Source organism: Lentzea sp. NPDC037011 (assembly GCF_055607425.1).
Genome location: NZ_JBVJRT010000014.1, coordinates 113,148 through 170,818, shown reverse-complemented (window position 1 = coordinate 170,818; position 57,671 = coordinate 113,148). Strand labels below are relative to the sequence as shown.

General features: G+C 66.9%; 48 protein-coding genes, 1 tRNA gene and 2 pseudogenes (2 of these 51 cut by a window edge). 31 read left to right on the top strand and 20 right to left on the bottom strand.

Annotated elements, in window-relative coordinates; genetic code table 11:
• Positions 1–313, bottom strand: the start of a protein-coding gene (locus ACZ7CH_RS35145; protein ID WP_470375899.1) for a hypothetical protein. It extends 551 nt beyond the left edge of the window; the window shows 313 of its 864 coding nt (coding positions 1–313); it begins with the start codon at positions 311–313; the stop codon falls past the left edge of the window.
• Positions 314–484: 171 nt separating this feature from the next.
• On the opposite strand from ACZ7CH_RS35145, the gene ACZ7CH_RS35140 reads away from it, so the two are divergent.
• Positions 485–1,129, top strand: a complete 645-nt coding sequence (locus tag ACZ7CH_RS35140; RefSeq protein WP_470375898.1) for an HAD family hydrolase — start codon at positions 485–487, stop codon at positions 1,127–1,129.
• 14 nt (positions 1,130–1,143) lie between these two features.
• On the opposite strand, the gene ACZ7CH_RS35135 is transcribed toward ACZ7CH_RS35140, so the two are convergent.
• Together ACZ7CH_RS35135 and ACZ7CH_RS35130 are read right to left on the bottom strand one after the other, a co-directional pair.
• Positions 1,144–1,824 (bottom strand): hypothetical protein, encoded by a 681-nt coding sequence (locus ACZ7CH_RS35135; RefSeq protein WP_470375897.1) that lies wholly within the window; start codon positions 1,822–1,824, stop codon positions 1,144–1,146.
• 193 nt (positions 1,825–2,017) lie between these two features.
• A pseudogene (locus ACZ7CH_RS35130) lies at positions 2,018–2,203 on the bottom strand (helix-turn-helix transcriptional regulator); the annotation flags it as partial.
• Positions 2,204–2,498: 295 nt separating this feature from the next.
• Here ACZ7CH_RS35130 and ACZ7CH_RS35125 point away from each other — a divergent pair.
• The 6 genes from ACZ7CH_RS35125 (at position 2,499) to ACZ7CH_RS35100 (ending at position 7,052) form a co-directional block, all read left to right on the top strand.
• Positions 2,499–2,984, top strand: coding sequence for a 6-pyruvoyl trahydropterin synthase family protein (locus ACZ7CH_RS35125; RefSeq protein WP_470375896.1), 486 nt, complete (start codon positions 2,499–2,501; stop codon positions 2,982–2,984).
• 91 nt (positions 2,985–3,075) lie between these two features.
• Positions 3,076–3,522 carry an NUDIX domain-containing protein gene (locus tag ACZ7CH_RS35120; protein ID WP_470375895.1) on the top strand — a complete coding sequence of 149 codons (447 nt, stop codon included), beginning with the start codon at positions 3,076–3,078 and terminating at the stop codon, positions 3,520–3,522.
• 61 nt (positions 3,523–3,583) lie between these two features.
• The gene (locus ACZ7CH_RS35115) at positions 3,584–4,462 is read left to right on the top strand and encodes an inositol monophosphatase family protein (RefSeq protein ID WP_470375894.1); all 879 of its coding nucleotides are present in this window, start codon (positions 3,584–3,586) and stop codon (positions 4,460–4,462) included.
• A 13-nt stretch (positions 4,463–4,475) separates the two neighbouring features.
• Positions 4,476–4,751: a hypothetical protein gene (locus ACZ7CH_RS35110; protein ID WP_470375893.1), complete on the top strand. Its 276-nt coding sequence runs from the start codon at positions 4,476–4,478 to the stop codon at positions 4,749–4,751.
• A 16-nt stretch (positions 4,752–4,767) separates the two neighbouring features.
• Positions 4,768–6,039, top strand: coding sequence for a hypothetical protein (locus tag ACZ7CH_RS35105; protein WP_470375892.1), 1,272 nt, complete (start codon positions 4,768–4,770; stop codon positions 6,037–6,039).
• 62 nt (positions 6,040–6,101) lie between these two features.
• Positions 6,102–7,052: a hypothetical protein gene (locus ACZ7CH_RS35100; protein ID WP_470375891.1), complete on the top strand. Its 951-nt coding sequence runs from the start codon at positions 6,102–6,104 to the stop codon at positions 7,050–7,052.
• 27 nt (positions 7,053–7,079) lie between these two features.
• Here ACZ7CH_RS35100 and ACZ7CH_RS35095 read toward each other — a convergent pair whose 3' ends face one another.
• On the bottom strand, positions 7,080–8,102 hold the full coding sequence (locus ACZ7CH_RS35095; protein WP_470375890.1) for an NYN domain-containing protein: 1,023 nt from the start codon (positions 8,100–8,102) through the stop codon (positions 7,080–7,082).
• 1,055 nt (positions 8,103–9,157) lie between these two features.
• On the opposite strand from ACZ7CH_RS35095, the gene ACZ7CH_RS35090 reads away from it, so the two are divergent.
• Positions 9,158–9,970 (top strand): hypothetical protein, encoded by an 813-nt coding sequence (locus tag ACZ7CH_RS35090; RefSeq protein ID WP_470375889.1) that lies wholly within the window; start codon positions 9,158–9,160, stop codon positions 9,968–9,970.
• 121 nt (positions 9,971–10,091) lie between these two features.
• Here ACZ7CH_RS35090 and ACZ7CH_RS35085 read toward each other — a convergent pair whose 3' ends face one another.
• The 4 genes from ACZ7CH_RS35085 to ACZ7CH_RS35070 all read right to left on the bottom strand — a co-directional run bounded on the left by ACZ7CH_RS35085 (position 10,092) and on the right by ACZ7CH_RS35070 (position 13,782).
• Positions 10,092–10,490 (bottom strand): RNA polymerase-binding protein RbpA, encoded by a 399-nt coding sequence (locus ACZ7CH_RS35085; protein WP_470375888.1) that lies wholly within the window; start codon positions 10,488–10,490, stop codon positions 10,092–10,094.
• A 67-nt stretch (positions 10,491–10,557) separates the two neighbouring features.
• Positions 10,558–10,779 (bottom strand): helix-turn-helix domain-containing protein, encoded by a 222-nt coding sequence (locus tag ACZ7CH_RS35080; RefSeq protein ID WP_184671040.1) that lies wholly within the window; start codon positions 10,777–10,779, stop codon positions 10,558–10,560.
• 22 nt (positions 10,780–10,801) lie between these two features.
• Positions 10,802–12,916 (bottom strand): hypothetical protein, encoded by a 2,115-nt coding sequence (locus ACZ7CH_RS35075; RefSeq protein WP_470375887.1) that lies wholly within the window; start codon positions 12,914–12,916, stop codon positions 10,802–10,804.
• Positions 12,913–13,782: an SAM-dependent methyltransferase gene (locus ACZ7CH_RS35070; protein ID WP_470375919.1), complete on the bottom strand. Its 870-nt coding sequence runs from the start codon at positions 13,780–13,782 to the stop codon at positions 12,913–12,915. Before ACZ7CH_RS35070 ends, ACZ7CH_RS35075 begins: the two co-directional genes overlap by 4 nt.
• A 434-nt stretch (positions 13,783–14,216) precedes the next feature.
• On the opposite strand from ACZ7CH_RS35070, the gene ACZ7CH_RS35065 reads away from it, so the two are divergent.
• From ACZ7CH_RS35065 to ACZ7CH_RS35005, 13 genes are all read left to right on the top strand, one after another.
• Positions 14,217–16,970, top strand: coding sequence for a type I restriction endonuclease subunit R (locus ACZ7CH_RS35065; protein ID WP_470375886.1), 2,754 nt, complete (start codon positions 14,217–14,219; stop codon positions 16,968–16,970).
• Positions 16,967–18,235, top strand: a complete 1,269-nt coding sequence (locus tag ACZ7CH_RS35060) for a restriction endonuclease subunit S (RefSeq protein WP_470375885.1) — start codon at positions 16,967–16,969, stop codon at positions 18,233–18,235. The genes ACZ7CH_RS35065 and ACZ7CH_RS35060 overlap by 4 nt, the downstream gene beginning before the upstream one ends.
• A complete protein-coding gene (locus ACZ7CH_RS35055) occupies positions 18,228–19,715 on the top strand; it encodes a class I SAM-dependent DNA methyltransferase (RefSeq protein WP_470375884.1) in 1,488 nt (495 codons plus the stop codon). The genes ACZ7CH_RS35060 and ACZ7CH_RS35055 overlap by 8 nt, the downstream gene beginning before the upstream one ends.
• A 221-nt stretch (positions 19,716–19,936) precedes the next feature.
• The gene (locus tag ACZ7CH_RS35050; protein WP_470375883.1) at positions 19,937–20,638 is read left to right on the top strand and encodes a hypothetical protein; all 702 of its coding nucleotides are present in this window, start codon (positions 19,937–19,939) and stop codon (positions 20,636–20,638) included.
• A 249-nt stretch (positions 20,639–20,887) separates the two neighbouring features.
• Positions 20,888–22,009, top strand: coding sequence for a restriction endonuclease-related protein (locus ACZ7CH_RS35045; protein WP_470375882.1), 1,122 nt, complete (start codon positions 20,888–20,890; stop codon positions 22,007–22,009).
• Positions 22,000–25,296 carry an ATP-dependent DNA helicase gene (locus ACZ7CH_RS35040; protein ID WP_470375881.1) on the top strand — a complete coding sequence of 1,099 codons (3,297 nt, stop codon included), beginning with the start codon at positions 22,000–22,002 and terminating at the stop codon, positions 25,294–25,296. The genes ACZ7CH_RS35045 and ACZ7CH_RS35040 overlap by 10 nt, the downstream gene beginning before the upstream one ends.
• A 26-nt stretch (positions 25,297–25,322) precedes the next feature.
• On the top strand, positions 25,323–28,118 hold the full coding sequence (locus ACZ7CH_RS35035) for an RNaseH domain-containing protein (protein ID WP_470375880.1): 2,796 nt from the start codon (positions 25,323–25,325) through the stop codon (positions 28,116–28,118).
• Between the two features lie 188 nt (positions 28,119–28,306).
• Positions 28,307–29,110, top strand: coding sequence for a hypothetical protein (locus ACZ7CH_RS35030; RefSeq protein ID WP_470375879.1), 804 nt, complete (start codon positions 28,307–28,309; stop codon positions 29,108–29,110).
• Positions 29,097–30,278, top strand: coding sequence for a helix-turn-helix domain-containing protein (locus tag ACZ7CH_RS35025; RefSeq protein ID WP_470375878.1), 1,182 nt, complete (start codon positions 29,097–29,099; stop codon positions 30,276–30,278). The genes ACZ7CH_RS35030 and ACZ7CH_RS35025 overlap by 14 nt, the downstream gene beginning before the upstream one ends.
• Positions 30,279–30,378: 100 nt before the next feature.
• Positions 30,379–32,253, top strand: a complete 1,875-nt coding sequence (locus tag ACZ7CH_RS35020; RefSeq protein ID WP_470375877.1) for an ATP-dependent nuclease — start codon at positions 30,379–30,381, stop codon at positions 32,251–32,253.
• Complete coding sequence (locus tag ACZ7CH_RS35015; RefSeq protein ID WP_470375876.1) at positions 32,250–33,995, top strand: UvrD-helicase domain-containing protein; 1,746 nt, start codon at positions 32,250–32,252, stop codon at positions 33,993–33,995. The genes ACZ7CH_RS35020 and ACZ7CH_RS35015 overlap by 4 nt, the downstream gene beginning before the upstream one ends.
• A gap of 537 nt (positions 33,996–34,532) precedes the next feature.
• Positions 34,533–35,153: a hypothetical protein gene (locus ACZ7CH_RS35010; RefSeq protein WP_470375875.1), complete on the top strand. Its 621-nt coding sequence runs from the start codon at positions 34,533–34,535 to the stop codon at positions 35,151–35,153.
• A 97-nt stretch (positions 35,154–35,250) separates the two neighbouring features.
• On the top strand, positions 35,251–36,150 hold the full coding sequence (locus tag ACZ7CH_RS35005; RefSeq protein WP_470375874.1) for a hypothetical protein: 900 nt from the start codon (positions 35,251–35,253) through the stop codon (positions 36,148–36,150).
• Positions 36,151–36,477: 327 nt separating this feature from the next.
• Here the strand turns inward: ACZ7CH_RS35005 and ACZ7CH_RS35000 are convergent, their stop codons facing one another.
• On the bottom strand, positions 36,478–36,801 hold the full coding sequence (locus ACZ7CH_RS35000; protein WP_470375873.1) for a hypothetical protein: 324 nt from the start codon (positions 36,799–36,801) through the stop codon (positions 36,478–36,480).
• Positions 36,802–36,812: 11 nt separating this feature from the next.
• Entirely contained in the window at positions 36,813–39,194 is a 2,382-nt protein-coding gene (locus ACZ7CH_RS34995; RefSeq protein WP_470375872.1) for a CHAT domain-containing protein, read from the bottom strand.
• 337 nt (positions 39,195–39,531) lie between these two features.
• Between ACZ7CH_RS34995 and ACZ7CH_RS34990 the strand changes: the two genes are divergently transcribed.
• Positions 39,532–39,651 (top strand): YciI family protein, encoded by a 120-nt coding sequence (locus ACZ7CH_RS34990; RefSeq protein ID WP_470375871.1) that lies wholly within the window; start codon positions 39,532–39,534, stop codon positions 39,649–39,651.
• Positions 39,652–39,774: 123 nt separating this feature from the next.
• Entirely contained in the window at positions 39,775–40,731 is a 957-nt protein-coding gene (locus ACZ7CH_RS34985; RefSeq protein ID WP_470375870.1) for a DUF4365 domain-containing protein, read from the top strand.
• A gap of 902 nt (positions 40,732–41,633) precedes the next feature.
• Here the strand turns inward: ACZ7CH_RS34985 and ACZ7CH_RS34980 are convergent.
• Positions 41,634–42,230, bottom strand: a complete 597-nt coding sequence (locus tag ACZ7CH_RS34980) for an STAS-like domain-containing protein (protein ID WP_470375869.1) — start codon at positions 42,228–42,230, stop codon at positions 41,634–41,636.
• 36 nt (positions 42,231–42,266) lie between these two features.
• Positions 42,267–43,121 (bottom strand): hypothetical protein, encoded by an 855-nt coding sequence (locus tag ACZ7CH_RS34975; protein WP_470375868.1) that lies wholly within the window; start codon positions 43,119–43,121, stop codon positions 42,267–42,269.
• 199 nt (positions 43,122–43,320) lie between these two features.
• Here ACZ7CH_RS34975 and ACZ7CH_RS34970 point away from each other — a divergent pair.
• The 4 genes and pseudogenes from ACZ7CH_RS34970 to ACZ7CH_RS34955 form a co-directional block, all read left to right on the top strand.
• Positions 43,321–43,500: pseudogene (locus tag ACZ7CH_RS34970) on the top strand (DUF2188 domain-containing protein); the annotation flags it as partial.
• A gap of 124 nt (positions 43,501–43,624) precedes the next feature.
• Entirely contained in the window at positions 43,625–44,824 is a 1,200-nt protein-coding gene (locus ACZ7CH_RS34965) for an SAVED domain-containing protein (RefSeq protein WP_470375867.1), read from the top strand.
• 24 nt (positions 44,825–44,848) lie between these two features.
• Positions 44,849–46,003, top strand: coding sequence for a nucleotidyltransferase domain-containing protein (locus ACZ7CH_RS34960; RefSeq protein ID WP_470375866.1), 1,155 nt, complete (start codon positions 44,849–44,851; stop codon positions 46,001–46,003).
• The gene (locus ACZ7CH_RS34955) at positions 45,984–46,403 is read left to right on the top strand and encodes a type II CBASS E2 protein (RefSeq protein WP_470375865.1); all 420 of its coding nucleotides are present in this window, start codon (positions 45,984–45,986) and stop codon (positions 46,401–46,403) included. Before ACZ7CH_RS34960 ends, ACZ7CH_RS34955 begins: the two co-directional genes overlap by 20 nt.
• 469 nt (positions 46,404–46,872) lie before the next feature.
• Here the strand turns inward: ACZ7CH_RS34955 and ACZ7CH_RS34950 are convergent.
• From ACZ7CH_RS34950 to cmk, 6 genes are all read right to left on the bottom strand, one after another.
• Positions 46,873–46,946, bottom strand: a tRNA-Pro gene (locus ACZ7CH_RS34950).
• A 173-nt stretch (positions 46,947–47,119) separates the two neighbouring features.
• The gene (locus ACZ7CH_RS34945) at positions 47,120–48,235 is read right to left on the bottom strand and encodes a sensor histidine kinase (protein ID WP_470375864.1); all 1,116 of its coding nucleotides are present in this window, start codon (positions 48,233–48,235) and stop codon (positions 47,120–47,122) included.
• A complete protein-coding gene (locus ACZ7CH_RS34940; RefSeq protein WP_360398895.1) occupies positions 48,229–48,861 on the bottom strand; it encodes a response regulator transcription factor in 633 nt (210 codons plus the stop codon). Before ACZ7CH_RS34940 ends, ACZ7CH_RS34945 begins: the two co-directional genes overlap by 7 nt.
• A gap of 51 nt (positions 48,862–48,912) precedes the next feature.
• On the bottom strand, positions 48,913–50,334 hold the full coding sequence (gene der, locus ACZ7CH_RS34935) for a ribosome biogenesis GTPase Der (protein WP_360398898.1): 1,422 nt from the start codon (positions 50,332–50,334) through the stop codon (positions 48,913–48,915).
• Positions 50,331–50,969: a lysophospholipid acyltransferase family protein gene (locus tag ACZ7CH_RS34930; protein ID WP_360398901.1), complete on the bottom strand. Its 639-nt coding sequence runs from the start codon at positions 50,967–50,969 to the stop codon at positions 50,331–50,333. Before ACZ7CH_RS34930 ends, der begins: the two co-directional genes overlap by 4 nt.
• A complete protein-coding gene (gene cmk / locus ACZ7CH_RS34925; RefSeq protein ID WP_470375863.1) occupies positions 50,966–51,709 on the bottom strand; it encodes a (d)CMP kinase in 744 nt (247 codons plus the stop codon). Before cmk ends, ACZ7CH_RS34930 begins: the two co-directional genes overlap by 4 nt.
• A gap of 151 nt (positions 51,710–51,860) precedes the next feature.
• On the opposite strand from cmk, the gene ACZ7CH_RS34920 reads away from it, so the two are divergent.
• Complete coding sequence (locus tag ACZ7CH_RS34920) at positions 51,861–52,301, top strand: pyridoxamine 5'-phosphate oxidase family protein (RefSeq protein WP_470375862.1); 441 nt, start codon at positions 51,861–51,863, stop codon at positions 52,299–52,301.
• Positions 52,302–52,354: 53 nt separating this feature from the next.
• Here the strand turns inward: ACZ7CH_RS34920 and ACZ7CH_RS34915 are convergent, their stop codons facing one another.
• Together ACZ7CH_RS34915 and ACZ7CH_RS34910 are read right to left on the bottom strand one after the other, a co-directional pair.
• Positions 52,355–53,326, bottom strand: coding sequence for a 5'-methylthioadenosine/S-adenosylhomocysteine nucleosidase family protein (locus ACZ7CH_RS34915; protein ID WP_470375861.1), 972 nt, complete (start codon positions 53,324–53,326; stop codon positions 52,355–52,357).
• On the bottom strand, positions 53,323–54,042 hold the full coding sequence (locus ACZ7CH_RS34910; protein ID WP_458433601.1) for an NUDIX hydrolase: 720 nt from the start codon (positions 54,040–54,042) through the stop codon (positions 53,323–53,325). The genes ACZ7CH_RS34915 and ACZ7CH_RS34910 overlap by 4 nt, the downstream gene beginning before the upstream one ends.
• Before the next feature lie 92 nt (positions 54,043–54,134).
• On the opposite strand from ACZ7CH_RS34910, the gene ACZ7CH_RS34905 reads away from it, so the two are divergent.
• The 3 genes in view from ACZ7CH_RS34905 to ACZ7CH_RS34895 are tightly spaced (each overlapping or abutting the next) and all read left to right on the top strand, a layout consistent with a single transcriptional unit that may run on beyond the window.
• On the top strand, positions 54,135–55,178 hold the full coding sequence (locus ACZ7CH_RS34905; RefSeq protein ID WP_360398919.1) for a 5'-methylthioadenosine/S-adenosylhomocysteine nucleosidase family protein: 1,044 nt from the start codon (positions 54,135–54,137) through the stop codon (positions 55,176–55,178).
• A complete protein-coding gene (locus ACZ7CH_RS34900; RefSeq protein WP_458433602.1) occupies positions 55,179–57,317 on the top strand; it encodes a hypothetical protein in 2,139 nt (712 codons plus the stop codon). It begins immediately after the preceding gene.
• On the top strand, positions 57,314–57,671 hold the 5' end (the start) of the coding sequence (locus tag ACZ7CH_RS34895; RefSeq protein ID WP_470375860.1) for a hypothetical protein. Its footprint extends 1,061 nt past the window's final position; the window shows 358 of its 1,419 coding nt (coding positions 1–358); it begins with the start codon at positions 57,314–57,316; the stop codon falls past the right edge of the window. Before ACZ7CH_RS34900 ends, ACZ7CH_RS34895 begins: the two co-directional genes overlap by 4 nt.

The window sequence follows — 57,671 nt, the reverse complement described above, 5'->3', positions numbered from 1 at the left end:
GGTGGTGCAGCACCGCGATCGGGTCGTCGAGTTCGGCGGGCATCGGCAGCCCGAAGGTGTCCTTCCATCGGATCCACCGTGAGGCGAGCCGTCCGGCCAGCTCGGGGTCGGTGATCCCGGCGATGATCCTGTCCCGAACGGCTTGGCGATCGGAGGCGTGCTCCTCACCAAGGGAGCCCATGCGGGTGATCTGTTCGAAGGTCAGGTTGGCGATGGTCACGTCGAGCTGTCGCCATTGCTCGCCGCGAGGGTGCTGGGCCAACAGCGCGCGTCCCAAGTCGTCACGACCGCGGCCCGGACCAGAAGTGCTCATTGGTTCAGGATGGCAGCATCGATCTGCACTTTTGGTCCAGGCAGCGTCTCCGGTGTGGCGGAAGACCGCGCGGCGGCCTGACTAGCTTCCGCAGCGGGAAGTCAGCGAGATCTGTGCAGGCGGTAATGCCCTCTGTGGCGGGGCGTTCGCGGGTGACGTAGGAGTAGGAGCATGGTGACCGCGGTGGTGTTCGACGTGGGCGAGACGTTGTTGGACGACTCGCGCGAGTGGGGTGCGTGGGCCGACTGGATCGGCGTGCCGCGTCATACCTTCTCGACCGTGCTGGGTGCGGTCACCGCTGCCGGCCGGGACAACGCCGAGACGTTCCAGTGCTTCAAGCCGGGCTTCGACCTCGCCCACGAACGGCGGCTACGGGAAGAGGCTGGCCTGGGTGAGCACATCGAGGACGGCGACCTCTATCCCGACGTCCGGCCCGGCCTGGCGGGGCTGCGGGAGCTCGGCTTGTGGCTGGGGGTTGCCGGTAACCAGACCGCCCGCGCGGCTGAGCTGCTGCGTGCGCTGGGCCTGCCGGTGGACCAGGTCGCGACGTCGGGCGAGTGGGGTGTCGCCAAGCCTTCGCTCGAGTTCTTCGCCCAGGTCGCGGAGATGGTGCCCAACGGCCCCGGCGAGACGGTGTACGTGGGTGATCACCGGGACAACGACGTGGTGGCGGCGAAGGCGGCGGGGTTTCGCACGGCGTTGATCCGGCGCGGCCCCTGGGGCTATCTCTGGGCTGACGACCCGCTGGTACGTCGTGACGCCGATTGGGTGATCGACTCCCTTCACGACCTGCCTGACCTGCTGGCTCCGCACTGAGCGCCCGGCAGGGATCAACGAGCACGAGCCCAGGCGGCGAGGTCGAGCAGTCCCGTGCTCGGTGCGCCGTGAGTACGCAGCAAGGTCGACAGCGAACGGCGGACCTGGGGATGGGCGCGGGTGTGTTCGGGCGCGGCCTGGCGGGCGGCTTGCAGGCACAGGTAGGCGTCCTCGTGACGGCCGAGCGTGAGCTGGGCGCGGGCGAGGTCGATGAAGTAGTGGGAGCGACGTTCGGCGGGCAGGTTGTTGGGCGGGTACCAGGCAGCCGCCCGTTCGATGCCCAGGGGATCGCGCAGTTCGACGGCGACGGCGAGTTCGTGGATGCGTAGGGAGGCCGGGCCGAACGCGGTGCCCTGGTAGACGCCTTCGGGGACGGCGGTTGCGGCGTGGCGGGCTTCGCGCAGGTGGTCGGCGGCGCGATCGGGCTTGCCAGCCCGGCCCGCGACGACCGCGGCGCGCATGTGCAGGGCACCGAAGGCAGCCGTGGCCGAAGCGGTCTCGAGGCCGGGTATGTGGTCAGCGGCGAGTTCGAGGGCGCGGGCCGCGGTGTCCAGGTCGCCGTTGGCGAAGAAGGTCTCGGTGCGCACGTACGCCACCGCGGCCAGCAACAACGGGTCCTCGGCGAGCTGGGCGGCCGAACGCATCAGGTCGATCAGCCGCGCGGACAGGTCCAGGTAGCCGAACTTGAAGGCCACCCCGTCGGCGGCGCGCAGCGCCAGGGTGAGCAGAGCTGCGGCGTGGCGGCGGTCGGCGGTGTCGCCGAGCTGGCCGGCGCGGGCGAGTTCGGTGATGAGGTCGGGTAGACGGCGTGCGAGGCTGCCGTAGCGGGATTGCAGCCGAGGTGGGCTTGATGGAGCGTCGAGCGGTGCGGCGCAGCAGGTCGTCCAACTCGTCGAGGGAGACCTGCAGGGCGCGGGTGAGGCCGGGCCGCTGCCACGGCTGGGGCGACTGGACGCCGCGTTCCCATCGGCCGATGGTGGTGCGCTCGACCTTCAGCGTGACGGCGAGGCTTTCCTGGGTGTAACCGGCGGCTTCGCGAGCAGCGGCCAGCGGAGTGAGTGGCCGTGCCGCCATCGCTTCCTCCCGTCCCTCTATAGCGCACAGTACTCGCCCGTTTTCGCAGCGTATGGCCGGTGCCGCCCCGTTGACGCCTCGCAGCCGCCACACGGTCGCTCTGGTGATCGCGGTGGGCGACGTCGTTGACTGGCCACGGGCCTGCGGTGGCCGACCCCCGACCGGTCACCGCGGGCCGCATTTGATCCCGACCGCCTGACTTTGCGGAAAGTGAGCTTGGTTCAGTGCAGATGCACGAGGTGATGCTGCCGCACTCGCCCCTGTCGATCGACCGGTCGAGCCCGGTGGTTCGCTGATGCCGCACAAAATCACCGTCGAGTATTCGTTCGAGTCCGGGCACCGGCTGCCACACCTGGGTGGCAAGTGCGTGAATCTGCACGGCCACTCCTGGTCGACTGCGGTGACGGTGAGTGCGCCGGAGCTGAGCCCCGAGGTGACCGTTGTGGAGTTCGGCGCGCTCAAGGTCGGGCTACGACGGTGGATCGACGAGCACCTCGACCACGCCACGATACTCGGCGCGCGCGACCGGCTGATCGAGCCGCTGATCGCGGAGGGCAGCCGGGTGTTCTGCTTCGGGGTCGAGCGCCCGGCGGACGTTGCCGAGCAGTACGGCCAGGGACTGCCGTGGCCCACCGTGGAGGCCGTCGCGGTCTTACTCGGCCGGGTCGCCGAAAGCGTCTTGGCCGGGCTCCCACGCTCCGACGGCGCGAGGGTCGAACGGGTCCTGGTCCGTGAGACGCGGCTCAACACAGCCGTCTACGAGCCCGAGGCGACGCGATGAACGCCCCCTCGGCACACGCCGCCGAACACGGTCAGGTCCGACCTGACGCACCGCTTCGACATCTCCCTCGTCCGTTGATCGCGAGAGCACCATGACCACCACCTCGCCCGCCCTCGGCCCGCTCGTCGGGGTGTACGGCCTCGTAGGACACGACGAGCGTCTTCTGGTCGTCCGCGACCCCGGCGCCACTGCCTACCGGCTGCCGGGCGGCCTCGTACGAGCCGGTGAAGCTGTCGAGGACGCCCTGCGGCGCAACCTGCGGACAGAGCTCGACGCCTGCGCGGCCCACCTGGATTTCTGCGCCGCCGTGGAACTGCGCGAGCAGTACGCGGGCACGCAACCCACCGTCTTCGAGCTGGCCCTGCTGTTCGACGTGACTCTCACCGACCCCAGTGCGGTCCGGGTTGACCACGGCGAAGCGCGCTGGGCCACCGACATCGAACTCGGCCACCTGGACCTGCGGCCGTCAGCCCTCGCAGATCGGTTGCGCAGCGGCGGACCGACCCGCGAGCAACCGTGGTGGCCCGCCCTGCCCTGACGGACGTCCACCGCACATTCGTCCGGCGCAAAGTCCCGCCAAGAAGCACCCCGAAGGAACCATGTCGTCGGCACTTGACCTCACCGCCGCCCTGCCGGCGGCCCACGTCGCGATCGACCTCGCGGTCGAGCACGTACTCAGCCATCCTCCACGCAACATCCGGTACAAGGGCGACCGCAACCCGGTCTCCGAGGTAGACGAGACCGTCGAACACCTTGTCCGGCAACGACTGAGCGCGCGCGGCCACGCCGAGATCGGGTTCGTGGGGGAAGAGACCGGAGCGGTTGGAAACCCGGACACCTACTGGGTGCTCGACCCCATCGACGGCACGATCAACCACCAGCACGCCAACCTATTGTGCGCTATCGCGCTCGGCCTGGTCCATCACGACCAGCCGGTCCTCGGCGTGACCGCGCTGCCTTTCCTCGGCCACCGCTACTGGGCGGCCCACGGCCACGGTGCCTACCGCGACGGTGACCCGATCAGGGCCTCCACCACCGACGTCCTCAACAAGGCCCTGGTCGGGTTCAGCGACTACGGCAGCGGTGCCGACGAAGGTTTGCGCGACGTGCTGTGCGCCGCCGTAGACCGCGAACTCACCGCCCGAGCGCAAGGGCTGCGCCGGTACGGCTCCTCCGCGCTGGACCTGGTGTGGGTCGCGGACGGCACCCTGGACGCCTGCGTGCTGCTCGGCAACCGCACCTGGGACACCGCGGCTGGCGCCATCATCGCCCGCGAGGCCGGTGCCCTCGTGCTCGACGCCGACGGCAGTCCGCACTCAACCAGGTCGCGCTGCGCGATCGCGATGACGCCAGGGCTTCAGGACGAGGTGTTGCCGCTCCTGCGGGTGCTGCGCGGTAGCCGCTTCTGGCCCGACGACAACGAACCGCACGACCTCGATCACCGGGCCGCTCCTCTCGAAACGGAAGTGCTGCCGTGAACGGGAGTACGCCGTGGTGATCCTGCCGACCCAGCGCCGCTCGTCCGAAGTGCGCCCGCCCGTACCGGCGCAAACCGCCGACACTCCCGCGCCCAACGTCGACCACAGCGAGCTGACGCAATACCTACCCAGCCTGGGAGACCTCCCCGCAGCAGGGCTTCTGGCTCAGCCACTGGACGTCGACCAGGAGCGCGCCGCGGCGCTGCAGGCCGCACTGCAAGGACAGCGCTCCGACGACGAGCATCTCGCGCTTCTGGACCGCGTCCTTGAGGCGCTGCGCCGCATCTGATCAGAACGGGCTTTCCATGAACGCCGACCGCGCCGCACATCAGAGCCGTGAGGTGACCACCTCCACCCACGTGGGGGCGTGGGTCGCGCCGCATCCCTCCGAACTGCCTGACCTGCGCATTCAGATGAGCGAGCAGGTGCTCAAGCCACCCCATTGCCACGAGTTCATGATGCGTATCGTCGGCGGAAGCAGCCCGCTGATCCCGACGATCTCCGGCCCGCCCGAAGAGACGGCCGCCAGCGACATCATTGGCGGGATACTGATGGCGCGCAGCGAGCAGCGACGGCTGCGCCAGGCGCAGCTGTACTGGGTCGACGAGGACATGACCTCGCTGGCGCTCGCCGCAGCGGCCACCCCGTCCCACGAGCCAGTCCGAGCTCGTCGAATGCCGGCCGAAGCGGGGCTGATGCTCTTCGCCCAGCCCATCGGCAGCCACGATGTCGATCTCGCAGCAGCGTTGACAAGCCCGTGGACCACCGCGGTCACCGACTTGGACGAAGAACTGCGGCTGGCCTTTCCCGTCGTGGGCGTCTCGTGGTCGCGATGGAGCCCGGCTGACCTCGACCTGGACGGAGAACCCGGCAAGATCCGCTGGACACCCCGCACGCCGCAGGGCGCGGCGCCCTTGACGCCCGAGTTCGACGGCGTCTGGCTGACCTTCTGGACCACGGGCAGCAACGGCTGGGACAGCCTCCCCTTGGACCGGCCTCTGGCCATCGACAAGCACACGGGCGGAACGCTCACCGCTGTAGACATGGCCGCACGAGAAGCTCAGGCGGGACTCGCCCGGCTGCAGACCTACGACGAACTCGTCCTGGGATTCGACCAGCCACTGCCCCGCCCCGATCCGGACAACGGCAGCCAGTGGGCGCACGTGGTTTACACCGCGTGGCAACTGATGGGACAGACCGGTAACACCCAGCTCACCGAGACCGAAACCGTGCCCCGTCCACGTCACGGCCTCAAACGCGACCGGCGGGCCGACATCCTCGGGCCCGGCGCCGTGCACCTGGTTCGGGTGCACACTCGCCACCGGCCCTCGGCGCAGGCCAGCGCCGAGGACACGGCAGCCTCCTCCCACGGCCGCCGGGCACCGCAGTGGACCCGCCGCTGGCCAGTTCGCCCTTACCGGCGCAACACGTGCCTCAACCCGCGCGCCCACGCCGAGGGCGGATGCGAACACGAGGAGCGAGTCGTGCCCGCCCACATCAAAGGGCCCGCCGACAAACCTCTCGTCACGACGGACAGGGTGCACACCTGGGACACCGCGCCTCCACCGCAACCGTGAAGCCCACGAGTTCGCGAACTACTGAACCCTCGAACGTCTGCCCGCTTCAATTCTTGGAAAGCATGATGCGCAAGCCCTTGCCGTACGACCCCGACGATGACCCCGCGGCCGAAATCTACGTGCGCGAGGCGCTGCGTCGGTCCCAGCGTGGTAACTGGCTCGCGTTGCTGGCCGATGATCGTGTGGTGCAGACCTACCGGGTGCTGCGACGCATCGAGTCCGGGGCGACCCAGACCCGTGCGCACCACCGCGAGGCGATCAAGACGGCTGAAGCCGACCGGGACGCGGGCCTGATCAGCGCGGCACGATACGCGGAGAAGTACCGGGAGTACGCGCAGTGGCGGGAACGGTCCTTGGTCTTCGACGGCGTCCTGCGGCAGTACCTAGACCTGGCTGTTGAGAAGGTCCGGGCCACCCGCAGGGATGCCGTCACGGAGTCGTTGCGCGAGGTGCTGCTCACGTTGGCCGTCGCCGTTGCAGAGCACCAGGACGCGCACGCCGGGGAGGAATCGCTGGCTGACACCGCGCTGTGGGCGAGGCTGCGGTTACTGCCCTGGCCGACGACCACCGGCGCTGAGCGGCGCGTCTTGGCCGATGCCGTGGCCGCCGAACGCGCTCGCCGAGGGCCCGCGCGCCGGGCGAGCGAGGACCCCATCCAGTTCGAGGGCTTACCGGTCTTCGGGGAAACCGTAGACGTCGTCGACCTGCTCCTCGACGTCACCGATCACACCCGGCCCGCGTGTGCTCGAACCGAACTGGCCGAGCTGTGGAAGCAGCGAACCCCAGACCTCCTGGATTCCGCGGCAGCGCAGGTCACCGCCACCAGGCAAAAGGGCAGCTATGCCACGCACCGCCTGCGCAGGGCCTTGCTGTTCCTGGAAGGACTCGGCTTGATCAGCCGAGTGTCCGACGAAGCCAGCGCCGAGGTCGTGGTCACCGACCGAGCACGACTCGTCGAACTGCGCCGGCAATGGGACGAGCAGCGCTTCGGCCTCGACGACCTCGTACCCTGACGGATCGGCGTCTTGGTCGGCGGGGGTTCAGGGCTGTTCCGGCTGGTCTACCAGGTCAGGGCTTGTGAGTGCCAAGGTGATGTCGCCGCCCGACGCGCCGACCACGGTGACTCGGTGCGCCATACGGGCCAGGAAGTCGCGGAAGCTGCGACAGCCGTAGTTGCGCTCGTCGAACGCCGGGTCCAGGGACGTCATCTTGTTCTTGACCCACCCGGCGGTCGGGGTGGTGACGGTGGCCTGCTCCATCACCGTGACCAGCAGATTCTCGGCGGTGGCGATGTCGAACTCGTCGGCGAGGTGGTCGCCCGGCTCGGGCTCGACCTGCGCGACCAGGGTGCCCCAGTACTTGTACTCCGAGCACACCGACACCAGCCGCGGGCTGGCGTTGGCCTCGGTCCCCACACCGACCACGTGCTTGCCGAACTCCCGTAGCCGCTGCACCAGCGGGGTGTAGTCGCCGTCGCCCGCGACCAGCACGAACACGCTGACCTCGGGGTGGGTGATCAGGGTTTCCATCGCGTCGACAGCCATGCGGATGTCGGCGGCGTTCTTGCGGGCCGCGCCGAAACGGACCACCTGGATCAAGTCGACGCCGTTCATCGCCAAGTCCTGCTGATAGCGCCCGAACTGCGGATTCGCCCAGTCCGCGTACGCGCGGCGGATGACCGCGTTGCCGTAGTCCCGGCACAGCCGGGTGATCGCCGCGTAGGGCACCGGGTTGGCTCGGCCCGGCAGTCCTCGGCCCGCCCCGCAGACCAGGTTCTCGAAGTCCACGTAGACCCCGACCGAGGCGTTGACCTGCTGGGCCCGGCCTTCCGCTGCGAATGCTTGCACCTTCTGCCCATCGACGGCTCCAGACCGCGGCTTGATGCCGCGACCGGCTGAGCACGCCCGCTTATTCGCCCTCAGCTCGGTGCCGGCTGACCTCGATCCGGGCCTTGCCGATACCCGTATACCGGCATTGAACAGCGGTTTTATCGGACGTTGGTCTTCGGCGACAGGGTTCTGTTCGCGTCGTGCCGCGCCTCGATCGGCAAGGCTCGAGACCACGAAAGCAAGTCAAACGATCGTGACCTGCGGAAACACGGCTCTCCTTTCGGCGCCACGGTCGGGCAGGCTGCACGCATCGAGAAGGCGGGTATGGCCTGTGAGCAGCGGTTTCGGAGCGTCCGGAGGGGTCTGGGCGCCTAGTTTGGCGCCTCGACATGCCCGATGGGGAGAGTGGACCGGGGTGGACCAGGGCTTTCTCGCCGAATACGCGCTCGAAGACGTGGATTGACCAGCAGTGATGCAGGCTTCAGACCGTCCTTTTTAGATGGACACAATGCGCTGACCAGGCACTTTACACGCGGTCCGGCTCGCTACAGGCCATCTGAGCAGCGGAATGGGACAGGTTGGGCGTCCCTCGCGGCCACGAGGAACGCACAACCCTTGAGCCCGAAGTTCACCCGACGTCCATTGAGAAGAGTGCCTTCGGAACCTGTTCGCCCTGCATACGGCCATCGGTGTGTCCGGAGGGCGCCTTCACAGTAAGCCGTGCCGTCACTGTGAGCGCCCCTGAACGAGGGCACATGGGACAGGCCATGCACCCCGTCTGAGCAGCGGTAACGAGCAGACGGTCAGCGCCCGCCCCAAGTCTTCCCAGGTAGAGGCGCATTTCCAGTACATCCAACGCCCTCATCGCCATGCTCCAGAAAGTGTGAGGCAGCCCACCTTGATGTCGGCACATCGAATTTCGGTCCAGGTCGGTGTTGGCGCCGGAAAGTCGGTGAAGATGGTGAAGCCCTCGCGGGGCGGTGGCGGCCACCACCAGTCGGTTTGCTCTCGCGATCGGGACTTCATCGTTCACCCGACGTCCAACCCTTTGGAGACCATCCGATGTCCGTGCTTCCGGCACCCTTGGCGATCACGCCTCGTACGAGTTGCGGCGCGACCCCGCTCGTCCAGATCGGCACCTTCACCATCGCTGCGGCGTTCGTCGTCGTCTTGGTGTTGCTCGGTCAACCGCTCACGGGCGCGGCCGGTGTCGCGGCCTGGCTCATCACCACGGCGGTGCGATCGACGACCACCAAGCAGGTGGGCCCTGCGCGTGACGGCGCAGCGAGGTGACCACGGTCGACATGCCCGAATCGAACTTCAACCAGCGTCGACCCGGAGGCTTCGGTGCCGGCGGCGGCAGATGGCCCGATGCACGGCCGTTGCAGGCCGTGCTGAACAGCCTCTACGAGCAGCCCAAGGACGGGCAGACCTGGACCGACGTGCTGCTCGCCAATCGCACCGGCCTTCCGCTCGAAGACGTGCGAGCCGCCTTCGCAGCCGCCCCGCTGCTGGTCGAGTGGGAGGTCTACGCCACGATCCTGCGCGAGCTGTGGGCAGACGACGATGACGTCGCCGTCTGCCAGCGCACCTATCGACAGCTGGCGGAGCAGCTCCCGCGGCGCGACGCGCTGCCGCCAGATATCGCCGCTCTCACCACCAAAGTGCTGTTCAGAGACGCGCTGAGGTCGATGAAGGACGAGCTGACCTTGCGGGAGCTCTCGGAGAAGATGCGGAAGCAGAATCCGAAGCACACCTGGGAACGATCGACTCTGAGCAGGTACCTGTCCGCGAACGACGCGGACGAGCCGTCATTGCCAGCGAACAAGGACCGCGTTCGGGTTTTGCTGACTGTGTTGTGTGAACACGCCGGACGCCCGAACGACGTCGAGCACTTCCTGATGGTGTGGGAACGTCTACGTTCCGAGCGCAACCGTCCTGTCCGCCGCAGCATCCTCTCGCCGGTGATCAATCAACCGGTGCGGGCCGACGAGACCAGTGGGACGAGTGCGCGAACAACCTCTTCGGTGAACGCCACGCTGCTCGTTGCGCTCCTGCTGGCGGTCGTCGCGCTCATCGTCGTGGTCGTGGTACTCGGGTAATGCCAACTGGCCGGCGTACGTGTGCCGCAGGAACGCGCACGCCGACAACCAGCGAGCATGGCGAACGTAGCGGTAACTTCATGATCCGCGCTGCCCGAGCGACGCCTCGGGCAGCGCGGGGTCACGGCTCGAAGCGGAAGCCGTAGCTCCGGTCGCCGATGGGAACGCGACCGTAGGGTGAGGTGCGCTGTCGGCGGATGCCCGCGAGGGCCTGGTCGACGAGGATCTCGAGATCGGCGACGCTGCGTCGCTCCAGCAGCATGACGTAGTGCGTGCGTGGAGGCTTGCCTTTGGGTGGTTGCCAGTCGGAATCGTCGTCGATGCGGAGGCAGTGCTCGATGCCGTGTCGGGGGGATGTCCAGACAGCGGGGATCTCGGCGTCGGTCGAGAACGGCACGGTGAACTCGTGTCCTCTGCGGCATGAGAAGCGGACCTGCACCCGCGGTGCCGGCCGAGCCTCGCGATCCGGTTCGCCGGTGGGTGTTCCCAGGCGGTAGCCCCGCAAGACCCGTCTGGGCATCATGATCTCCGCTCGCGTATCGGTTGGGCTGGTGTCGCGAGCCGTTCTCGTGCCCGCTGGCGCGGGGCTATGAGGCTTTGGTTTTGGTCCGGGTAGCGCCGCCGCGCCCGCGCAGCACCACGCCGGACTCGGACAGGATCCGGTGTACGAAGCCGTACGAGCGGTCGGTGGCCTCGGCCAGTGCTCGGATGCTGGCGCCCTTCTCGTACTTCTTCTTCAGGTCGGCGGCCATCTTGACGCGGGCCTCCCCGGTGATCCGCTTCCCTTTGATCGTGGTGTGTGCGGTCATGCCGGTCGCTCCTGTTCGCGGTTCAGGCGGTCGGTTGGTCGAGGGCGGCGCGCCGGTCGATGACGGCGGCCTTGCTCTTGTCGGCGCCGGGGCCGGCGGCGGTGTAGTAGTCGATGGCCTCGCCGTAGCGGCGGTCGGCCTGGGCGGCGTCGCCGAGCGCGGCGTGAACCTCTCCGAGCACGGCGCACAGGTCGGCGAGGTAGCCGACCGAGCCGTAGTCGTGCACGGCCTGCTCGATCGCGGCCAGCTCGGACAGCGCCTCGGCGGCTTGCCCGTTCAGCGTCAGGGCCCGCGCCAAGTGCAGGACGGTGCGGGCGTGGCCGATGTCGTCGCCGATGCCGGTGAACATGCTCGCCGCCAGCCGCAGGTGGTGCGCTGCCAGCCGGGCGTCGGCGATCTTGGGGTGTAGCGCGGTTTCGCCGAGGCGGCGGTGCCGCAGGGCGATGCTGCGGGCGTCGTTCATCTCCTCGGCGATGTTCAAGGACCGTTGCAGGTCTGGCAGGGCGGCGTGCGGGTCGTTGGCCTTGAGGTGAGCGCGGGCGCGGGTGGACAACGCACCGGACTGCAGCCACGGATCGCCGACGTCGTCAGCGCGCTGGACGGCGATGGTGCAGATGTCGACGGCGGCCTCGTGGTGGCCGAAGTTGGTCAGGCCGAAGCCCTGCCGGGTGCGGCAGACGACCTCCAGGATGTGTCCGGCGTCGGCGGCGGCGTTGGCGCCGAGGAACTGTGAGCACACCAGCTCACTGGCGGTGTAGTTGGGGCGCAGCGGGTTCCACAGGACTTCGCCGAACTGGTACACCAGCTCCGTCCAGCCTTGGTCGGCGGCGACCTGCTGCGCGGCGAGGAGGTTGGCGCGTTCGGTGTCGGCCCAGTCCAAGGCGGCCTTCGCGTCGTCGAACACGCCCGTGTCGAGGTCGGCGTAGACGTCGCTGAACCGGCGGGGGAAGGGGTTGATGACCTTGTCGGCCGCTGCCGTGCGCCGCAGGTACCACTCGATCATCCGGCGACGGACCGTCAGTCGCTCGCTCTGGTCGTCCTGGTCGGCGAGGGCTTTCACGTGTTCGCGTAGGACGTCGTGCAGCCGGTAGCGCTCGTCGCCGGTCTCGGAGACGAGGTTGGCCTCCACCAGCCGTCCGAGTCCGCGGTCGACCGCACTGATCGACACGTCGAGCCCGGCGGCGAGCGGCTCGGAGGTGAACTCGGCGCCGGGGTGCTCGGCCAGGCCGCGGTAGAGCCGGGCGGTGGTGGCGTCAAGGTCCTCATAGCTCATCTGCAGCACTCCTTCGACGGACAGCTCGTGCGGGTCCGAGGCGGCGAACGCCTCGGCGAGGTGGATCAGGCGGGTGACCAGGCGAGCCGGGTCGCGCCGGGGATGCGCGGCCAGGTGGGCTCCGGCGATGATCAGGGCCAGCGGGTGCCCGTGACAGCGGGCGGCCAGGGCGTGCAGCAGGTCTTCGCCCAGAGGTTGTCGGTCCTCGTCGAGCAGGCCGGCCAGGAGCTCGGCGCCGGTGGCGGCGGGGAAGCAATCGAGGTCGAGGTGGCGAAACCCTGCAACGGCCAGCTCGGCGAGACGGTGGCGGCTGGTGACCAGGATCGTGCCGCGCGCTGTGGCGGGTACCAGGGGCTGCACCTGCTCGGCGGAGCGGGCGTTGTCGACCAGCACGGCCACTGCCTTGTCGGCGGTGACAGTCCGGTACAAGGCGGCCAGTTCGTCTGCCTCGCCTGGCAGGCCGTCAGCGGCGACACCGAGCGCACGCAGCCACCCGGCGAGGACCTGCGGTGTGGTCGGTGGCGGATGGCCACTCCAGCCGTTGAGGTCGACGTGCAGCACGCCGTCGGGGTGGCGCTCGTGGTGCGTATCGAGCCAGCGCACCGCCAAGCCGGTCTTGCCGATCCCACCCAGGCCAGTCACCACCACGCGGGTCGGGCCCGCCGTGGCCAACAGTCGGTCCAGCCGCTCCAACTCATCTGCACGGTCGACCCAGGTGCGTACTGGTGGCGGAAGCTGCCGGGGCACCGGCACCCGGTGCTCGGGAGCGTGCAGGACGATGGTGTCGGCGGTGACCGTGTGGGCTTGCAGCACCTGACCGTGGACCGATCCGGACACGGTGTTGATGTGCTCGGACTCGTTCACGCACGCTCCGCCAGCTCAAGACGGCGGCCGGCGAGCACGGCGTTGCCCCACAGGCACTCGCGCCGGACGAGGGTCAGGCCGTCCGGTCGCCACAAGCCGATCGGCTCGAAGCCGTCCGGATGCGGCTGCCACGGTCCCAGCAGGTCGGCGAACTCCCGTCGGCTCCGGTGCACGAGCTTGATCCCGGACCTGGCGAGACAGTCCTCGACCGCCGCGGCCCTCTCCAGCCCGAGGACGATGCCGTCGGCGTGCGAGGCCGCCAACAGCGAGCCGGGTGCCAACCGCTCGTGGTATCCGGCCAAGGTGGCGGCCACCTTTTCGGCGTCGGGCAGGCAGTGCAACACCGACCCGGCCACCACGCCGACCGGGCGGGCCAGATCGAGCAGCCGAGTCGTCACAGCGTGGTCGAGCACCTCGTCGACGCACCGCAGATCGGCCTCGATCACCCCGGTGCTCGGATCGTCTGAGTGGATGATCAGCTCGAGGCTGGCAACGGCTACCGGATCGCGGTCGACGTAGACGACACGGGCTTGGGGCTGCTCGGCTTGGGCGAGTTCGTGCACATGGCGAACGCCACCCAGGCCCGCGCCCAAGTCGAGGAACTGCTCGACTCCAGCGGTGAGCATGTGCAGTACCGCGCGACGCACGAAGGCGCGGCTCTCGCGGACGAACACGTCGTAGCCCGGCGCCAAGGCCATGATCGCGGCGGCCACCGCACGGTCGGAGGCGAAATTGTGTCCGCCGCCGAGCATGTGGTCATAGAGCCGAGACAGCGACGGCACGTTGACATCGACCGGTGCGCCCCACTCGTGCGCGGCCTCCTGCGTCGCCATCACCGTGCCGTTCTCCCCGCCCCGGCTCGTCATCACGAGCCCGACTCGCTGCGCACCCTGGCCGACGGGTAGCGGTCGCCCGCTTCGCCCGAGTCGACCGAGTCGATTGGTGTCGGCGATTAGACCGGCGGTAGGAACATCCGAACCAGAGCGGGACCAGGGCGCTCATGAGGCGCTGGTGGGGCGACACCTCGCCTGAGCACCCCTTTTACCCCGGCCACAATCACTCGCACGGGTGGCGCTGAGCGCGAGGATGATCAGAGCTGCAATGCGGCGGGACTGGTCAACCGACAAGCTCAGTCTCGCTGCCGAGCGGAGTGTGTAACCGGCAGACGTCGCGAGACGATCATCAAGCAGCGGCATCGGCATGTTGCCACCGAGTTGTGCCTCTGGTTCCTTGTGCCGTCGTGCCCGTAGTGGAAGATGCTTCTGGTGGTCAACACCACGGCGCAGGGGGGAGATAGCGGGTGGCGGACGATCCGAGGTTGGCCGCTGAGCAGCGGGCGCGGGCACTCATTGACCAGCAGTTGACTGACGCCGGATGGTTCGTCCAAGACCGAAAGAACATCAACTTGTTCGCTGGTCTGGGCGTCGCAGTCCGTGAAATGATCATGGCTAAGGGTCACGGTCGTGTGGACTATCTGCTCTACGTCAACAAGCGGGTTGTCGGGGTCATCGAGGCGAAGCCCATGGGGACCACGCTGTCCGGGGTGGAGTGGCAGTCCGCCATGTATGCGGAGGGACTGCCGCCCGAGGTACGACTGAAGGCGTTGACCGTAGACGGGCGCTTGCCGTTCGTCTACGAGGCCAGTGGCACGGAGACCCACTTCACCAACGGCTATGACCCCCAGCCGCGGGCACGGCGACTGTTCAATGTCCTCAAGCCCGAAACGCTCGCCTGCATCCTGCGCGATGCGGAACGCGATCCCGAGCGGCCGACCTGGCGGGCCAAGGTGCGGGCTCTGCCGGCGCTGGACGAGCGGCCGATGCGAAAGGCACAGGTCACCGCGATACGCGGAATCGAGAAGTCGCTGGCCGAACAGCGGTTCGACCGTTCACTCGTGCAGATGGCCACCGGTGCTGGCAAGACCTTTACAGCCGTCGCTGAGTCCTACCGGCTACTGAAACACGGCGGCTTCAACCGGGTGCTGTTTCTGGTCGACCGCAACAACCTAGCCGACCAGACGCTGGCGGAATTTCAGAACTACCGCACGCCCGATGACGGACGCCGCTTCACCGAGATCTACAACGTTGACAAGCTCAGCAGCGCGGGGATGCTCGGCTCGAGCCATGTGGTGATCTCCACGATCCAACGGGTGTTCAAGGTTCTGAAGAACGAGGATGTGGCCGAGGGCGACGATCCCGGCCTGGACGGCTACGTCCCCGACGCGCCGGTCACCGTCGCGTACAACCACTTGCTGCCGCCGGAGACCTTCGACCTGGTCATCGTCGACGAGGCGCACCGCTCCATCTACGGCGTCTGGCGAGGGGTGCTGGAGTACTTCGACGCGCACGTTGTCGGCTTGACCGCCACGCCCGGCAAGCAGACCTTCGGGTTCTTCCGCCAGAACCTGGTGTCCGAGTACACCTACCCCGAGTCGGTGGCCGACTTGGTCAATGTCGACTTCGACCTGTATCGGATCAAGACCCAGATCACCGCCGACGGCTCCTCTATCGAGGCTGGCACCGTCGTGCCGATGGTAGACCGCCGCACCCGTGTCCAGCGCTTGGAGGCACTCGACGAGGACCTCGTCTACACCAGAAGGCAACTGGACCGCGCGGTGACCTCCACCAGCCAGATCCGCCTGGTGTTGGAGACCTTCCGCGACAAGCTGCCCGAGATCTTCCCCGGCCGTTCGGCCGTGCCCAAGACACTGATCTTCTGCAAGGACGACAACCACGCCGAAGAGGTCGTCACCACGGTGCGGGAGGTGTTCGGCAAGGGCAATGACTTCGCCGCTAAGATCACTTACAACGCGAAGGACCCGAAAGGCCAGCTTCAGGCGTTTCGCACGTCGACAGTGCTGCGGATCGCGGTCACCGTGGACATGATCGCCACCGGCACCGACGTCAAGGCGCTGGAGTGCGTGTTCTTCATGCGCGACGTGCGCTCGGCTCAATACTTCGAGCAGATGAAGGGCCGCGGAGCACGCACTATCTCCTCGGCCGACTTCCGTGCCGTCACCCCGGACGCCACTGAGAAGACCAGGTTCGTCATCGTTGACGCCGTCGGGGTCACCGAGCACGACTTCGTCGACCCGCCCCTGAACCGGCAGAAGGGCATCAGCCTGAAGAAGCTGCTGGACAAGGTGGCAACACTGACTCTTACCGAGGACGAGACCGCCACCCTCGCCTCGCGCCTGACAGCGTTGGAGTTGCAGCTCACACCTGCCGAACGGACCGAGCTCGACCAAGTCGCCGGAACCTCAGTCCAGAAGATCGTCCGTGGCCTCGTGGACGCGGTCGACCCCGACAAGCAAGCCCACGCCATCGAGGGGGCCGCTGACCCAGCTGCCGTGGTCCAGCAGCTCCTCGATCGCGCGATCCAGCCGCTGGCGGCGAACCCCGAGCTGCGCAACCGGATCCTCGAACTGCGGCGCGCTCACGATCAGGTCATCGACGAAGTCAGCGTGGACCTGCTCCTGGACGCACACGGCGTGGTCGACACAGGCCGCGCCCGGTCTCTCGTCGAATCCTGGGCGCAGTACCTCGCCGACCACCGCGACGAAATCACGGCCGTCCAATTGATGACGGAGGCGCGCGAACGCCGCGTTTCCTTCGACGACATCCAGGAACTGGCCGACCGGATCAGCCGTCCGCCCTACAACTGGACTCCCGATGTGATCTGGGCCGCCTACGAAGCAATCGAGGCCAGTCGCGTCCGACGTAGCACCCGACACACCCTCACCGACCTGGTGTCCCTCATGCGCTTCACCATCGGCGAAGACGAAGAGCTGGTCCCATACGCCGACCGGGTTCGCGAGCGCTACGCTGCGTGGCTCACCCAGCAGGAACAGGCTGGAGCCAAGTTCAGCGAGACCGAAAGGTGGTGGCTCGACCGCATGGTCGAGGTAGTCGCATCCTCAGCCGGCATCACCCCCGAGGACCTTGACCGCGCCCCCTTCACCGATCGCGGTGGTACCGACGGCGCCCTCCGTGACCTTGGCAGGGCCCGTGCGGCTGAGCTACTGGACGAGCTGAACAAGGAACTCCCCGCATGACGCCACTGCCGCCCATCCCGGAGGGTTGGACGTCAAGACCTCTCGGTGAGATCGCTGATGTCGCCGGAGGAGTAACCAAGGACACGAAGAAGCAGTCGGACCCGAACCTCCCCCTCGTGCCGTACCTACGTGTCGCCAATGTCCAACGCGGTCGTATCGACATCACGTCGGTAGCTGAAATCCGCGTACCCGAAGCGACAGTCAAACGGCTTCAACTCCAGCCCGGCGATGTCTTGCTGAACGAGGGCGGAGACCGGGACAAGTTGGGTCGAGGATGGGTGTGGGAGGGGCAGATCCCGAACTGCATCCACCAGAACCACGTGTTCCGGGCGCGAATCCGCAACAACATACTGCACCCAAAGCTGCTCGCCTGGTTCGCCAATGAGTGCGCGAAGGGCTGGTTCGAGAAGCACGGCAGGCAAACGACAAATCTGGCCTCAATAAGCCTGTCGATGATCAAACAGCTCCCAGTGCCCATACCGCCTGCGGCGGAACAAAAGCGACTGCTGGACCTACTTGAGGATCATCTATCCCGGCTCGATTCGGTACTAGCCACATGCGCGGCTACAACCCTGCGCCTTGCCCGGTTGCGACAGGCGGAGCTGAATGCAAAGTTCGGCTTGAGCAATCAAGACTCCATCACGCTTGGCGATCTCCTGCAGGGCATTCAAGCCGGGCGGTCCGTGGGCGGTTCTGCTCCACCCGCCGGGGAGAACGAATGGGGGATCGTCAAGGTCAGCGCCATGACCTGGGGTGAGTTCCGCCCACAGGAAAACAAAGCTATTCCTGATTCGCTAGCAAACCCGAACTTCGAGATCATGCCCGGCGATCTGCTTGTCAGCCGAGCAAACACGAGCGAGTACGTGGGGGCGCCGGTACTCGTGGGCGAGGTGCGCCGCCGACTCCTCCTCAGCGATAAGAGCCTGCGGCTCGTGCCGCGAAATGATGTCGATCCCGAGTGGCTCTGGAGGGCCCTCCAAGCACCAAGCGCGAGGCGTCAAATTTCGGCGGCAGCCACGGGCACCAAAGACTCCATGCGGAATATCTCACAAAAGTTGCTGATGGGTATTCGATTGCCGAGAGTTGAACCAGATTCTCAGCGTTGGCTGGCGAAGGCGTACGGCGAGCGCGACTCGGAACTAAAGCGCATCGAACGAGCCGCAAAGGCCGGAAGTTTGCGCGTAAAAACGCTCCGGCGGGCCGTGTTGAATGCCGCATACTCGGGGGCGTTGAACGATAAGATCGAGGAGCTTGCTGGTGTCTGACTCACGTCGATTGGTCGACAAGCTGTGGTCCTACTGCAACGTGTTGCGTGACGACGGCGTTGGCACGATCGAGTACACCGAACAGCTCACCTATCTTCTTTTTCTCAAAATGGCGCATGAGCGTGCCAATCGCGAGCTCAACCCACAGCAGATCATCCCGTCGGAATACTCTTGGCAGACGCTGCTGGACGCCAAGGGTGATGCGCTGGAGACGCAGTACCGACACATCCTGGAAGAGCTCGGGAAACGGCCGGGGGTACTGGGCACGATCTTCCGCAAGGCCCAAAATCGCATCCAGGACCCTGCGAAGCTGAAGCGACTTATCGTCGATCTCATCGACAAAGAGAACTGGTCGGCCACCGGCACCGACATTAAAGGCGACGCCTACGAAGGGCTCCTGTCCAAGGGGGCCGAAGACATCAAGTCCGGCGCTGGGCAGTACTTCACGCCACGAGCGGTAATTCAGGCGATTGTCGACTGTGTCCAACCGACGGTGAAGGACACTGTGGTTGACCCCGCAGCAGGGACCGCAGGCTTCCTCCTCGCCGCGCACGAATACGCATCACGCGGTTCGCAGTCCATGACCCGAACCGAGAAGAACCACCTCCAGCACGACTTCGCCTACGGCTACGAGCTCGTCGACGGGACAGCCCGCCTTGCCGCGATGAACATGCTCCTACACGGCATCGGAAACCCCGCCGGCAACTCGCTGATCGAGGTGCGTGACGCGCTGATCTCCGATCCCGGCCAACGCTGGTCGGTTGTCTTGTCCAACCCTCCGTTCGGTCGCAAATCCTCGTTGGCGATGATTGGAGCCGACGGGCTCGAAGCCCGCGAGGACCGCGCGATCGAACGGCAGGACTTCGTCGTCACCACATCGAACAAACAGTTCAACTTCCTTCAACACATCGCGACCATCCTGGACATAAACGGCCGAGCCGCCGTCGTACTTCCGGACAACGTGCTGTTTGAAGGTGCCGCCGGCGAGACGCTGCGACGCAGGCTGCTACGCGACTTCGACCTGCACACCATGTTGCGTCTGCCGACTGGCATCTTCTACGCCCAGGGCGTCAAGGCAAACGTGCTGTTCTTCGATAAGAAACCCGCAGCCGAACACCCCTGGACCGACAGGCTCTGGATCTACGATCTACGAACTAATCAACACTTCACACTCAAGCAGAACCCCCTTCGTCGTCAACATCTGGACGATTTCGTCCAACGCTATGCACCCGGAAGGCCGCACTCGGAACGAAACGAATCCGAACGATTCAGGTCATTCACCTACGACGAACTAGTTGCACGAGACAAGGCCAACCTCGACATCACGTGGCTCCGCGATGAGTCGCTCGAGGACACCGACAACCTTCCGGCACCTCACCTCATTGCTCGCGAAATCATCGAGGACCTCACTGCCGCGCTCGTCGAACTCGAAGCCGTCGCCGCGGCGCTCGAACCGTCGTTGGGCAAACCCTCAAGCTGAGATGGCCCTTTGAGCCGCCCCCAGAGCCACGCCACCCACACGCAGGCATCGCAGTGGCGATGTCAGGGCTATCCGAAGGCCAACGGGAGGCGTCTTGTCGATGCGCTGCCTAGGCTTGGACGTGTCCGGTTCAACGCCGTGTCGACGCGGAGGTGCAGCGTGTTCCATGACCCTGGCTGCCCTCATGCTCCGGGAGCGGTCACGGATCGACGGACTGGAGCATGACCGGACTGGGCGCCGCGCAGTCAGTGTGGGAGCAGCTGAATCCGAGGCAGCGTTCCTATATGGCCGCGATCTTCGACGAGGATCAGCGACGCGAGCGTGATGCACGTTCAGGGCCGGCGAGGTCGAGACGGGGTGGCGGAGCGGCCGGGTGGCGTCGGATTCCGTTTACCGTGCACGCCGATCCGGTGTTCACCGGTTACACCGAACTGCAGGAGGTGCTGCGGGACGGTGGGCATCTCGATTCCGGCGCCGGTGCGACGTTGCGCGCCCTGGCACGCCGGTCGTTGGTGGTGGTGTGGGTGGACCAGGTGCAGGTGGCTCCGTTGGGGTTCGTGCCGCGCACGCTGGTGGAGTTGACCCGGTTGGGGCGGTCGGTGGCGCGCACCGGCGTCGGGGCACCGGTCGTGGCGCGGCGTACGTCTCATCTGCTGTCGGAGTGGTTGTGGCGCAGCCTGCTGGCGGTGGCCGCCGCCGGGGACGGAGGGCTTCCCGCCGAGAATCTCGCGGGCAGGGCCCGCTTCTACCTGGGAACCGGCTACCGGCCGCAGGGCCGTCCCAGCCGGGGCTACATCGACCTGATCGTCGCCGAGGACCTCGAAGCCGGTCATGGTCCCGTCGCGGAACGCCGGTGGGTGTTGACCGATTCGGGTCGGGCGCACCTCGCAGAGCACCACTCTGAGTATGTCTCGCTATACTAGGCGACGGACAGCGCGGTATCGACGGAGTGAATCCGCAGCCGTCTTCGTGACAGGTTGCGATAAGCCCAGGAAAGGCGTCTGCGGACGCTTCGGGAATTGTCGGTGCTCTGCCCTACGGTGCGCAGCGTGATTGAGACCGGTGTCGGGAACGACACGAGGGACGCCGCCGCTGTGCGGCACAGGGTCATGAAAGCCGCGGCGATCGCCGCTCACGCGCTCACCGACACCGAGCAGGAGCCGGTGGCGCGGTTGCAGTCGCTGTGGGACGCGCACGGCGCGGTGCTGGCGGCACGCGGCGTGGGCGTCACGCTGCCCTTCGACGAGTTCCGCCGGATGTTGTCCGGCGACTTGGCGGAGCTGCTTCCAGACGGGGTTGCGCCCGCCGAGATGGCCGGCTGGCGGCTGATCACCGCCGATGGGGAGTTCGACGACGACGTCTGGGATCTGGAGCAGGAGCAGCGGGCGGTGTTGCGGGCGTTGGCTTCCACTACGCGCAGGGGAAAGTCCACCAGCTCGGAGATTCTCCAGGGCGAGCTGGACCAGGACACCGTGTACACGGCGCTGCGCAAACGTCAGAACCAGGGTGCCTATGAACGTGGTCGGCGGGCGTTGATCGATACCCCTGCGGGAAGCGACGCCGAGGTGCGCGAGTTGAACCTGCCCAGCACCGTCACCGACCACTACCGGGCGATTCCCACGCCCAGTTCGTTCGGGCAGTGGTGGTTCGCCTGCCCGCTGTGCAAGTGGCCGATGCGGATCACCGTCCGGGGCGCGGGCAAGGGGGCGACCGGCACGGCGCGCTGTCACCATCGTCCACACGTGGAGTTCGGCGCCTCCTACCACTTTCGGATCCCCGGCACGGGCAAACCGCCGGTTCTGGTGCCCGCGCCGCCGCCGACGGCGCCCACCGGTGCGGAACGAGTGCTGTTCCCCGACGTCACGGGCCGGGTGCCCGAAGCGCTGCCGGTGGCCGGACACAAAGCGTTGACCCGTGGTGTGTGGCGGTCGACCACGATCCCCGGCCTGGTGGAGGTCGCGCTGTACGACGCGTTGACCGCCCGTGGTCTGAGGTGCAAGTTGTGGCCGGATCTGGACAGTTACGACCTGCTCGTCGAAATACCCGGATCGCGTGGGACCGCCACGCCGTACCGGATCGACGTCAAGGACTTCACCTCCGCTCTGCTGCTCGCGGAAAAGATCCGCGCCGACGAGGGCGACGCCGGCGGCGCGCAGTGGCTGGTCGTGCCCGACTACCGGCGCGCGACCGTGTCGATGCTCTCGGCGGTGTGCGGCCAGTTCGGGCTGCGCGTGGCCCACGCGTCCGATCTCGGTGCCCGAATCTGTGAGGAGGCTGGGACGTCATGGGTGTGAAACGCCCGCGAATCTCCAAGTCGGACGCGGCCGTGTGCGCCGCTGTCGCGTTGGCCGCCCATTACTTCCCCGCCAAGGACGACGCCGGTCGCCCCGTGGGTACGTTCCGGCACGCCGCGTTCCTCATGAGCGGCCACCTGGACGTCTGGTCGGGGTGGGCGCCGATGCCGCAGGTCGATAAGCAGCGCATCGCTGCGGTCCTGGGCTTCGCTCCCGAGGAGTTGGCCAACCCAGCCGCGTTCGCCTACCGCGCACGAACCCTGTTGGCAGGCAATGACGACAGTGCACTGCCGTTGCAGGCCGCAGGCGGGTCGGCGGTCTCGGCGGTCGGCGCGGTTCCGCTGGTCGGCGGCGATCCGCTCGGCTTCGTCGACCGCCTTATCGACCGGGTGAGCAAGGACCACCGTCGCGCGCGAGCGGTGAAGCCGGCCACGCCGGGGATCTGGCACACCCACGTCCGGTACTCACCGACCGTCGGCGCGATCCAGGGCACGGCCACTATCCCCGAATACGACACCGACGACCCGATCGCCGACCTTCCGACCGTCACCACGGTGCCTTACTGCCCGCAGCAGGACATCCCGACCTCCGACCTGCTCGACCTCGCCAAGGCCATCGACGGCCGCTACAAGCTAAAGGACCGCTATCTGCACAAGGTCCTCAGCGGGCTGTTCGAGGAGCTGAAGACGACCGACACGGTGGCACCGATGACAATGCTGCGGTTGCTGGCGGGCCCGACAGAGGTGTTCAACGCCCCCACCGGTACCGGCAAGAGTGTGCTCGTCCGTGTAGCCGCCAGCTGGTTCGCCCTCAACGACCTGACCGTCACCATCGTGCTGCCCAACGTCGAAGCCACTCTCTCCGCGGCTTGGGACATCACCGCCGACCTCGCTCGCCTCAAGAAGATCGGACGTCTGCGGCATGACCGCCGATGTGCCGCTTTGATGTCCCCCGATGGCCTGCTGGAACGCGCCGCCAAGGCCGTGACCCGCCTTGAAGGCAATCTGTTGAGCCAGTCGAAGAAGGCACTGTGGAAGCTCGACCAGATGTCCTACGGCTGTGCCCTAGCCCACCACACCAAGGCCACCGCCCCTTACCCCAGCGGTCAGGAATCCTGTCATCGCCTGACACCCCTACCGCCGGAACAGGGAATCCGCACCTGCCCCTGGATGCCAACCTGCGGAAAGTACGAACAGCAGCGCCAGGCGTGCACCGCCTCGGTCATCGTCACCAACCATCACAACTTCATGGCCGGTCGCCTCAAGATCGGCGTGAACCTCGATGGCCGCGCGACCGCCCATGTCTCAGTCGCGGAGTTGGTCTTGCGGCGCTCCCACGCCGTGATGATCGACGAGGTCGACCAGTTCCAGTCCACCGCGCTGGACATGTGCACCAGCGATCTGGTCCTGGCCTCCCGCCGCACCGCCAAGGTGCCGCTGCGGGAACTGGACTCCGACATCGCCTCGCTGGGTAGCGAGGCGATCAAGGACCTGCTGCCCACGATCAGCCACGCCCGCTACCTCTCGGAGTTCCTGCTCGCCGGGATCTGCCAGCAGCAGATCCACCTGCGCCACTACTCCGGACGCAACCCCGCCGGCGAGGCACCGGGGGTCAACAGCACCGGGTGGCACCTGGTCGGCAGCCGCGACCGGAGGCTGATCGGCCTGCTGTTCCCCCACGACCAGGTCGACGACGACAAAGAGATCCCCGCCGAACTGTTCGACCGCCTTAACGCCCTGCGACCCGAACCACCGTTGGGAACCGGAAAGCCCATGGGCGACACCCAGGCGATCGCCCTACCGGCTCATCTGCTGGCCGTGCGTGACATCTTGGAGCAGATCCTCGCGCCGCGCGGCGAGGATCTGCTGGCCCATGTCCAACTGGAACTCGATGACGCGCTTTCGAGGACGGTCAAGGACGCCCACGAACGCGCCGAGGCCGCCGAACTGCTCATCGTGCGCACCTGGCTCGCCGAACTCGACGACGCCCTGGACCTGCTGCGGCACAAGACCGCCCAACTGCGCGCCGCCGGCCTGGACTCAGCCCGCAAGGTCGCCGAACGGCTCGGCTCCTCCATCGCCTCGGACATCCTGCCCTACGGCATGCTCGGCAAAGCCATCGTCGGCTACCGCATCACCGGCCTGGACGAGCCCGACAAGTCCGCGGAGCTCACCGCCCAGAGCGTCACCGGCGACCCGCACACCTACACAGCCCAACTGGGCAGCATCGTGTCCCTCGTGCTCGCCGGGGTGGAACGCCCTGTGATGGGTCTGTCGGCGACCGCCTATTTCCCCCAGGCCGTACGCGAGCACGTCCACAGCGAGGTCAAGTGGTGGATGACAGACGCAGCCCCCGACAGCATCCGTGCCCAACGCCACTCCATCACCACCAGCACCGACGGCGACACCCCCATCCGGATCTCCGGGCTGCCCCAGGCGCTCAAACGCGACGCGCTGATGAACCTGGGCGACCGGCTCTACGACACCGAGATTCATCCCGAACTCCAGCGCATCCGCGACAACGACGACCCTGACCGGGCCCACGCCGCCGTCGTGGTCAACTCATACGAACACTGCCGCTACCTCGCTCTGGGCATCTACTCCGCCGGCCTCTACACCGAAGGGCTGTGCGTGGCGGTGCCCGGCGACCGCGCACGCCGGGACAAATTGCCTCCGCTGCCACCGGGGATCATCGAACTGACACCCGAGGAGTTCGAGGACTTCCCGAACCGCGGCAACGTGCTAGTGGTGCCCATGGCCCGCATCGCCCGCGGCCTCAACATCGTCATCGGCACCAAGTCCGCCATTACACCGGTCTACCTGTGCACCAGGCCATTGGCGTTGATGTCCGACGCGGCCGAGATGTACGGCAGCGTGCACGTCGCCGGACTCAACGCCATGCCCCGCTCAGGCTCCGACGATCCGTTGCACGCCCTAGAACTCGGGCGCGAGGCCGCATGGAAACGCCTCGGGCTGATCATGCGATCCGCCGCCGGGTTCACCAGCACCAGCCCCGAACTCCAAGAAGAGATCGTCGCGGGCATGGTCGTGGACATGGTGCAGCTCGCCGGCCGTGCCCGCCGCGGCGGAACCGACATGACCTTGCACCTGGTCGACCACGCCTTCCACGAAGACGCCTGGCAGGCCGACCTCGGCAACATCCTGCGCCGCATGCACGCCGCCTGGTCCCCCGACGTCCGGCAGCGCATGAACCAGATCTACCGCGAAGCGCTCGCCGCATTCCTCGCCTACGCAGGCATCGACACCACCGACGCAGACACCGTCTGACAGCAGTCACAGGAGAACCGACACCGATGGCCCTCAACACCCGACGCCGGCTCGACGTGCTGGCCTACCGGGGCACCCCCGACCTGCTCGGCGACGCCGCCGTGCACATCCGCGAGTTCGACAAAGGTGTCACCTCGCTGTGGAGGCTGTTCGACCGCGACTACCGCGACTACGTCAAGGCCGACGAGGCACAGGCGCCGCACAGTGTGGTGGTCAACGCGTTGCGTTGCCTGACCGGCGGCTACGCGGCCTTCGACCCCGACGAGGGTTTCCTCGTCACCCGCGAAGAGATTGACGACGACACCCTGCTCGCCGCGTTCACCCTCATGCACGGGCGCGTCCTGGGCACACCGATCGACGACATCGACTTGACAGAGCCGCCCCAACTCGCCGAGCGCATCGCCGAGACCAAGCAGGAACGACGCCTGCTGGCCGACTACCTGCGCACCACCGAAACCGGACAGCCCGACGCCCCGACGTGGGTCTACAAGACCGTCGCCTGGGACCTGTCCCGGCGCATCGCCGAACGGCCGTGGCGCGTCGACGGTCAGGAGATCGCCTTGCGCGTGGACAGCCGCGGCGGCCTGGTCGCCTGGCAGGATCCGTGGACCAACAGGTCCGGCACCGCCGAGGCCCTGTCCCGAACCTCTATCGACATGAAGACCCTGCCCAACATCGCCGACCCCATTCTGCTCGTCAGCCCGACGGTCACCCGCATCCAGACCCGGATGGCCTGGGCACGCACCGTTCTGGTCGAACAGGACGACCCGGCACGGCCCATCGTCGAAGTCGCCATGGCCGGACGGTCCAGCGTCCGACGCATCAGCGCCATGGCCCTGGACGTGCTGGCCAAGCTCGGCGTAGAACAGTCGATCCTGCGCCACGTGCAGAACCGCGTAGTACTGGAGAACCAAACGCAGAACGAACAGGATGAAGCCCCGGAACAAGAGGACACCTGGGCACCCGACTCCACACCCGCGCCGGTGATCCGGCCGGTGCAGAGCAAGAACTTCCGGTTCCCGATCGGCCGCGGTGTGGGCATGCACCACCACAGGGAGCTGCGCCGTCACATCGACGAGGTACTCGGCGACGCCCTGGTCAAGAGGACCAGGCTCCCGATCTACTTCGAGGGCCGCAACTTCAAACAGGTCGAAACCGACCGGCTCCTGCCCATCCCCGAGGACGTCGTCCGTTCCCTGACCACCATGGGTTACCGCCACCTGCGGATCGTGTGCCTGTGGAACACCGACGAAGTACGCCGCCGCATGCTCGACGGACTACGCCACGCCTACTCCGCCAACGACCGTTCCGCCGACGATCAGGCCCCTGGCGGTCAGCCTCTCGACCCCGTGGACGGGGTACCGGTGACGTTGAACGGCGAGGCGATCAGCGCGGTCTTCCACCGCGTCCCCGGCTTCCTCGAACACGGCCCCGACGCCGGCAGCGCCGAGGCGATCGCGCATGTCCAGCTGGACTGCGGCCCCGACACTCTGGTCGGCGTCTGGGCCGAGACCGAGTACACCCGTCGCGGCGACGACGAGGACGAGGACTACGCGGAGGACGGCGAGGACGGGATCGAGGACGCCGCCACCGGGCAGACGACAGGCGTCAAGGAGGACGAGGACGCCAAGTTCCGTGCCCGCCGCACACTGGCGGACAAGGGCGTCAACTCGCAGTTCATCGTCCACCGCAAGCCGCGGAAGCCTCGCAAGGGTAAGAAGGTCCGCGACTATCCGGTGATTCACTCGCTGCTGGATCTGCACCGTAGCCTGGGCATCATCGACCGGCGCATCACCGACGTCATGGTCGACCGACTCGGCCCCCACACTCCTAACGGTGTCGCCCACTGCGCCGTCCACATCCGACGCCAGAGCAGGCGGGGCAAGGACCGCACCGCCAAGATCTGCATCACCGCCACCGTGCTCAAACCGCCCGCACACGATGGTCAGGCGTGGACTCTGCACGGCTGGAGCTACACCGACCCGACCTGGCGCCCCTATCACCAGGCTCAGGCCGCGTTCCATGCCAAGGACTACCCGACCGGCAAGATGACCGAGCTACAGGACGACAACGCCGGATACAAGAAGGTCGCCACCCGCGTCGACGACGCCCTCGCCGAGCTTGTCCGCTACCTCGGCGGCACGCCCTACACCATCACCGTCGACGCCTTCGGCTCCCGACGACTGTGGAGCGGACTGAACAACAACAAGCAGGGCGAATCCGAACGGCCCGGCACCTGGCTGCCCGGCTCCACCATCCACCCCTCCGACCGGCCCCGCGCCGTCGTCCGCGTCAACAAGAACGCCGACGAGATGTTCCGCGCCCTGGGCATCACCCTCCTCGACGAAAACGGCGAGAAGATCGGCGATGGGGACAGGACGACCAACAGCCTGTTTCGCGTCAAGTCCGACTTCGGGGCGGACTCCTTCGCCTTGATCACCGTCCCTCACCAGTACGACGGACAGAGCGCGGGCAGGCTGGGCAGCGACAAGACACGATGGTCCGCCGACCACGGCTCCGACGTCGAGGGCGAACTGCGACGCAACGAGATGAAGGACAACTGGTACTCCATGACGACGCTGGGCATCTTCCCCGTCGCCGTCAAGGACGGGATCAAGCCCGACAAGCTCGCCCTCATGACCGCCAGGCTGTGCCACCAGGCTCTGGCCTGGGCTGAACGCACCACCTACCCCGCGCACCTTCACGCCGCGTCGAAAATGGACCTCGACCACCCCCAATACCGCCGCACCGCCCTGCCCACCGACTCCGCCGACGCCGGCTCACCCGACGACCTGTCGACCGGGTCCGGTGAGCTGCCGTGAACCGGCTGCCGTGACTACCACGCTTGGCGACAGGGGCGTCGATGTCTCCTGTCGTCGGGTGCCGCACGGAGGAGTCGCAACACGCCGCCTTGCCGCTTGTGAAAGTTCCATGCGATCAACTAAAGTCCAGCATGCACGAAGTCGCTGCGCGCTGAAGCATCGACATTCGCGCAGACTGGAGCGGCGACATGAGATCCGTACAACGGTCCGACTGGGCGGCCGACGCCTTCGGCGAGCACGTCGAAGTGCTGCGTGAGCGTATCCCCGCCGCGCTCGCGGTCGCGCACACGCGAGCGCGCGCCGGTCACGATGCCGCGCGGTCGACGAAACTGCGGGTCTACGGAACGACGCTGTGGGAGTGCCAGCACGAGGAGCTGGTGGCTGCGGTGATGTCGATCGACGGGGCGAAGGTGGCGAAGTTCGGGGGCTACGAGCTTCCCGTTCTGGCGGGCAAGGTGTTGTTCCCGCTCAAGTACGCAGACCGGTCCGGTGTCCCGGTGGAGAACGCCCGTCTTCCGGTGCCGGTGTCCGGGCAGCGGCAGCGGCTGTTCGGCGCGCACGCGACCGAGGTGGAACGACCGCACCCGTACCTGGACGAGTCGTGGGCCGACTTCGATCTGCCCGAGGACTACGAGGTGTTCCCCCAACTTGGGGACGGCACGGAGCTGATCGTGATCGCCTATGCCTGCAATCTGGAGGCTGGCGTGATGAATATCGAGTGGGGCAGGGCCGAGCACGTCGGTGATGGCGAGCTGCTCTGGGGTGAGCACACGTCACTGCCGCTGATCTCCGCAGGACTGGCCGGTATCGCGGCACACGGCGAGGGATTGAGCGCGACTGGCCAAGGCAGCGGCGTGCCGCGTTTCGACGCGGCCGAGGAGCCGGGGCTCACCTTCGGGCCGCGCCCTTCCGGCGACAGGAAGCTGGACGTGCCTCCGCAGACCGAGCGCCGCACCGACGAGGCCCACATCCAGGACAATGACCAAGACTGATCAGCCACAGCTCTTCCTGCTCCAATCGGACGCGTCATCGCCACCGACCCCAGCCGATGTCGCGAGTGCGTTCGACCCCGCCCGGTTGACCCAGGCCCGTCAGCTCAAGGGGTTGACCAAAAAAGACGTTGCCGACGACTTGCGGGTCACCCCGGCGGCCGTCGGTCAATACGAGGCGGGGGTGGCTCGTCCTCGCCCGGACGTGCTCCTGCGCCTTGCCGAGGTGCTGGACGTGCCGGTGGCGTTCTTCGCCGCCGGCCGACCCAACGCGCAACTGGACGCCTCCGGCACGCATTTCCGCAGCTTGCGATCGACGAGGATGTTTCAGCGGGACAAGGCGGTCGCCTTTGCCTCTCAGGTGTGGGAGTTGACCCACGCGTTGGAGCGGTGGGTGCAACTTCCCATTGTCGACCTGCCTGGTTTCGCGGGCGGCGAGGTCATGTCGACAGACGGCCCGCCAGCCGATCCTGTTCGGGCGGCCCAGCAACTGCGCGGCTACTGGGGGCTCGGGCAGGGGCCGATCGCCCACCTGGTCCGGCTGATGGAGTCGCGCGGCATCGTGGTGGCAATGCTGCCGTTCGAGCGCGCCGAAGCCGCGCGGATCGCGGCGTTCTCCACGTCTCAACTTCCCCGGCCTTTGATCGTGTTGACCCCGGACCGCGCCGACGACGTCTACTGGTACCGGTTCAGCGCGGCGCACGAACTTGGCCACCTGGTTCTGCACGGTGACACCGCGCCCGGCGATCAGCAGCACGAGCGAGAAGCCGACGCCTTCGCCGCGGAGTTCCTCACCCCGCGAGCCAGCATCGCACCGGAGCTTCCGTCTCGTGTGGACTTCACCGTGCTGGCACGCCTGCAGACCGCATGGGGGGTGTCGGTGAAATCGTTGCTCTACCGCTGCCGCGAACTGGGCTTGTTCTCCGCCCCCACGGCCAGCCGCGCCTACCAACGCCTCAACCAGCTGAAAGCCCAGGAACTGTTCGTCGACGAGCCCATCGCACGCTATCCCGGCGAGAAGCCCGTGCTGTTGGCACAAGCCTTCGAGTTGGCGACACAGCACGGGGCGAGTCTCACAAGTCTTGCCTCCGAACTCGCCTGGCCCGTCGAACGGGTTCACGAGCTTCTGGGGCTGGGCTCCGATCGACCGGCGCTTCGATTGGTGCCGTAACAGGACCTCGGCGCTCACCCCTTTCGTGACACCGGGTAACGATCCGCCGAGCTGCTCGGATGCACATCTCACGACAACTCACCTGCATTGAAGGCGGGACATGCACATCTCGCAGGTTCACGCGAGCAACTACCGATCGTGCCGCGACGTGACTGTCACGCTCCGTCCGGACCTCACGGTGCTGGCGGGAGAAAACAACGCCGGCAAGAGCACAGTGATCGATGCCTTGCGAGTACTAACCGAACCGTTGGACAACGGCAGAGTCCCGTGGCCCACCGATACCGAGATCACCGCCGGTGAGCTCACCGCTCGCCTCGGCGTCACCCTCGCCGACATCGCCAGCGGACAGTCGGGCACCTACATCGAGGGACGGGTGCCGGAGTCAGACTCGCCCGGTGTGTTCCACGCACGCTGGGGTCTCGAATACCAGCGGTCTGCCGACGGTCAGCGGCGGGGCACCACGGGCTGGTTCCGGGGCGCGGACATCCCCTGCGCAGATCCAGCTCTACGCAGCGGGATCCGGCACGTCTACCTCAAGCCGCTCCGCGACGCCGTCCAGGACCTGGGTGGTGCTTCCGCCGGAAGGATCCGCGCGATCCTCAGTGGGCTACTCGGCGGTCAGGAAGCCACATCGACGTTTCTCGACCAGGCTCAGAAAGCGCTCAACGGCATCATCGACAACAACATCATCACCCGGTTGCAGGAAGAGATCAACACACCGCTCGAAGAGTTCACCGCCGGCGCCCATCCGCAGCAAGCCGGATTTCAGATCACCGACCCCAGCCTCGCCTCGATCGCCCGCACCCTGCAAATGATGCTGGGCGACGCACCGGGGACCCTCGGGCCGCTCACCTCATCGGGCTTGGGCTACGCGAACGCCCTGTATATCGCCACCGTCCTGGCCGAACTACGTGCGTTGAAGGACACCGACCTGACGGTACTGCTGGTCGAGGAACCCGAAGCCCACCTTCATCCACAACTACAGACCCTCCTGCTGCGACACCTCCGCCGACGGGCCAACGACTCACGACTCACGACCAGCGAGAACGGTGGCCGTAAGGCCGACCCGACGGTCCCTGCCGGGCATCTCCAGGTCGTGGTGACCACCCACTCCCCGGTGCTCTCGGCAGCGGTCAGCGTCCGCGACATCGTCGTGATGACTCGTCGACGCCACCCGGAAACCCGGCGATGGGAAGGGCGAGCGGTGGCCGTTGGTGCGCTGGGCTTGAAAGACAAGGAAATCCGCCATCTCGACCGGCTTCTCGACGTGACCCGTAACGCCCTGCTCTATGCTCCGCGGGCGATCCTCGTCGAGGGACTGTCAGAAGCCCTCTTGCTGCCGGCGTTCGCCGAGCGCGTTCTTGCCACGTCCGACGATGCGGAGCCCACGGACGTACTTGGCGCCCGTCAAGCGTGGGAACGCTTCCACGGCACGACCATGCTGCTGGTCGAGGGCGTCGGGTTCCCGACCTACCTGAAGTTGCTGTTGACCCCCGTGGGGGATGCTCGTATCGCCCAACGCATCGCCTTGATCACGGACACCGATCGGGCAGCCGGGGAAGACGACCCGCAGCGGATTGTCAGCTACGACGCAGAAGCAGAGCGGCACGGTCGTGAGCGGCTGGGTGTCTTCGCAGGTGAACGGTCACTCGAACCACAACTATGGCAGCCCGGCAACGAGGACGTCCTCCACGACGCGTTCCTCGCCTGTCATCCCCAGTCCCAACAGCGTTGGGACACGATCCTCGGATCGGATGATCCATCCCGAGCGTTCTGGGGCTTGTTCGATCCGGATAAGAACCCCGATGACGGGGGTAAGCCGGCGAAGGGAACAAAGGTGTCGAAGCCGCGTTTCGCACAGGAACTGGCCGACATCCTTACTCGGCAACCTGAGCGGCCCTTCACCATCCCTGGCTACCTGCAAGAGGCGATCAAGTACATCACGGCCGCCGAGGAACAGGCACCGATCGAGTGAGCCTGGCCATCGAACACGCCCAAGCCGAACAGCTGCACGCGATCGACGCCGACGCACCCCTGTTCATGCAGGCGTGTCCGGGTGCCGGTAAGACGCATGTGATCGTCTCCCGCCATCTGCAACGTCCGGCGGGTGCACTCCGTGGTGGACGAGCCCTGGTGTCGTTTACGCGCACCGCTCGCGACCAGATGAAGGCCCGGTGCATCACCGAAGGACACCCGGAACTGGCCCAGTTTCCTCACTACATCGGCACTCTCGACGGATTCGTCTGGCAGTTCCTCGTATCCCCGTACCTCGAATTGCCCCAGCCACCACAACTGCTGGAGTCGTGGGCGCAGCTGCCCAAGGCCGAGGTGAAGCTGGGAACCCGCGCCGTGCCCCTGGCCGCCTTCACCTTCATCCTCGATCCCGACACCATTCGAGAAGATGTCGAGAAACCGGGAGAGAAGAGCAGCGCCGCGAGAACCATGTCCGGCTCGCCGTACCCGTGGGCACGCTGGAAGCAGGCCGTGCTCGAGTGTCGAGACCTGTGGCGCGAACGTGGCTACTTCACCGGCCACGAAGCCCGTATCGCTGCCCTACGCGCCCTACGCACCGATCCACATCGCGTGGCGGTTCCGTTGCGCTCACGCTTCACGGAAGTGATCGTCGACGAGGCACAGGACTGCTCGGTCGCCGACCTTGCCATCCTCGAGATACTCCGCGTCCACGGTGTCCTCCTGGTCATCGTCGCCGACCCCGACCAGGCGATTTACGGCTGGAATCAAGCTGATCCGGCCCGACTGCTTAACATGCGGACCACGCTCGGCAGCCGAACCACTCTGACGGGCAACCGGCGTAGCGCACCTCCGATCTGCGCGCTGGCCACAACCCTACGCACCGGAAACCGCCCTCCGGACATCAGCGTGGTCCGCACCAGCGGACCCGCTGTCCACCTCGTTCCCGCCAAGTTCGGCAAGGCTGGCAAGGTGGCACAGAGCCGCACTGGACAGGACCTCGTCGAGTTGGTCGTCGAGTTGGCCGAGCGCCACCACGAGTCGGAGATCACGAGTCCCTCGGTACTTGTACTGGCTCGTAAACACGCTCTGCTTCCACCGGCCCTTCGCCGCGCGGAGCCCGACAGCAACACGATCACTCGCCTCGCTCGTGCATACCAATGCCTGCAATCCGGTACAACCAAGGCAACCGAGCTCGATCAAGCATGCCAACAGGCCGAACAGGTCCTCTTGGGATACTGGTATCCCAAGCAGACCGGCAGCGTCACGCGGATCTGCCGCACCGTCGGGCTGTCGCCTGCCGTGCTACGGCGCCACTCCTACGCCTTCCTGCAGGAACTTCCCATCCCATCGGCAACATGGGCGGGCGAGGTGAACGCCCGCCTCAAAGCGTGGTGGCGTCCGAGCGGGGCAGCACCGGGCGGTGGCAAGGGCCTGCTGCGCAGCAAGATCGCCTCCGTCTGCCAGCGGGCACCACAGCACCCGACGACACGCCTCACCACAGTGCACCAGGCGAAAGGCGACGAAGCCGACGCCGTATGCGTGCTCCTGCCCGACGACGACCTGATCACACGATGGCGTACAGGCAACGTTACGACCGCCGAGGAACAGGAAGAACTCCGTGTCCTCTACGTTGCGGTCACCCGAGCACGCAGGCTCCTCATCCTCGCAGTACCCGAAGGAAGCATCGCTGCCCTACAAGACTTTCTGAACCGCCACCAGGTGCCGACACACACGTGCCACTGAAGTTCCTTGGCCGTGTCCACCGCGACGTCGCAGGCGTCATAGCCTACGCACGACACAGAGCCAGAGTGGCTCCCGCAAGACCTCGAGAGCCGGGAACTTCCGACCCTGCCGGCCTTCCTGGCTGGTTGAGGCAGTCCGACGGTCGCTCAGCTGGAGAGGGATCGCCTGCCGTGGGGACGGGTCCGAGCGACCCGTCCAGGCGCTACTCGGGCGCGGATAGGCCGAACGATGACTCCACCACCAGGCTGCCGGTACAAAACCACTGGTCAGCCCTGTTCCCATCCTTTGGTACTCCCGCCCGAGGTCCGGCCAGGGCGGCGACGCGTACCGAGCTCACCAACCGACAGCGAGAATGCCGCCGTCGATGGGCGATCCGGGCGATGATGCCCCGGCGCCGCAACACCTTGCACATGTCCACTACCCGGTGCCGCACCTTGGACCAGTTCGAGCAGCTCATGGTCAGCCCTCGGAGCGGTCGGTGATCGGGGCTAGCATTTGATTTGGCAGCATCACCACCAGTACAGCCAAGGACCGCGAGTGATCGTTCAGATCCCCTTCGAAGTTCCGTCAGAGATCTGGGCGCGTCTGCTCACCGGCGACCTGATCCTCCACGGCGGTGTCGTGCGCAACCCTGCTGGACGCATCGTGGCTCACCTCAAGGAAAGCTTCGATCCCAGTCGGACCGAGGAAGCGGTCGAAGCTGCAGGTCGGGTGATCAGGAAGAATGCGAGACCAGTTGTTATCGCAGGGCTTGCCGCTCTGGCTATGGTCGGGGCGGCCTCTGTGGCCGTCGCGATCGCCCGCACGCGGAAGCGTGCGCTACCGGAGTGCGTCCAGAACTGCGACGGCTCACTGCGCGCCTACCTTGACGCTGTCCGCGATCAGCGCCTTGATGCCGACGTCCTCGACCGACTCATCACCGATCTTCGCGCGGTCAAGGCGTACTACGAGAACGGCGATGTGCCAGGCAGCTTCTCAGCTGAACGGTGTGGGCCCCTGGCCGACACCGTCCTCGACTACACGAGGCGATTGGCTGAGGCGAACTCGTTCAGTCTGGACGAGTCGCCTTCGTCGCCCCTGACTTCGACGAACGCTCCCGTCGAGGACTTGCAGCGCTACCTTGAGGTCCAGCGGAAGATCCTCAAAGATGCAGCCTGAACCTGACCCTTATGTCCGGGTCTGCCAGTTGCATGGATAGCGCGCGAACTGCGAGATCTCCGCCGATTCTTACAGCGCACGATGTTTTGGAGACTCGTTGATCCAGTACCCCGCATTTCGTTCGTGGCAAGGGATGCAGAAGCGGACCAACAACAGCCTGGTGGCGTTAGTGATTGGCACGCGCCTAGCTGAGATGAAGATGAGCGAGGCCAAGGGATTCGGCAAGGTCGGACAGGTACTCGCCGGCGTCGCACATGCCGAGCGACTGGACGTGTCCGCAGACGCCGCGGAGCTCATCTTCCAGACAGCTAGCACTGACATCGCCTTCCTGGCGATCCCCCAAGTCGTGGCCCTGCACATCGAACTGTGCGTTGAAACCGTGGAAGAGTGTCTGCGCCACCCCGGTTTGGTGACGCCTCCCTCGAACGGCGCCCCGCCGGACAGGTGGATGGTGCCCGACCTGGCCAAGGCGGTTCGCTTCGGCGAAAGCCCAACGACAGCCGATCAGCTGATGAAGTTCTGCGTCGCGCTGCGCAACACCATCATGCACGGCGCGGGCAAGGTGGACCGCAAGTTGATCCTCGCGTGGACGAACCTGGACAAGGCGGCGAAGAAGCGCTGGTCAGACCTGGCGGGTCGACCCTTCACGTACTCGGCGGCAGGAGCGCTTCCCAGCCTCAGCTGGATGGAGGTGCTCGCCACGTTGGCCATCACGAAGCAGTCGGCACACGAGATCAATGAACGAGTCACCAGAAGCCTGACGAGACAACAATGGGCAGAGCTGATCGCTCGAGACTACCGAGACAGCTCGAAGCACGGCCGAAGGCGATTCAACGGCTCGAGACCAGGGGTACCGGGCTCCGACTCGGATAGTGCAGCGCGCGGCCGTGACGAACGGATGCAACAACGACTGCGGGCTCACGCCGACACCTACTATCGTGCGCTGGCCATGACAACCGCAGAACTATCGCAGGGACGAGCCTCTGCGACCAGGTAAGGAGCGGGCGCTCTACCCTTGAGCTACTGGTGAACAAAGATCGTTCACGGCTGGCCTCGACACCAGTATCTCCCGCACGGTGGCGACCCCGGTGGTGAACCGGGCCCATCCCGTAGATGATCGCCTGCATACTGCCGACCTTCATGCTACCTGTTCATCATATGACACACCGTCGACACGGACAGGACTCGCAACCGGCCGTGAGGGCGTCGCGGCTCACCCCAACGGAGGCGCTCGCCTCGCCGTACGACATGGGGCAGGCGTAGTCCCAAACGCCTGCCCCACGCTGCCTTTGCGCGAGCTTGTTCGCTCCCCTGCGGCGCCGAGTCACTCCAGGTCGCCGACAAGCCCCTCTTTGATCATCTTCGCCAGCGTCTCGACATCCGTCTCGGGTGTCACGACGACGTCGATGGCTCCGCGCTTACCGCTGACCTTCAGGGTCACGCCCTTCGCCTTTACGAACTTCCTCTTGATCATCGCAGCCAGTCTGCTGAACGTATCGGGTGCTTGCAGCAGACTGATCGTCGTAGCAGCCGCGGTGGCCCCAGTAATCATCAGCTGAGCCGTTGAGCTCCGTGTGCCAGGACGGATGGCGAGACCTTCGACGACCAGTTCATCCGCGAGCTCGCGCGACACTTCGATGCGAATCATGAGTTCCCTTGTCAGAAGGCTTGGTATGCGGCCCAGATGATGGGGTGAGGATCTTTGATGTCCTCGGTATATCCGATCCCGCCGCGCAGCGAGTAGACCTTCCACTCGGTCAGCATCCTCAACTGGACACCGCGCAGGCGTGTCGCCGCATCGGCCCACGGGGCGAGCAACTCCGCGACAAGCACGTCGTCCAGCGCCTGCGTGAACGGGGCGTCGAAGACGTCGACCCCGGTCGCGATCACCTGGTTCCCACCCGACTTGATGATGCCGGCAGCAAGACCGATGGTCTCGCCCCCGAGCATCGCACTGCTCGAACTGGAGCAGCAGGAGAGGATCACGTGAGTCGGCATGGGCAAGAACGGCGTTCCATCATCGAGCGCGCCGAAGAACTCGCCCGCATGCAGATAGTCCGCCCCAGAAAGCGGGAGAGTCGAGTAGGAGGGATCGACGTCGTGCCTGGCGTGCCCTGAGTAGAAGAAGAGTCCAGGTGTGCCAGGGCCGATTTCGTGCAAGGCCTCGAGAATCGCATCCTTGGTCGCCTCTGTGCCGTGCAGTTCCATCCGCGCGGGGTCTGCGGTGGAGGCGGTAGCGCGTTCGCGGAGTGTGCCGTCAGGGTTTTCGCAGGACAAGAGGAACGGAACAGTCGTGGGCAACACCTCGAAGCGTCGCGCCCTGCGAACGCTCTCGATCGTGCTCGACGTCCACATGCGCAGTATCGCCCGCTCGACCAGCCTGTCGTCGGTATCCGGTATAACCGCGATCGGCCAGAGTACCGAGGCGAGTTCACGGGCAGCTGAGATCGTCAACCGCAATGGCTTGTCGACAGATGACCGCTGCAGCATGCCCACCAGCGGTGAGGGGAGCAGTCGGCCGACGGTTGACGAGATGATCTGCTCTTCCGGCGATTTCCATTCCGCGAGGTGCTGCACGGGTTCGTAGTAGTCGCCCGGCTGTGGAATGTAGGTCGGCAGGCTCCACCACTGAGGTTCGGACGCCTCAGAGTAGCCTGCCAAGGCACGGAGCACTGGTTGCAGGTTCTCGTGCTCGTTCAGGTCGGACATGCCGGCCGCGATGCCTTCACCGTCCACGGCGAGAAACCAGAAGAGCACCCCCTGCTCGATCTGCGTGGACCAGAAGACGCCTGGCGGCAACGTCAAGTTCTCAGAGGTCACTGGAACGGGCGTGAGTAAGCGTGTCGCGTTGAAGGCGTCGTTCAACGCCGCGAACAAGGTGCTCCCCGCATGAAGTTCGGCTCCGCTGCCCTTCTGCTGAGACTCCTTTTCCGCGACTTCCGACTTCTGGAAAAGAACAAAATCCCCGAGAGGGTCGACGTTGACCCTCTCGGGGATTTTCTCGCTCTCCTCGACCTCGACCACAGCGGAGATGACTGACTGGAGACGGCAGTTCTCGATCAGCACACCGATAGCGGTGGTATCGGCGAGTTCCATCGATGTCCGCAAGGCGACGTAGCGCGCTGGCGCGCAGTAACGCCACGCGGCTTGACGCTGAGTATGCGAACAAGCCTGATACCGGACGGAGTCGAGGAACTGCCACGCCACGAGCGCCTCGTCCCTGCTTTCAACCAGCTGCCCAAGCTTCAGCAACAACACGGATCGCCGCTGCCGGAGGTCCGCCAGCACCCAGGCGTCCGCTTTCGGCTTATCCAAGTAGAGCCAAGCCTCTTCGAGCACCTCGTACGCCTCGTCCAGGTGCCCGTCACGGGTGAGGCGACCAACCACGAGGGACACGAGGTACCCGTGCACGCTACGGCCCATTCGGCGGGTGGCATGAACACTGTCGAGTTCGCCGCGGACGTCCGCAGTGGGATCGGCGAGTGTTCTGGCGATCCTCAGGAAGTAACGCCTGTAGCCCGTTCCCTCTCCCAAGCCCTCAAGAAGTTCGGCGGCGGATTTATAATCCTCCTTTATCAGCTGACAGAGGATAGCAATGCTGTACGCCCTCATGCCGCGGTCCACACCGCCGTAGAACATCGCCGCGTGGCCGAACCCGTCCGTTGCCAGTTCCCAGTCACCGAAGCGCAAGTAGATACGTCCAAGCACTTCATACGTGCGCCCCATCGGCATGTCTTTCGGCAACGGGGTTCGTGCACGACTCATGTCCCTGTACATCCGCCTCGTGGCCGCTTTGGCCATGGCGATCCCAGCGCTGCCGATGTTCCGTTCGGTAGCGAAGCAGAGCCCGGCGAAGTAACCGTCAAGCTCGACGATCTCCAGAGCGAGATCCTTGGGGAGTTTCTTCCAGTTCTTCTCACCGTGGTCGAGCCACGTGGACAGCAACCTGATCCACGCCGAAACCGGCTTGGCTGGATCAGGGGTGCGGCATGCGCGAGTCACTCGACCGAGCGCGGCCAGCACCTTCGCGGCGAGCAGCATCAAACCCCCAGATCCTCGGTGAGCGGCTAGGGGTCTATCGCCAGGCACCGTCCAAACGTCACAGCGAGTTGCTTGCCGGACACCCGCGCGAAAGCCCAACGCGACCCCACCCGGATGGAGGCCGCTCGCCTCCCCGTGAGGAACACAACATGCTCGAATGCCGACTTCAGAGGTCTCGTTCGTCATCCGGACGACGACTGGAGGGCACGCGGTGTGTACTACATGTTCCTGATCTACAACTGCGAGGACCGCCCGCAGCACGGTAACCAGCGGTTCGAGGAGATCCTGACGCGCGTCAACGCGTTCACCGACGAGCGGCGGCGACGCGGTTGCGTTCGTGGCGGGCGACCCGTTGAAGCCCGTCAACACTGCGACAATCGTGCGGGTGCGCGACGGCAAGCCGGCGCTGACCGACGGGCCGTTCGCCGAGACGCACGAGTACCTCGGCGGACACTAAGCTACTGAGGCTGCGCTGACCTGCGAAAACAACACTCTTGCAGGTCAGCGCGGTTCCGTTCCCGTCGGTTGAGGGCTGTTCTGGCACGTTCAGGTGACAATCCATCAGTGGGGAGATGTCTTAATGCGACGCAAGCCCTCTGCGAAGGTCGCAAGCGAGGGGGTGACACACACTCAGTCCGCCATCCAGGACGAGCTGGGCTGGTTGTTCCGCGAGCAGCCCACTGAGGACTACGGCATTGATGCGCATGCCGAGGTTGTCGACGGCGAAGACGTGCGCGGACGACTGCTGGCCCTGCAGATCAAGAGTGGGAAGAGCTGGTTCCGGAAGACCGCGCCGACGGGCTGGTGGTTCCGACCTGATGCTGAGCACGTGGCCTACTGGCTCAACCACTCCCTGCCGGTGGCTGTTGTGCTCTACCACCCGGAGACCAAGCGGTGCCACTGGCAATTGGTGAACCGCCAGACGCTCCAAGAAACATCCGCGGGCGGCTGGAAGCTGCTGGTTCCGGAAGCCCAGGTACTGGACGCAAGCGCGGCGGACAGACTGCGCGAGGCAGCCGAGGGCGACCCATACGTCCTGCGAATCCGCCAGCTACAGCTCGCGAAGTCGTGGATGGAGCTGCTCGCCAGCGGCAAACGACCGGTGGTGGATATCGAGGAGTGGATCAACAAGACTTCAGGACGCGGCTCTATCTCGCTGGGCGTGGACCACGAGGACGGCGAGAATCCCGAAGAGCTGGCCAGTTGGGGCGTGTTTCTCGGCATGGCGAGCTACGCCGAGGTGGTGCCGCGGCTATTCGCCTGGGCGCACGTGCGGGTGCATGAGGAAACGTACGACGACGCGGAGTACGACCAGTACGAGGCCGAGTGCGTCATCTACGACAACGAGGGTGACAGCTTCGTCACCGAGGACTTCGCCGAGTGGCGCAGCGGCAGGTTGGCACGGGGCCTACGGCCCTACGCCAATGAGGCTGACGAGGTGGACTTCTGGCGGCTGGAGCTGACGCTCAACGAGCTGGGCAACGCGTTCCTGGTGGTGGACAGGTTCGGGATGGAGAGCGGGAGATTGTTGACGTAGGGATGGTTGCCGACGATCGAGTCGTTCGCGCCATCGCGTTGACCATCACCACGGTCGTCGCGACACCTCGACTTCCAGTCCGGCAACGTCGCTTCCCCCGACGCCTATAGGGCAGCGCTGGACTCACGTCCAATGCACACACGCGGGACGGGCCGGGGCCCGTCCCATCGGGTGCTACTCGGGGGTGGACAATCTGAAACTCGACTCCACAACCAGGCTGCCGACACGAACCCGCTGGTCAGCCCTGTTCCCATCCTTTGGTACTCCCGCCGAGGGCACCACAACGATGGGAACAAGCCAGCCGCCACCTTCGGGCACGACTTGTACCTGCCGCAGCGTGATGACCGAACGGCAGCGCCTCGTTCAGTCCGGACCTTCACGACCCGACAGGCGGCAGCGATCCGGCCGCCGCGATCCCGCACGCGCCGGCCCACTAAAACGCGGTGCATCGCCTACATCGTGCGCAGCACGGCCGACGTACCAGACGCCAACGCCGACACGTCAGCAGGCGAACGAAAGTCTTGTGGACAACCACCCGACCGGATGACCGATTCTGGAGCAGCTCCGTGACCCTATTTCGCCAGGTTCGGGACCGTGCTCCAGTTTTGCTCCAGTTAGGCATACAACCGTCCACTTGGGACGGAAAAGCAAGATCGCCCGCCGAACCTGTTTATGCAGGTCAGCGGGCGATTCTCATGCTGTATCCAATTGTGGAGCTGAGGGGACTCGAACCCCTGACCCTCACACTGCCAGTCTGATGCACTGGCTTCATCCTCCAGCTCGACCTCACTCCCTCTTCGTCGCTACACCCCGGCGCATTCGGACGACGAGTGCGCCGGGGCGGCGTCCCTCTTGTCCCGCTGCTCGCCATCTACGAAAATCATCTTAGAAGTGCGGCCTTGTCAGCTGTGGGTTAGCGGCACTTCCATTGAAAGGCCATCTGTGTCAGGGACGCGTGCGGTGACGGCGGCATAAGAGAACTCTTTCCCTCCGCGTGAAGCACCGATGGTGCGGGTCTTACGGAGTGCGCCTACAGTCGCGAGACGCTTCAGCCGGTTGTTGGCATTCTGGGGACTGATATTCAGTCGTTGAGCAAGATCGTTCGCCTTGAACTCCCCTAGCTCCACCGCCGTGTCGAACGTCTCGGGGAGCGGCGGCGCTCCATCGAGCTTGAGGTTCCCACCGCTGTCGAGGACGACCACTTGAGCTTCCCGTCGCTCAAGGCAGATGGTGACCGCCTCAGCGTTCTCGGTGTTCAGGCCGGTGACCTTGAGTGTGAGTTCCTGACTTGTAGCGTCGAGAGAAGTGAGAAACTTGCCGAGGAACTCGTCTGCGAAGCTGATCGTCATCGCCGTTACACCAGTGAAGTCGATGGTGAGGTCAACTCCCGTCTTGCCTGCCAGAATGTCCTCAAGCCGGTTGCGACCATCACGTGCCTTGCTACGCGTTGCGGGGAACTCCCCGAGCTGGACAACGTTGAAGACGACTGCTCGCATCATGGTTTCTCCGGTTTCATTGTACCGATTGAACCATCCTTACCGGTGTTGCGGAAGTTCGTGGGATAGCCACGCCCAGGTGCCTTTGGTTTGGTCCGGACGGCTGCCAGGCAAGACCTTCCGCCGCTGACCATCGGCAGTGACGGTGATCTCACCTGCACCGGAACGGATATGGAAGCGGATCGTGCCATGCTTCCGCGCGCCGTCGATGAGGTCACCGAGGCCGTTGCCTCGTGCATCCGAAGTGCCCGTAACGCCGTTTCTCAAGGCTTCCTCCAACGCGTGCACATCGGCGTTGAGATGCTGGTGTGCCGGATTCTGCCGAAGATGACGTAGGACTCCAACGCCGTTGTCGCAGACGGCGAGTTCCAGCCGCGGTTGTTTGGTCGTCACACCCGTGTACGTCTGCGCGGCGATGAAGGCTCCTTCACTGCTCGCGCCATGCTCGACGGCGTTGTCCAGCAGTTCGTTGCATGCTCCCGCAACAGTCGGCCCCGCGGTGCGCGGGTAGTGCGTGGTGATGAGGCTTCCGACCTTCTCTGCCAGGTCATCCACAGTGGCCTTCGTGAGCGGTGAAACTTCAAGGAGACGATGCCGCAGATCTGCCCGCTTCTCAGGCGGGATGCGCCCCATGATGCGGGTACGCGGAGACACTCGGCGCAGTACGTCCATCCGCTGGAAGTAGGAAGCAGTATCTGGCTCTCGGGGCAGAAGGAGAGTCACGGGAATCGCCGCCGCCGAGGCCCAGTGCTCGATGGCGAGCATGCCGGCTAGGTCCAACGGACAGACGAAGCCGATCTCCCTCGCGTCGATCACCAAGGCCTCGGGACTGGTATCGAAGCCCAAAATGGCAGCAGTCGCCAACGGCTTGTCCCCCATGAGGATCAGCTCCATACCTCCAGTCTCCTCGAGATCTACGAACCTTCGGAAGCCAACCTCAGGCCCATCGCTTTCATCGTGTACAGTGAAACCGATGATACACTGTGGACGTGGCGGAGCCGCCAGGCAGTCCGGAAGTAAGGAGATTGGGATGAGCAGCACCAACCGGCACGTCGTGCCGAACCCTGACGGGGGCTAGGACGTCAGGAAGCCCGACGCGCAGCGCTCGAGTAGTCACCACGAGACGCAGGCCGACGCCATCACCCGCGGCAGGGAGATCGTCAGCAACGCTGGCGGCGGGGAACTGCGGATTCACGGCCGTGATGGCCGCATCCGCGACTCCGACACCATCGCTCCCGGCAATGACCCGAACCCGCCGCGCGACCGCAAGTGAGCCTGGGCGGTGCATGCCTTGTAGGCGTGCACCGCATCGGTGTCGCCAGTACGTGGCGGTCCGGAGTCGCTTGTCAAACAGCGCCGTCAACGCATGAACAGATCGATCGAGAGGTAGAAGCTCGATGCCCAGCGGCGCCGCGACGAAGGCGGTTGGCCCGAAAGGAGAGACCCGCACTGTTCCCGAGGCCGTGGCCCGACAGGTGTGGGTCGCCGCCGGAGGGCGGTGCTCCATCTGCAACCGGTACCTGTTGGCGGACAACGTCACCGGACAAGAGGTCTCCATCGGACAGTTGGCGCACATCGTCGGCTGGTCCACGGCTCCTGGTTCACCACGCGGGGACCACGAACTCCCTGTTGAGCAACGCAACTCGGCAGAGAACCTCATGTTGCTGTGCCACGACCAGCATCGCGTCATCGACCACAAGAGCTTGTGGGAGGTGTTCGACGTGGACACGCTGCGCGCGATGAAGCGCAGCCACGAGGAACGTATCCGCAGGTTGACGGGCCTCGGGCACGAGAACCGCACGACTGTCTTGCGGGTGGTCGGGAACATCCACGGCAGGCCGGTCGAACTCAACTCTTCCAGCGTGACGACCGCGCTGCTGGCCAATAACCGTTTTCCAGACTGGATCCTGCGGGGCGCCGACGAATTCGAAATCGACCTCCGCGCGATCCCCGGCGAACCGACCAGCAGCCCGGCGTACTGGGCCGCCGCCCGTAGCCACTTGGAAGATCGTTTGACGCACTTGTGCACGCAGGTGCGCAAGGAGGTGGTCAACCACGTATCGGTGTTCGCGTTGGCTCGGATCCCGGTCTTGGTACTGCTGGGGACCTACCTCGACAAGATGCTGCAGGTCGACATCTACCCGAAGCGCCGCGAAGGCAAGACTGTGTGGGGTTTCGACGACCTCGGCGCACCAGTCCGCTTCAGTTCGGAGCTCCTCCGGGCCGGCAACGACCCCTCACGCGTCGCAGTTCTGTGCTCGATCTCCGGAAGTATCGACATCAACCGGCTCCCGTCCGAAGTGCTCGAGTCCCACACGATCTACGAGCTGCGCCCCACTGCAACGCTGCCCACCCCAGAACTGATCACCACTCAGGCGGCACTGGACCAATTCTCCCAGGCCTGGCGGACCCTGCTGTCCACCATCGAGGTCGATCACCCAGGTGCTCCGGCCATCCCGATCTTCCCGGCGGTGCCACCTGCAGCGGCCATCGCCATCGGACGGCACCTCCTGCGCGCTGCGCAACCGCCGCTGCACATCTACGACCGTGACCCCAACTCACCCGGCTACTTCTTCACCACCAGCACCGAAGCTTGACCTTCACGAAGGAGCACCACGTCCATGACGGACGCCACAGAGGACATCATCTCCACGCTGCTCACCGGAGCCGTTGAGCAACTCGACATTCCCGAAGATCTGCGCGACAAGACCGTTAGCTGCTACGAGGACGTGGGCGGGTCATTGCTCGACCAGGGCGGCGATCTATGGTCGGTCTACCCGCAGGGATCGTTCACCCTAGGCACGGTAACGCGGCCTCCGAACGAGGACGGGGAGTACGACATCGACGTCGTCTGCCACAAGGCAGTCAAGAAGACCAGCACCACCCAGGAGAAGCTCAAAGACGAGGTCGGCGAAATGCTCGAGGTCTACGAGCAGGAGAAGGCCGACGACGACACCGACGACAGTCCCATCCTGTCCATCAACGAGAGCCGGCGCTGCTGGACCCTGACCTACGACGGATTCCACCTCGACGTGGTGCCGTGTGTATCTGACGAGGAGTACCCGCCGACCAGCATCCTGGTCACCGACCTGAAGCTGCGCCCTTGGCATCACAGCAACCCGAAGGGCTACGCGGACTGGTTCCGCGGCCAGTCCCCAGAGATGCTCCGCGCGCTGGAGGCCAAGGCCGAGGAGATCGGGGTCCCTGTCGTCCCGAACTGGACCGTGCGCAGCACGCTTCAGCGCATGGTGCAGGTGATGAAGTGGCACTGCGCACTCCACTTCGCCGACGACCTCGACGACCGCACGCCGTCGATCATCATCACCACGCTCGCCGCGCACGCCTACTCCGGCGAGACCGACCTGTTCACCGCGACCATCAACGCCGTCGGGAACATGCCGAAGCACATCACTCAAGACGGCGACAGGCTGTGGGTGCGCAACCCCGCCCACGAGATGGAGAACTTCGCCGACAAGTGGCACGAGTACCCCGCGCGCCACAAGAAGTTCCTCTCGTGGCTGGACGCGCTCGCCACCACCCTCGACGGCGCCGGCGACTCCGCGGACAAAGGCCTCGACCACCTCGTGGACCGCCTCGGCGAAGCCTTCGACCTCGGACTGCTCCGCAAGTCCGCTCAACGAATGGGACTGGAGACCAGGCAGCTCCGCGACGCGGGCAAGCTCGGGATGGCCCGCAACGCCGGAGCTCTCACCATCGCAAACACCTCAGCCCCTCGCGTCCAATGGCACAACTTCCATGGTCCGACGCAGCGGTAGGGCGATTCTTTCGCCAGCGCAACAGGCTCTGGGGCTCCGCAGAGCGGTAACTGGCTGCCGATGCCGCATCCGCCGCGGTGTACTGACCTGCGTGGTGGAACTCCAGCCCACGCCGTTGTCACGGCGCTACACCGTCAAGATCACTCAGCAGCCGCCTTTCGATCCAGATGTCGAGGTCCTCGCACCAGCCCTGCGCCTTCATCCAGGCGCGCCAGGACTGCCGCATGTCTACTCCGGTGACAAGCTCTGCCTGTACGAACCTGGCGAGTGGCGATCGAACAAGCCCATCGCCGACACTGTCCTGCCATGGACGGCCGAATGGCTTTACCACTACGAGATCTGGCTCATCACCGGCGAATGGACAGGAGGAGGCGACTGGCCGGGCGTACACAGCATTTGACGTCTGGACGAGGTACCCGCCTTCATGCTGTGTCCGAGCGAGGAGCGCGTCGACGTCATCCTTGATCTTGTTCCAAGACGCCTCAGTACGCGCAGGACGTCGCCATCGCCGAACGATCCGCCACACTTCGTGTGTCGGCAGACACTGCCGGCTGCAGACATCAAGGCATTATGGGCCTGCGCGCAATGAACCTGAACTGCGCCAAGACCAACACATGCTGGTCTGCGGGACAGCTCAGTTCGAGGCTGATCAGGTCAGTTCACGTCGATTCAGCACCGTTTGGCAAGTTCACCCGTTCGTGGCGACCCCACTTGACGTTAGTCAAAATGAAGGAGCCAGCGGCTCCTTATTCACTCCTTCATCCGCCTGTTGATCATGAGATTGACGATCAAGCGAAGATCGTTTCGAGCGCACGAAAAAGCCCGCTGACCTGGGCTTTCACCCAGAATCAGCGGGCTGATTCAGACCGTCGGGACGACAGGATTTGAACCTGCGACCCCTTGACCCCCAGTCAAGTGCGCTACCAAACTGCGCCACGTCCCGGCCACACTCCCGGTTCCCCGGCGTGCAAGAAGAATCCTACAACACCACCAACGGAGATCAAAAACGGGCCCCCGCACCCACAACGACCTGCGGAGATGCGGATATGCGGCGGGGCCCCGAAGCCATGTCCCCTCGGCCCGACCGATCCCCCGATCCTCAACCGACGAGGAGAACTACGCGGTGGCCGGGTCGCGGGCGCCACCGCCGAAAGTCGAGTTCCGGTCGTCGGCCTTCGGCGCGCCGGGTGGGAGGACGGCGGTGACGCTGAAGCCGCCGTCGGCGCGGTAGGAGGTGGTGAGGGTGCCGCCCACCAGGCGGACTCGTTCGGACAGGCCGTGGAGGCCGGCTCCGCCGCCGTCGGCTTGGGTGGGGAGGTCGCTGGGGCCGTTGACGACTGTCACGCGGAGTGGGGAGCCGCGGTCCACGGTCACGGTCACGGGGGCGCCTGGGGCGTGTTTCGTCACGTTGGTCAGGGACTCCTGGACGACGCGGAAGAGGGCTCTGGACACGGCTGGGGTCGTCACACCGTCGCCGGTTTCGGTGAGGGTCACGGAGACGCCGGCCACGCGGGCGCGGTCGACCAGTTCTTGCAGGGAGGGGTAGGTGGTGTCGGAGTTCAGGAGGCCCAGGGCCGTGCGCATCTCGGAGAGGGACTCCTTTGCCAGGGCGCGGAGGCGGAGGGCGGTGGCGCGGACGGTGTCGTCGGGGGCGGTGGCGGCCAGGGCGGCGGACTCCACCGCGATGAGGGTGGCGTGGTGGCCCACGGCGTCGTGGATCTCGCGGGCTATGCGGGCGCGTTCCGCGGCGCGGGCGGAGGTTTCGAGGGCTTCCAGTTCTGCTGCTCGGGCCCTGCGGGTTTCGTAGAGGGACTGGGTCAGGTCCTTGCGGGTGGTGACCAGGGCGCCGAGTGCGGTGGGGGCTGCGGAGAGGCCGAAGGAGAACGCCGTCGCCAGGAGGAGGGGGCCCAGGGGGACGGTTTCGGTCAGCACGGCGGGGAGGACGGAGGCCGCGGTCAGGAGGACGACCCACAGGAGCTGGACGGGGACGGACTTCTCCTCGCGGCCCAGGCGGTACTGGGCGACGAGTGCGGGGGCCCAGCCGAGGCCGCCGGCGACTGCGGGGACGCAGATCAGGGAAGCGAGCCACGGCCAGCGCAGGCGCACCGGGAGCAGCAGTGCGGCGAGGACGGCGGTCCAGAGCGACCACGGGAACGGGCGGTCCTGGGTCAGCAGCACGACGCCGGTGGTGGTGCTGATGGTCAGGAGCTCGCGCAGGAGCTGCTTCACCACACACCGACCTGGTGGGCGACGAGGGCCGCCTGCACCCGGTTCTCGACGCCCAGCTTGGTCAGGACGGTGGAGACGTAGCTCTTCACCGTGGCCTCGGAGAGGCAGAGCTCCTCGGCGATGGCGTGGTTGGAGCGGCCGCCGGCGAGGAGCTCCAGGACCTGGCGTTCGCGGGCGGAGAGGGAGTCCAGGCGGCGGTTGGCGCGGAAGCCGCGCAGGCGTGGGAGGAGGCGGGCGGTGATGCGGGGGTCCAGGACCGCGCCGCCGGCTGCCAGGTCGACGACGGCGCGGACCAGGGTGTCGGGTTCGGCGTCCTTGAGCAGGAAGCCCTGGGCGCCCAGGTCCAGTGCCGTGGCGACGTAGTCGTCCAGGTCGAACGTGGTCAGCACGGCGATGGCGGGTGGGGTGGCCCACGTGCGCAGGCGCCGGACGGCCTCCAGGCCGTCGACGCCCGGCATCTGCACGTCGACCAGCACCACGTCGGGCAGGTGGGTCAGCGTGACCTCGACGAGCTCGGCGCCGTCGGCGGCCTCACCGACCACCTCCACCCGGCCGTCGGCCTCCAGCAGGACCTTCAGGCCCCGCCGCAGCAGGGACTCGTCGTCGGCAAGCACCACTCGTACGGCCACGAACCCAACCAACCGCACCCCATGGCAAAGAGCAACCGTGGGGTTGAGGAACTACTTCTTGCCCGCGCCGGCCTTCTTCTTCTCGCGCACGCGCACGGAGATGCGGACCGGGCTGCCTTCGAAGCCGAATTCCTCACGCAGCTTGCGCTCGATGAACCGGCGGTAGCCCGCCTCCAAGAAACCGGTCGTGAACAGCACGAACGTCGGCGGGCGGGTCGAGGCCTGGGTCGCGAACAGCACCTTGGGCTGCTTGCCGCCGCGCACGGGCGGCGGGGTCGCGGCGATCAGCTCGGTCAGCCACTGGTTGAGGCGGCCGGTGGGGACGCGGGTGTCCCACGAGTTCAGCGCGGTGCGCAGGGCCGGGGCGAGCTTGTGCACGGCGCGGCCGGTCAGGGCCGAGATGTTGACCCGGTCGGCCCACGGGACGCGGACCAGGCCGCGTTCGAGCTCGCGGACCATCTCGTTGCGGCGGTCCTCGTCGACGAGGTCCCACTTGTTGAACGCGAGCACGCACGCGCGGCCGGACTCGACGACCATGGTCAGCACGCGGAGGTCCTGTTCGGACAACGGCTCGTGCGAGTCCAGCAGCACGATCGCGACCTCGGCGGTCTCGATGGCGGACTTGGTGCGCAGCGAGGCGTAGTACTCGGCGCCGCTCTCGAACTTCACCCGCTTGCGCAGGCCCGCGGTGTCGACGAACCGCCAGATCTCGCCGTCGAGCTCGACCAGCGAGTCGACCGGGTCGACGGTGGTGCCGGCGACCGAGTCGACGACCGAGCGGTTCTCGCCGGTCAGGCGGTTGAGCAGGGAGGACTTGCCGACGTTGGGCTTGCCGACCAGTGCCACGCGCCGGGGGCCGCCGCTGCGGGCGCCGAAGTCGTCGCGCGGGGTCTCGGGCAGCCGGTCGAGGATCACGTCGAGCAGGTCGCCGGAGCCGCGGCCGTGCAGGCCCGACACCGGGAACGGCTCGCCCAGGCCCAGCGACCACAGCGACGCGATGTCGGCCATCAGCCGCTCGTCGTCCACCTTGGACGCGCAGAGGATCACCGGCTTCTTGGACCGGCGCAGCACCTTCGCGACGGCTTCCTCGGTCGCCGTGGCGCCCACCGTGGCGTCCACGACCACGAGGATCACGTCGGCGGTCGCCATCGCGAGCTCGGCCTGGGCGGCGACGGCGGCCTGCAGGCCCTGCGCGTCGGGCTCCCAGCCGCCCGTGTCGACCACGGTGAACTTGCGGCCGTTCCACAGCGCGTCGTAGGTCACGCGGTCACGCGTCACGCCCGGGACGTCCTGCACCACGGCCTCCCGGCGGCCGATGATGCGGTTGACCAGCGTGGACTTGCCGACGTTGGGTCGCCCGACCACCGCGAGCACCGGCTGCGGCGGAGTCGACTCGCCGTCCTCGCCGGAGGAGAGGTCGTCGAAGGCTGACCAGTCGGCCTCGTCCTCCCAGGTGCCGTCCAGGTCCGTCATCGTCCTTCAACCTCACTCACACGAAGTCCATCGAGTTCGGCGACCAGTGTCGCCAGGCGGTCGCGCACCTGCTCGGTGGCAACGCCCAGTGCGGCCCGCCCCTTCCCTTCCGGGAGGTGGAACGGCTCACCGATCAGCACGTCGACCGGCGGACGCCAGCCCGTGGCCCGGTAGGTCCCCCGGCAGGCGACCGGCAGCACCACCGCGCCGGAGGTCTTGGCCAGCCACGCCGCACCGTTCTGCGCGCTGGTGACGCCGCCGTCCCCGCGCGTGCCCTCGGGGAAGACCCCGATCACGCCGCCCGCCCGCAGGACGGACAACGCGCTGGTCAGCGCCGTGCGATCGGCTTCTCCCCGCTTCACCGGGATCTGGCCGATCTTGCGCAGCAGGTGGCCCACCACGGCGTTGGCGAACATCTCCTGCTTGATCAGGAACGTCACGCGCCGGGGCAGCACCCCGAACAGGATCGGGCCGTCCGCCATCGAGCTGTGGTTGGCGACGACGACCACGCCGCCGCTCAAGGGTACGCGGTCGAGGCCGCGCACCCGAATCCGGAACTGCCACGCGTAGGGCACGCGCCCGATCCAGCGGCCGAAGTCGAACATCCAGGGCACGGTGCCCTCGGGATGGCTCACCCGGTCACCCGCAGCCCGCGCCGTTCGACGAGGTCCAGCAGCGCGTGCACGGTGCCGGCGAGGTCGAGGTCGGTGTTGTCGAACTCGACGGCGTCGTCGGCCGCCTTCAACGGCGACACGGCGCGCGACGAGTCGTAGGTGTCCCTGCGCTGCACGTCCTTCAGCACGGCGTCCACAGTGGACACGCGACCGGCGGCGTTGTCCTGCTTGGTGCGCCGCTGCGCCCGCGCGTCCGCCGACGCGGTCAGGTACACCTTGAGCGGGGCGTCCGGCGACACGACGGTGCCGATGTCGCGGCCCTCGACCACGATGCCGCCGACGGTGTCGACCGCGTCCGCGATGATCGCCCGCTGCTGGGCGACGAGCAGCTCGCGCACGTGCCTGGTCGCGGAGACCGGCGACACGGCGAGCGTCACCTCGGGGCCGCGGATCTCGGCGGAGACGTCGTCGCCGTCGAGCGTGATGCCCGGCCGCTCCGGGTCGGTGCCGACGATGAGCACCGCGGCGTCGGCGACCCCGCCGACGGCGGCCTCGTCCGCCGGGTCGACGCCGGCGCGCAGCACGGCGACCGTGACCGCCCGGTACATCGAGCCGGTGTCGAGGTAGCGCGCGTCGAGCGCCGACGCGAGGCGCTTCGCGACGGTGGACTTGCCGGTGCCCGACGGTCCGTCGAGTGCCACCACGCCGCGCAACTGACCCTGGCCCACCACAGCTCCCTCCGAGACACCCACGGCCCTCATTGTGCCTGGTGCGGACGCCCGCACCGGCAGCGGGACGGTCCAGGCGCGTGATCGGCCGTCACCGCGGGGGTGTCGATCGGGGGAATCCGCACCAGCACCGGGCCGGTGGCGCCGATCAGGTCAGCGCAGCACCGACCCGTGTGGAGGACCGATGACCACGACCGAACGCAACCCCGCCGTTCAGACCCTGCTGGAGTGCACGCTCGCCAAGCACAGGACGATGTTCCTGGCCACGTCCGGCTCGGACGGGTCGTGGGTGAGCGGCGTCTACTTCGCCGAGGACGGCCCGCAGCGGCTCGTGCTCGTGCTGGAGGAGCGGGGCCGGACGCTGACGGCGGTCGAGGAGAACCCCGAGGTCGCCGTCGTCGTGTCGGCCGGGTCGCCGATGGAGCCGTTCCTGCAGGCGCGGGCCGTGGCCAGGGTGGTCGGGGGCGTGGAGGGCGAGGCGGTGCGGGAGCGGCTCGTGGCGAAGGTGCCGGAGGCGGCGCCGTTCCTGGCCGCGCCGGTCCGCCCGGTCGTGCTGACGGTGCCGCGGTGGCGCGTGACGGACATCCCCAACGGCTGGCTGCCCGGCCGGGAGTTCCCCGGCTGACGCCGCCGGTGCCCGTCCGGAACCGGTGACCGGTTCCGGACGGGCACCGGAACTCAGGAGCTCTCCAGCCGGCGTTGCAGGTCCGGGTGACCGGCGAGCAGGTCGCGGACCACGCCTCGCGGTGCCGGGTCGGACGGGCGGGCCTTCATCTCGTGCAGTGCCAGCATCACGCGGAAGTACGTCGACTCGTCGAGCAGACCGGCCTGGGCGGCGGCGGTCAGCGAGGTGTTCAGGTCCTCGTCGCGGGCCGGGGTGGCGGAGCCGTGGGTGTGGACGCCGCCGTTGATGTTGCCGGCCTGGATGACGATGCCGTGGCTGTTGCCGGTGTGGACGTTGTGCACGCTGTGGACCACCGGGCGCTCCTCCTTCGGCTTGCGGGTGTCCTGGCCGGCGGGCAGCTCGGCGATGAGGGCGGCCACGAACGCGGCGGCGGGGGCCGGGGTGCCGATGGAGCGGACCGTCAGCACGGGCGTCGCGTTGTTCAGGTGGGCCGCGCTCGCGACCCCGGCGCTCTCGGTGTCGACGGCCGCGGCGTCGTTGTAGCCGGCGTCGAGGAACGCCGCGGTCGACGAGCCGGGGGTGAGCAGGAGCTCGCCGGCCGCGACCGGTTCGAAGTGCACCTTGGCCGGGAACGAGCGGTGCACGTAGCGCGCGCGTTGCTCCAGGGCGTGCGGTGCGGGCCAGGCGTTCGGGCGGGCCTTGAGACCGGCGTCGTCCTCCTTGCCGCCGTGGTAGCCGTAGACCTTGGTCGCGACGACGACGTCACCCTGCTCGACCCACGAGTGCAGCGCGCCCGCCTCGCCGACGATGAACGCCGCGGACGGCGCGAACTCGGTGAGCACGCGCTCGGTCAGCGCCGCCGCGTTCGGGTTCCCCTTGCCCACCAACGCGAGCGCGACCGGGCGACCGGCCACCTCGCCCACGTCGTAGAGGGAACCGGCCGGCCCCTCGTACATGCGCGGACCGGACAGCAGGGCTCGCACCGAACCATATGCGGTCTCGGTGGCCGTTAAGACAACGATCATGCGGTCACCTCCAGGGACCCTCGGGAACGCAACAGCGCCGGGTGCAGCAGCGTGGCGGGACCGCGGCGGTAGAGCAGGGCGGGACGGCCGCCGTTGCGGATCGTCTTCTCGCCCGTGGGCACCAGGAAGCCCTCCGCGCCGGTGACCTTGCGGTGGAAGTTGCGGGGTTCGAGCTGCTCGCCCCAGACGATCTCGTAGACGCGCCGCAGCTCGGTGACGGTGAACTCGGCCGGGCAGAACGCCGTGGCCAGGGTCGTGTACTCCAGCTTCGAGCGGGTGCGTTCGAGCGCGTCGGCGATGATGCGGGCGTGGTCGAACGCCAGCGGACCGGCCAGCGCCGCCTCCACCGGCACCCACCGCGCCTCGTCGGCGTCTCCCCCGGCGACGGGCACCGGCAGGTTCGGCAGCACCGCGAGGTAGCACACGGTGATGACGCGCCGCCGGGGGTCGCGGTCGGGGCTGCCGTAGGTGCGCAGCTGCTCCAGGTGCAGCCCGTCCGCGGCTAAACCGGTCTCCTCCGCGAGCTCTCTCCTGGCCGCCTTCTCGATGTCCTCCAGAGCAGACGCGAGGAAGCCGCCCGGCAGCGCCAGCGCTCCCCGGAACGGCTCAATCCCCCGCTCTACCAGCAGGATCTGCAGTTGCTCCGCTCGGACGGTGAGCACTGCGAGGTCGACGGCCACCGCGACATCCGGGATCGTCCACTCCTCCTCGGTCATCCCACGAGACTAACCCACTATCCGTCATGTTGACGGAAACTCACCCCGTCGGCTACCGTCTGGAACTCGGATCCAAACGACCGGAGCGACACATGATCGTGATGCTCACCGCGCTCGAAGTGGAGTACGCCGCGGTGCGCGCGCACCTGTCCGGCACCGCCCTCCACCACCACGCGTCCGGCACCCTGTTCGAGGTCGGCACCACCGGTGGTGGGCAGCAGGTCGCCATCGCCCTCACCGGCATGGGCAACTCCAGCGCCGCCACGATGACCGAACGCGCCATCACCGAGTTCGACCCGGACGTCGTGCTGTTCGTCGGCGTCGCCGGCGGCCTGCGCGACTGGCTGCGGCTCGGTGACGTCGTGGTCGCGAGCCGGGTCTACGGCTACCACGGCGGCCGCGAGACGGAGGACGAGTTCCTGGCGCGGCCGCGGGCGTGGGACGTCCCGCACCACGTCGAGCAGATCGCCCGCTCGATCGCGCGTGCGAAGGAGTGGAGCGCGAACCCGCCGAACGTCCACTTCGAACCGATCGCGGCCGGCGAGGTGGTGCTCAACTCGACCGAGTCGACGCTGGCCAGGCAGATCCACCGCAACTACAACGACGCGGTGGCGGTCGAGATGGAGAGCGCCGGGGTCGCGAACGCCGCCCACCTGCACATGGCCACCCCGTCGGTGACCGTGCGCGGCATCAGCGACCTGGTCGACGACAAGGACCTCACCGACAAGCAGGGGTGGCAGCCCAAGGCCGCTGCCAACGCCGCCGCGTTCGCCGTCGCCCTCGCCGGCGCACTCGCGCAGCCCCGCCGTCACAAGGGAAAGGCCCGGCCCGTGGGCGACACGACGAACAACTTCCACAACTACAGCGGTGTCGGTCAGCAGATCGGCATCAACAACGGCGTCGTGAGCTCGGCGCACCCGGCCGCCGCACCGCGCGACCGGCTGGACGCCATCACGGCGGCGGTGGTGCACGCGCACAAGAACGGCCAGATGGACACCGCGTGGTTCACCACGGCCATGGTGGCGCTGGACAACCTGCGCAACTCCTCCGCACCGCTCGACCTCCGCCCCCTCAAGGCACTGCTCGGCGGCGTGCCCGCCCTCCGCCCGGTGCTCGACTCCATAGTGGACGACTAGATGACCGCTGCAGCGACCAACACCTTCGACAACCACGGCGACGTCGAGACCCAGGTCGGCGTCAACAACGGCGTCATCCACAAGACGTCGATCTACAACAACAACGCCGGCGAGCCGCCGGAGACCAAGTTCGAGAACGCGCTGACGTACTTGCGCGGTGGCCAGCCGCGGATGGCCGAGCGGCTGCTCGAACAGGTGCGGCAGGCCGGTCTGGTCACCACCCGCTTCCACTACTACTACGTGCTGGCGCTGCTGAGCGACCGCACGCTGAACGAGCTGCCGCCCAGCGAGTTCAAGAAGATCGTGTTCGAGCTGTCCAGCGCGAAGACCTCGCCGGAGACGCCGGGCGAGTACCACCGGGCGCTGTGGGTGGTCGAGCACCTGATCGCCTACATCGAACGGCAGGACCGCGCCGCGGACCCGAGCGGCGGCGAGCTGCACGAGGTGTCCACGGCGTTCCGGGAGCTGCCGGCCGCACGCCAGCAGGAGATCGCCCGGCACCTCGACATGATCCTCGACGGCGCGGTGCAGGACTCGCTCGACGCCTCGATCGCGGCCCTCGCCGAGCAGCGCCGGATGGACAACCGGCGCGAGCACCGGGCGTGGCTGTACTTCCAGCCGGAACCGGCGCCGCCGCTGCTCGCGGAGCCGGTGAAGGCGCCGGTGGACCTCAAGGCGTGGGCCATGTCCGTGCTCGGCGGGCTCGCCGGGCTGTGGGGCCTGGTGCGGCTCTTCGACTTCCTCACCGGCGCGGCACCGGGTGCGGCGTGGCTCGCGGTGCTCCTGGTGCTGGGCGGGGCGTTCCTCTTCGTGTGGTTCCGCGTCCAGGCCAAGGTGCTGGACCGCCGCCGCGGTGTGCGCGAGGCGCGGCTGCGCGGCTGGAACGAGGGGCCGCCGCGGGAGGTGCCTGACTGGAAGGTCGAGGAGATCTCCTGGCGCGTGCACGCGGCGTTCGACGCGGAACGGCCGCCGAAGCGCACGGTCCGCCACCACGTCAACCCGAAGAACCCGGAGCCGCAGAAGGACTGGGACGCCGACACCGCGGGTCTGCGGGTGTCGATGGTCGACTGGTTCGTGCGGATCTACGGCGCCACGCACACCGAGCCGTCCGGGCTGATGTGGCTGATCCGCTGGCACACCCGGCGGCTCAGGGAGCAGTGGCAGGCCGACGGGCTGCACGCGTTCCGCAAGGAGCTCAAGACCCCGTGGTACGCCAAGGTGCTGCCGGTGGCCGGGATCGTGCTCGTGGTGCTGTTCGGGCTGTCGCTGATCGGGATGCAGCCGGGTCCCGGCTCGTTGTTCGCCCTCGGGCTGGGCGTGTGCGCGTTCGGTGCGAGCGAGGTGCTGGCGGCGTTCCGGGTGCGGGCGGCGCTGCGGGCCGACTACGCCGAGCAGCTGCGCGAGGAGACCGAGGCCTACCGCGGCTGGCTCGACCTGCTGCGGGACCGGCCCTCCGACGACGAGATCGCGTACTGGCTGCGGTTCGACGTGCTGCACCTGAAGTGCCGTGCGATGCGGCGCAGCCAGCTGTCCAGCAAGGACATCATCTGCCACGTCGAGCTCACCGAGGGCGCGCCGGGGGCGTTGCGGGCCCGCGACAAGATGGCGCCGGTGCGGTACTCCGAGTACTGGGTCAAGGTCTTCCTGCTGACCAGCGGCGGTGTGCACGAGACCGAGTACTGGCTGGACTTCTTCAACGGCAACGTGCATGACCCGCACGACATGTCGTTCCGCTACGACGCGGTGGCCTCGGCCACGCTGAACGAGGTCGGCGTCCAGTTCTCCGGCAAGCGCAGGCACATCGTGCGGATGGGCGACAACGTCCAGGTGGGCGACCAGTTCACGTTCCGGCAGGCGATGCAGCTGTCGCTGGTGAACAGCCAGGACATCTACGTGCTCGTCGACGACTTCCGCGGGATGACCGACGAGAGCGAGGACGAGGCGAAGCTGCGGGAGATCGCGCAGCAGTCCTCGGGTGTGCAGAGCGCGTTGCACATCCTGCAGGCCGTGGCCCGCGAAGGCCGTGAGTGGATCTCCCGGCAGCGCGACCGCCGGCAGCGCCGCTGGCAGGACTTCGCCGAGCAGCAGCAGTTCCGGGAGCTGCAGAGCAGCTGGGAGCAGCGCCGGGAGATCGGGTGATGGACCCGCGCCGGTTCGTGAAGCGGCTGCCGGTCGCCGACGCGCTGCTCGACCGCATGGCCTACACCGGGGCGCGCGGTGACCGGCGGGCGGCGCTGCTGAACGCCTTGCTGCCCTCCGGTGCCCTGGCGCACTCGCTCACGTTCGCCGTGGCACCGGCGGGCGAGGAGGTGCTGTCGTGGCCGGTGCGGTTGCCGCCGCTGACCGCGCTGCTCGCCCCCGGGTCGCCGTTGACCGGCGCGCAGGTCGTCGTGCACACGCGGCCACCGGCGCCCGGTGCCTACCGCGAGCTGATCCAGCACGGTGTCCCCGCGCACCGCTGGACCTACGTCGCGGTCTCCTCCGACGACCCCG

Coding starts and splice junctions, on each gene's coding strand:
- ACZ7CH_RS34985 (WP_470375870.1), top strand. CDS start 39,775: ATGCGACGCAAGCCCTCTGCGAAGGTCGCAAGCGAGGGGGTGACACAC.
- ACZ7CH_RS35120 (WP_470375895.1), top strand. CDS start 3,076: ATGACCACCACCTCGCCCGCCCTCGGCCCGCTCGTCGGGGTGTACGGC.
- ACZ7CH_RS34900 (WP_458433602.1), top strand. CDS start 55,179: ATGACCGCTGCAGCGACCAACACCTTCGACAACCACGGCGACGTCGAG.
- ACZ7CH_RS35085 (WP_470375888.1), bottom strand. CDS start 10,490: ATGCCCAGACGGGTCTTGCGGGGCTACCGCCTGGGAACACCCACCGGC.
- ACZ7CH_RS35080 (WP_184671040.1), bottom strand. CDS start 10,779: ATGACCGCACACACCACGATCAAAGGGAAGCGGATCACCGGGGAGGCC.
- ACZ7CH_RS35025 (WP_470375878.1), top strand. CDS start 29,097: ATGACCAAGACTGATCAGCCACAGCTCTTCCTGCTCCAATCGGACGCG.
- ACZ7CH_RS34905 (WP_360398919.1), top strand. CDS start 54,135: ATGATCGTGATGCTCACCGCGCTCGAAGTGGAGTACGCCGCGGTGCGC.
- ACZ7CH_RS35060 (WP_470375885.1), top strand. CDS start 16,967: ATGACGCCACTGCCGCCCATCCCGGAGGGTTGGACGTCAAGACCTCTC.
- ACZ7CH_RS35140 (WP_470375898.1), top strand. CDS start 485: ATGGTGACCGCGGTGGTGTTCGACGTGGGCGAGACGTTGTTGGACGAC.
- ACZ7CH_RS35105 (WP_470375892.1), top strand. CDS start 4,768: ATGAACGCCGACCGCGCCGCACATCAGAGCCGTGAGGTGACCACCTCC.
- cmk (WP_470375863.1), bottom strand. CDS start 51,709: ATGAGGGCCGTGGGTGTCTCGGAGGGAGCTGTGGTGGGCCAGGGTCAG.
- ACZ7CH_RS34965 (WP_470375867.1), top strand. CDS start 43,625: ATGCCCAGCGGCGCCGCGACGAAGGCGGTTGGCCCGAAAGGAGAGACC.
- ACZ7CH_RS35100 (WP_470375891.1), top strand. CDS start 6,102: ATGATGCGCAAGCCCTTGCCGTACGACCCCGACGATGACCCCGCGGCC.
- ACZ7CH_RS35040 (WP_470375881.1), top strand. CDS start 22,000: ATGGGTGTGAAACGCCCGCGAATCTCCAAGTCGGACGCGGCCGTGTGC.
- ACZ7CH_RS34960 (WP_470375866.1), top strand. CDS start 44,849: ATGACGGACGCCACAGAGGACATCATCTCCACGCTGCTCACCGGAGCC.
- ACZ7CH_RS35030 (WP_470375879.1), top strand. CDS start 28,307: ATGAGATCCGTACAACGGTCCGACTGGGCGGCCGACGCCTTCGGCGAG.
- ACZ7CH_RS35115 (WP_470375894.1), top strand. CDS start 3,584: ATGTCGTCGGCACTTGACCTCACCGCCGCCCTGCCGGCGGCCCACGTC.
- ACZ7CH_RS35050 (WP_470375883.1), top strand. CDS start 19,937: ATGACCGGACTGGGCGCCGCGCAGTCAGTGTGGGAGCAGCTGAATCCG.
- ACZ7CH_RS34920 (WP_470375862.1), top strand. CDS start 51,861: ATGACCACGACCGAACGCAACCCCGCCGTTCAGACCCTGCTGGAGTGC.
- der (WP_360398898.1), bottom strand. CDS start 50,334: ATGACGGACCTGGACGGCACCTGGGAGGACGAGGCCGACTGGTCAGCC.
- ACZ7CH_RS34955 (WP_470375865.1), top strand. CDS start 45,984: ATGGTCCGACGCAGCGGTAGGGCGATTCTTTCGCCAGCGCAACAGGCT.
- ACZ7CH_RS35125 (WP_470375896.1), top strand. CDS start 2,499: ATGCCGCACAAAATCACCGTCGAGTATTCGTTCGAGTCCGGGCACCGG.
- ACZ7CH_RS34975 (WP_470375868.1), bottom strand. CDS start 43,121: ATGGAGCTGATCCTCATGGGGGACAAGCCGTTGGCGACTGCTGCCATT.
- ACZ7CH_RS35035 (WP_470375880.1), top strand. CDS start 25,323: ATGGCCCTCAACACCCGACGCCGGCTCGACGTGCTGGCCTACCGGGGC.
- ACZ7CH_RS35000 (WP_470375873.1), bottom strand. CDS start 36,801: ATGATTCGCATCGAAGTGTCGCGCGAGCTCGCGGATGAACTGGTCGTC.
- ACZ7CH_RS34910 (WP_458433601.1), bottom strand. CDS start 54,042: ATGACCGAGGAGGAGTGGACGATCCCGGATGTCGCGGTGGCCGTCGAC.
- ACZ7CH_RS34995 (WP_470375872.1), bottom strand. CDS start 39,194: ATGCTGCTCGCCGCGAAGGTGCTGGCCGCGCTCGGTCGAGTGACTCGC.
- ACZ7CH_RS35070 (WP_470375919.1), bottom strand. CDS start 13,782: ATGACGAGCCGGGGCGGGGAGAACGGCACGGTGATGGCGACGCAGGAG.
- ACZ7CH_RS35020 (WP_470375877.1), top strand. CDS start 30,379: ATGCACATCTCGCAGGTTCACGCGAGCAACTACCGATCGTGCCGCGAC.
- ACZ7CH_RS34915 (WP_470375861.1), bottom strand. CDS start 53,326: ATGATCGTTGTCTTAACGGCCACCGAGACCGCATATGGTTCGGTGCGA.
- ACZ7CH_RS34980 (WP_470375869.1), bottom strand. CDS start 42,230: ATGATGCGAGCAGTCGTCTTCAACGTTGTCCAGCTCGGGGAGTTCCCC.